Source organism: Kitasatospora sp. NPDC059577, from assembly GCF_042735475.1.
In the GTDB taxonomy this organism is placed as follows: domain Bacteria; phylum Actinomycetota; class Actinomycetes; order Streptomycetales; family Streptomycetaceae; genus Kitasatospora.
Map to the genome: position 1 here is coordinate 126885 of NZ_JBHWBZ010000004.1, position 56116 is coordinate 183000.

50 protein-coding genes, 3 tRNA genes and 2 pseudogenes (1 of these 55 running past the window's edge) are annotated in these 56116 nt (G+C 72.7%); 29 read left to right on the top strand and 26 right to left on the bottom strand.

The annotated features are described in order from the left end of the window. Positions 1-286: 286 nt before the first annotated feature. Both ACFV0O_RS05980 and ACFV0O_RS05985 read left to right on the top strand, forming a co-directional pair. Positions 287-1612, top strand: a complete 1326-nt coding sequence (locus ACFV0O_RS05980) for a sensor histidine kinase (protein WP_380336927.1) — start codon at positions 287-289, stop codon at positions 1610-1612. A gap of 73 nt (positions 1613-1685) precedes the next feature. Continuing rightward, positions 1686-2333: a response regulator gene (locus ACFV0O_RS05985; protein WP_380336930.1), complete on the top strand. Its 648-nt coding sequence runs from the start codon at positions 1686-1688 to the stop codon at positions 2331-2333. A gap of 611 nt (positions 2334-2944) precedes the next feature. Here ACFV0O_RS05985 and ACFV0O_RS05990 read toward each other — a convergent pair. Then, complete coding sequence (locus ACFV0O_RS05990; RefSeq protein WP_360253854.1) at positions 2945-3424, bottom strand: hypothetical protein; 480 nt, start codon at positions 3422-3424, stop codon at positions 2945-2947. Positions 3425-3752: 328 nt separating this feature from the next. Between ACFV0O_RS05990 and ACFV0O_RS05995 the strand changes: the two genes are divergently transcribed. Next, positions 3753-4535, top strand: coding sequence for an alpha/beta fold hydrolase (locus tag ACFV0O_RS05995; RefSeq protein WP_380336933.1), 783 nt, complete (start codon positions 3753-3755; stop codon positions 4533-4535). A gap of 205 nt (positions 4536-4740) precedes the next feature. Then, entirely contained in the window at positions 4741-5856 is a 1116-nt protein-coding gene (locus ACFV0O_RS06000; protein ID WP_380336935.1) for a nucleotide disphospho-sugar-binding domain-containing protein, read from the top strand. Between the two features lie 133 nt (positions 5857-5989). Here ACFV0O_RS06000 and ACFV0O_RS06005 read toward each other — a convergent pair whose 3' ends face one another. The 8 genes from ACFV0O_RS06005 to ACFV0O_RS06040 form a co-directional block, all read right to left on the bottom strand. Beyond that, positions 5990-7126: a M20 family metallopeptidase gene (locus ACFV0O_RS06005; protein ID WP_380336938.1), complete on the bottom strand. Its 1137-nt coding sequence runs from the start codon at positions 7124-7126 to the stop codon at positions 5990-5992. A 116-nt stretch (positions 7127-7242) separates the two neighbouring features. Then, positions 7243-7617 (bottom strand): ACT domain-containing protein, encoded by a 375-nt coding sequence (locus tag ACFV0O_RS06010; protein WP_380337206.1) that lies wholly within the window; start codon positions 7615-7617, stop codon positions 7243-7245. A 228-nt stretch (positions 7618-7845) separates the two neighbouring features. Further along, positions 7846-8454: a DNA-binding response regulator gene (locus tag ACFV0O_RS06015; RefSeq protein WP_380336941.1), complete on the bottom strand. Its 609-nt coding sequence runs from the start codon at positions 8452-8454 to the stop codon at positions 7846-7848. Beyond that, positions 8451-9626 carry a sensor histidine kinase gene (locus ACFV0O_RS06020; RefSeq protein ID WP_380336943.1) on the bottom strand — a complete coding sequence of 392 codons (1176 nt, stop codon included), beginning with the start codon at positions 9624-9626 and terminating at the stop codon, positions 8451-8453. The genes ACFV0O_RS06015 and ACFV0O_RS06020 overlap by 4 nt, the downstream gene beginning before the upstream one ends. A 71-nt stretch (positions 9627-9697) precedes the next feature. Beyond that, positions 9698-10513, bottom strand: coding sequence for an ABC transporter permease (locus tag ACFV0O_RS06025; RefSeq protein WP_380336946.1), 816 nt, complete (start codon positions 10511-10513; stop codon positions 9698-9700). Then, positions 10510-11430, bottom strand: coding sequence for an ATP-binding cassette domain-containing protein (locus ACFV0O_RS06030; RefSeq protein ID WP_380336949.1), 921 nt, complete (start codon positions 11428-11430; stop codon positions 10510-10512). Before ACFV0O_RS06030 ends, ACFV0O_RS06025 begins: the two co-directional genes overlap by 4 nt. A 91-nt stretch (positions 11431-11521) precedes the next feature. Then, on the bottom strand, positions 11522-12469 hold the full coding sequence (locus ACFV0O_RS06035) for a lantibiotic dehydratase C-terminal domain-containing protein (protein WP_380336952.1): 948 nt from the start codon (positions 12467-12469) through the stop codon (positions 11522-11524). Between the two features lie 85 nt (positions 12470-12554). Next, a tRNA-Gly gene (locus tag ACFV0O_RS06040) sits at positions 12555-12628 on the bottom strand. Between the two features lie 274 nt (positions 12629-12902). Between ACFV0O_RS06040 and ACFV0O_RS06045 the strand changes: the two genes are divergently transcribed. Beyond that, the gene (locus tag ACFV0O_RS06045) at positions 12903-13124 is read left to right on the top strand and encodes a hypothetical protein (protein WP_030056617.1); all 222 of its coding nucleotides are present in this window, start codon (positions 12903-12905) and stop codon (positions 13122-13124) included. Positions 13125-13195: 71 nt separating this feature from the next. Beyond that, positions 13196-13771, top strand: a complete 576-nt coding sequence (dcd, locus tag ACFV0O_RS06050) for a dCTP deaminase (protein ID WP_360253880.1) — start codon at positions 13196-13198, stop codon at positions 13769-13771. 114 nt (positions 13772-13885) lie between these two features. Here dcd and ACFV0O_RS06055 read toward each other — a convergent pair whose 3' ends face one another. From ACFV0O_RS06055 to ACFV0O_RS06070, 4 genes and pseudogenes are all read right to left on the bottom strand, one after another. Further along, positions 13886-14776: a metal-dependent hydrolase gene (locus ACFV0O_RS06055; RefSeq protein WP_380336955.1), complete on the bottom strand. Its 891-nt coding sequence runs from the start codon at positions 14774-14776 to the stop codon at positions 13886-13888. A gap of 86 nt (positions 14777-14862) precedes the next feature. Beyond that, positions 14863-15891, bottom strand: a complete 1029-nt coding sequence (locus tag ACFV0O_RS06060) for a Yip1 family protein (protein ID WP_380336958.1) — start codon at positions 15889-15891, stop codon at positions 14863-14865. Between the two features lie 253 nt (positions 15892-16144). Continuing rightward, positions 16145-17218: pseudogene (locus tag ACFV0O_RS06065) on the bottom strand (sugar phosphate nucleotidyltransferase); the annotation flags it as partial. 347 nt (positions 17219-17565) lie between these two features. Further along, positions 17566-19791 carry a (Fe-S)-binding protein gene (locus ACFV0O_RS06070; protein ID WP_360253886.1) on the bottom strand — a complete coding sequence of 742 codons (2226 nt, stop codon included), beginning with the start codon at positions 19789-19791 and terminating at the stop codon, positions 17566-17568. Positions 19792-20169: 378 nt separating this feature from the next. Here ACFV0O_RS06070 and dnaK point away from each other — a divergent pair, with 378 nt between their 5' ends. The 5 genes from dnaK (at position 20170) to ACFV0O_RS06095 (ending at position 25650) form a co-directional block, all read left to right on the top strand. After that, on the top strand, positions 20170-22017 hold the full coding sequence (gene dnaK, locus ACFV0O_RS06075; RefSeq protein ID WP_380336961.1) for a molecular chaperone DnaK: 1848 nt from the start codon (positions 20170-20172) through the stop codon (positions 22015-22017). Next, complete coding sequence (gene grpE, locus ACFV0O_RS06080) at positions 22014-22631, top strand: nucleotide exchange factor GrpE (protein WP_380336964.1); 618 nt, start codon at positions 22014-22016, stop codon at positions 22629-22631. The genes dnaK and grpE overlap by 4 nt, the downstream gene beginning before the upstream one ends. 146 nt (positions 22632-22777) lie before the next feature. Further along, complete coding sequence (gene dnaJ, locus ACFV0O_RS06085; RefSeq protein ID WP_380336967.1) at positions 22778-23941, top strand: molecular chaperone DnaJ; 1164 nt, start codon at positions 22778-22780, stop codon at positions 23939-23941. Between the two features lie 16 nt (positions 23942-23957). After that, positions 23958-24479 carry a heat shock protein transcriptional repressor HspR gene (locus ACFV0O_RS06090; RefSeq protein ID WP_380337208.1) on the top strand — a complete coding sequence of 174 codons (522 nt, stop codon included), beginning with the start codon at positions 23958-23960 and terminating at the stop codon, positions 24477-24479. 181 nt (positions 24480-24660) lie between these two features. Beyond that, the gene (locus ACFV0O_RS06095) at positions 24661-25650 is read left to right on the top strand and encodes a hypothetical protein (protein ID WP_380336970.1); all 990 of its coding nucleotides are present in this window, start codon (positions 24661-24663) and stop codon (positions 25648-25650) included. 77 nt (positions 25651-25727) lie between these two features. Here ACFV0O_RS06095 and ACFV0O_RS06100 read toward each other — a convergent pair whose 3' ends face one another. Then, on the bottom strand, positions 25728-25886 hold the full coding sequence (locus ACFV0O_RS06100) for a hypothetical protein (protein WP_380336972.1): 159 nt from the start codon (positions 25884-25886) through the stop codon (positions 25728-25730). A 332-nt stretch (positions 25887-26218) separates the two neighbouring features. On the opposite strand from ACFV0O_RS06100, the gene ACFV0O_RS06105 reads away from it, so the two are divergent. Continuing rightward, a complete protein-coding gene (locus tag ACFV0O_RS06105; protein ID WP_360260169.1) occupies positions 26219-26836 on the top strand; it encodes a hypothetical protein in 618 nt (205 codons plus the stop codon). 7 nt (positions 26837-26843) lie between these two features. Here the strand turns inward: ACFV0O_RS06105 and ACFV0O_RS06110 are convergent, their stop codons facing one another. From ACFV0O_RS06110 to ACFV0O_RS06130, 5 genes are all read right to left on the bottom strand, one after another. Continuing rightward, positions 26844-27815 carry a LuxR C-terminal-related transcriptional regulator gene (locus ACFV0O_RS06110; RefSeq protein ID WP_380336974.1) on the bottom strand — a complete coding sequence of 324 codons (972 nt, stop codon included), beginning with the start codon at positions 27813-27815 and terminating at the stop codon, positions 26844-26846. Further along, the gene (locus ACFV0O_RS06115) at positions 27808-28788 is read right to left on the bottom strand and encodes a helix-turn-helix domain-containing protein (protein ID WP_380336975.1); all 981 of its coding nucleotides are present in this window, start codon (positions 28786-28788) and stop codon (positions 27808-27810) included. The genes ACFV0O_RS06110 and ACFV0O_RS06115 overlap by 8 nt, the downstream gene beginning before the upstream one ends. Then, a complete protein-coding gene (locus ACFV0O_RS06120; RefSeq protein WP_380336977.1) occupies positions 28781-29713 on the bottom strand; it encodes a LuxR C-terminal-related transcriptional regulator in 933 nt (310 codons plus the stop codon). The genes ACFV0O_RS06115 and ACFV0O_RS06120 overlap by 8 nt, the downstream gene beginning before the upstream one ends. Next, positions 29703-30656 carry a LuxR C-terminal-related transcriptional regulator gene (locus tag ACFV0O_RS06125; protein WP_360260160.1) on the bottom strand — a complete coding sequence of 318 codons (954 nt, stop codon included), beginning with the start codon at positions 30654-30656 and terminating at the stop codon, positions 29703-29705. Before ACFV0O_RS06125 ends, ACFV0O_RS06120 begins: the two co-directional genes overlap by 11 nt. 777 nt (positions 30657-31433) lie before the next feature. Then, positions 31434-32546, bottom strand: a complete 1113-nt coding sequence (locus ACFV0O_RS06130; RefSeq protein ID WP_380336980.1) for a TDT family transporter — start codon at positions 32544-32546, stop codon at positions 31434-31436. A gap of 71 nt (positions 32547-32617) precedes the next feature. Between ACFV0O_RS06130 and ACFV0O_RS06135 the strand changes: the two genes are divergently transcribed. Both ACFV0O_RS06135 and clpB read left to right on the top strand, forming a co-directional pair. Continuing rightward, positions 32618-33553, top strand: coding sequence for a LysR family transcriptional regulator (locus ACFV0O_RS06135; protein WP_380336983.1), 936 nt, complete (start codon positions 32618-32620; stop codon positions 33551-33553). A 104-nt stretch (positions 33554-33657) separates the two neighbouring features. Beyond that, positions 33658-36264 (top strand): ATP-dependent chaperone ClpB, encoded by a 2607-nt coding sequence (gene clpB, locus ACFV0O_RS06140; protein ID WP_380336985.1) that lies wholly within the window; start codon positions 33658-33660, stop codon positions 36262-36264. A gap of 61 nt (positions 36265-36325) precedes the next feature. On the opposite strand, the gene ACFV0O_RS06145 is transcribed toward clpB, so the two are convergent. Next, positions 36326-36610, bottom strand: coding sequence for a helix-turn-helix transcriptional regulator (locus ACFV0O_RS06145; protein ID WP_360260152.1), 285 nt, complete (start codon positions 36608-36610; stop codon positions 36326-36328). 376 nt (positions 36611-36986) lie between these two features. Here ACFV0O_RS06145 and ACFV0O_RS06150 point away from each other — a divergent pair, with 376 nt between their 5' ends. From ACFV0O_RS06150 to pyrE, 8 genes and pseudogenes are all read left to right on the top strand, one after another. After that, entirely contained in the window at positions 36987-37544 is a 558-nt protein-coding gene (locus ACFV0O_RS06150) for a YbjN domain-containing protein (RefSeq protein WP_380336989.1), read from the top strand. A 154-nt stretch (positions 37545-37698) separates the two neighbouring features. Further along, positions 37699-38859 carry a pyridoxal phosphate-dependent aminotransferase gene (locus ACFV0O_RS06155; RefSeq protein ID WP_380336991.1) on the top strand — a complete coding sequence of 387 codons (1161 nt, stop codon included), beginning with the start codon at positions 37699-37701 and terminating at the stop codon, positions 38857-38859. 137 nt (positions 38860-38996) lie between these two features. Continuing rightward, complete coding sequence (locus ACFV0O_RS06160) at positions 38997-39767, top strand: MBL fold metallo-hydrolase (RefSeq protein WP_380336994.1); 771 nt, start codon at positions 38997-38999, stop codon at positions 39765-39767. 116 nt (positions 39768-39883) lie between these two features. Continuing rightward, positions 39884-40238, top strand: a pseudogene (locus ACFV0O_RS06165) (aminotransferase); the annotation flags it as partial. A 501-nt stretch (positions 40239-40739) separates the two neighbouring features. Then, on the top strand, positions 40740-41270 hold the full coding sequence (locus tag ACFV0O_RS06170) for a DUF2617 family protein (protein WP_380336997.1): 531 nt from the start codon (positions 40740-40742) through the stop codon (positions 41268-41270). A gap of 307 nt (positions 41271-41577) precedes the next feature. Beyond that, complete coding sequence (locus tag ACFV0O_RS06175) at positions 41578-43110, top strand: polyamine aminopropyltransferase (RefSeq protein ID WP_380337211.1); 1533 nt, start codon at positions 41578-41580, stop codon at positions 43108-43110. 99 nt (positions 43111-43209) lie between these two features. Continuing rightward, positions 43210-44292: a hypothetical protein gene (locus tag ACFV0O_RS06180; RefSeq protein ID WP_380337000.1), complete on the top strand. Its 1083-nt coding sequence runs from the start codon at positions 43210-43212 to the stop codon at positions 44290-44292. A gap of 43 nt (positions 44293-44335) precedes the next feature. Further along, positions 44336-44872, top strand: a complete 537-nt coding sequence (gene pyrE, locus ACFV0O_RS06185; RefSeq protein ID WP_360260136.1) for an orotate phosphoribosyltransferase — start codon at positions 44336-44338, stop codon at positions 44870-44872. A gap of 172 nt (positions 44873-45044) precedes the next feature. Here the strand turns inward: pyrE and ACFV0O_RS06190 are convergent, their stop codons facing one another. Next, positions 45045-45770 carry a DedA family protein gene (locus ACFV0O_RS06190; RefSeq protein ID WP_380337003.1) on the bottom strand — a complete coding sequence of 242 codons (726 nt, stop codon included), beginning with the start codon at positions 45768-45770 and terminating at the stop codon, positions 45045-45047. Between the two features lie 363 nt (positions 45771-46133). On the opposite strand from ACFV0O_RS06190, the gene fbaA reads away from it, so the two are divergent. Then, the gene (gene fbaA / locus ACFV0O_RS06195) at positions 46134-47156 is read left to right on the top strand and encodes a class II fructose-bisphosphate aldolase (protein WP_380337006.1); all 1023 of its coding nucleotides are present in this window, start codon (positions 46134-46136) and stop codon (positions 47154-47156) included. A 91-nt stretch (positions 47157-47247) separates the two neighbouring features. On the opposite strand, the gene ACFV0O_RS06200 is transcribed toward fbaA, so the two are convergent. Continuing rightward, positions 47248-47667 carry a DUF3151 domain-containing protein gene (locus tag ACFV0O_RS06200; RefSeq protein ID WP_360260130.1) on the bottom strand — a complete coding sequence of 140 codons (420 nt, stop codon included), beginning with the start codon at positions 47665-47667 and terminating at the stop codon, positions 47248-47250. 282 nt (positions 47668-47949) lie between these two features. On the opposite strand from ACFV0O_RS06200, the gene ACFV0O_RS06205 reads away from it, so the two are divergent. Beyond that, positions 47950-48744: a DUF3152 domain-containing protein gene (locus ACFV0O_RS06205; RefSeq protein WP_380337009.1), complete on the top strand. Its 795-nt coding sequence runs from the start codon at positions 47950-47952 to the stop codon at positions 48742-48744. 281 nt (positions 48745-49025) lie between these two features. Here ACFV0O_RS06205 and ACFV0O_RS06210 read toward each other — a convergent pair whose 3' ends face one another. The 4 genes from ACFV0O_RS06210 to purS all read right to left on the bottom strand — a co-directional run bounded on the left by ACFV0O_RS06210 (position 49026) and on the right by purS (position 53106). After that, the gene (locus ACFV0O_RS06210; RefSeq protein WP_380337012.1) at positions 49026-49841 is read right to left on the bottom strand and encodes a sterol carrier family protein; all 816 of its coding nucleotides are present in this window, start codon (positions 49839-49841) and stop codon (positions 49026-49028) included. A 66-nt stretch (positions 49842-49907) separates the two neighbouring features. Continuing rightward, on the bottom strand, positions 49908-52178 hold the full coding sequence (gene purL, locus ACFV0O_RS06215) for a phosphoribosylformylglycinamidine synthase subunit PurL (RefSeq protein ID WP_380337014.1): 2271 nt from the start codon (positions 52176-52178) through the stop codon (positions 49908-49910). Continuing rightward, the gene (gene purQ / locus ACFV0O_RS06220) at positions 52178-52855 is read right to left on the bottom strand and encodes a phosphoribosylformylglycinamidine synthase subunit PurQ (protein WP_380337017.1); all 678 of its coding nucleotides are present in this window, start codon (positions 52853-52855) and stop codon (positions 52178-52180) included. Before purQ ends, purL begins: the two co-directional genes overlap by 1 nt. Next, a complete protein-coding gene (purS, locus tag ACFV0O_RS06225) occupies positions 52852-53106 on the bottom strand; it encodes a phosphoribosylformylglycinamidine synthase subunit PurS (RefSeq protein WP_049654013.1) in 255 nt (84 codons plus the stop codon). The genes purQ and purS overlap by 4 nt, the downstream gene beginning before the upstream one ends. Before the next feature lie 467 nt (positions 53107-53573). Between purS and ACFV0O_RS06230 the strand changes: the two genes are divergently transcribed. The 5 genes from ACFV0O_RS06230 to ACFV0O_RS06250 form a co-directional block, all read left to right on the top strand. After that, entirely contained in the window at positions 53574-53891 is a 318-nt protein-coding gene (locus ACFV0O_RS06230) for an Lsr2 family protein (RefSeq protein ID WP_030056585.1), read from the top strand. Positions 53892-54044: 153 nt separating this feature from the next. Beyond that, positions 54045-54117: transfer RNA gene (locus tag ACFV0O_RS06235), tRNA-Gly, on the top strand. A gap of 39 nt (positions 54118-54156) precedes the next feature. Continuing rightward, a tRNA-Gly gene (locus ACFV0O_RS06240) sits at positions 54157-54232 on the top strand. A 151-nt stretch (positions 54233-54383) separates the two neighbouring features. Then, positions 54384-55394: an ABC transporter ATP-binding protein gene (locus ACFV0O_RS06245; RefSeq protein WP_380337021.1), complete on the top strand. Its 1011-nt coding sequence runs from the start codon at positions 54384-54386 to the stop codon at positions 55392-55394. Beyond that, positions 55391-56116: the 5' portion of an ABC transporter permease gene (locus ACFV0O_RS06250; RefSeq protein WP_380337024.1), read on the top strand. It continues 102 nt past the right edge of the window; only the first 726 of its 828 coding nucleotides appear in the window; it begins with the start codon at positions 55391-55393; its stop codon lies beyond the right edge, outside the window. Before ACFV0O_RS06245 ends, ACFV0O_RS06250 begins: the two co-directional genes overlap by 4 nt.

The following is a 56116-nucleotide window of genomic DNA, read 5'->3' on the forward strand; positions in this document are numbered from 1 at the left end:
TGGGGGGGGGGGGGGGGGGGGGGGGGGGGGGGGGGGGGGGGGGGGGGCGGGGGGGGGGGCCGGCCCCCCCCCCGGGGGGGCGCCCCCCCACCCCCCGCCCGGGGGCGGGCCCGCCACATCGACGGTCCGGCGCGTGCGTCCGGGCATGATGGAGGACTGCGGCGTCAACCGATCGGCTGATGCGGGACCGGGCCGGACGGGTCACCATCGAGGGATCGGTGCAGGTCAGTGCGGACCCACCGCCCGTACGCAGCCCGTACGCAGCCCGTTCGACCAGGAGCCACCCGTGTCTCAGCCCCGCCCCGCCCCCGGTCGGCGCGGCGCCGGTCGCGCCGGTCGCGCCGGTCACGCCGATCGCACCGGTCAGGCCGGGCGGACCGAGGGCGCCGTCCGTCCGGGCACCGCCGCCCGGGGCGCCCGGGACGCCGGAGACCCGGACGCCGGCCGGCTGGCGCTGCTGCTGGACTCCGCCTTCGTGGTGCTGCTCGCCGCCTCGCTCAACCGCTACCTCACCCATCACTCCGGCAGCCCCCGGGCCCCCTGGGTGATCGGGCTGAGCGCCGCCCTGGCCGTCGCCCAGCCGGCCGGTTCCTGGCTCGACCACCACCGTCCGACCGCGTCGGGCCGCGGCCGCCGGTGGCCGCTGGGGCTGGTGGTCGCACTGTGGGTGGTGCTGGTGCTGCTCGCGCCGAGCTTCGCCTGGTGCGCCGTCCCGCTGATCTACACCGCGCTGCGGGCGCTGCCCGCGAAGGCGGCGATCCCCCTGGTGGGCGCCCTGACGCTGCTGGTGGTGATCGCCGAGATCCGGCTGCCCGGCGGGGCGGACGCCACGCTCGTCCTGCTGCCGCCCGCGGTCGCCGCGCTCGCCACCGGCGTCTTCCTCTTCATGGCCCGGCAGGCCGCCCGGCAGCGCGCGCTGATCGCCGACCTGGTCCGCACCCGGCGCGAACTCGCCGCCACCGAACGGCGGGAGGGCACGCTGGCCGAGCGGGCGCGGCTGGCGATGGAGATCCACGACACCCTGGCGCAGGGCCTGTCCAGCCAGCAGATGCTGCTGCAGGCCGCCGACCGCACCTGGGACGCCGACCCGGCGACCGCCCGCAGCCACGTCCGGACCGCCGCCGAGGTGGCCGCGCGGAACCTGGCCGAGGCCCGCCGCTTCGTCCACGACCTCGCGCCGGCCGAACTCGCCGACGGCCGTGCGCTCGACCAGGCGCTGCGGGCACTGGCCGACCGGGAGGCCGCCGAGAGCGGGCTGCCGGTCCGCTTCCACCTGGACGGAACGGCCGTGCCGCTGCCCGCCGCCGCGCAGTCCGCCCTGCTGCGGATCGCCCAGGGCGCGCTGGCCAACGTCCGGGAGCACGCCGGGGCGTCGGCCGCGGCGATCACGCTGTCCTTCCTCGGTGACCAGGCGGTCCTGGACATCGCGGACGACGGGCTGGGCTTCGACCCGGCCGCCGCGGGCACCGGGGGCGGCCGCGGGTACGGTCTGCCCGCGATGCGGGCCCGGCTGCGGCAGCTCGGTGGCACGCTGACCGTGGAAAGCACCCCCGGCGAGGGCACCGTGGTCTCCGCCGCAGTCCCCTTGGAGCACCGATTGGAGCACCGATGAGCGAGCGACGCGGGTCCGTCGACGCGAGGCGCGCGGCGTGCGGAGCGCCCGCCGCACGGAACGGGGCGGACGCATGAGCACGGCTGCGTCCCGTACCGCGCCCGTCCGGCTGCTGGTCTGCGACGACCACGCGGTGGTCCGGGCCGGCCTGCTCGCGCTGCTCGCCAGCGCGGGCGACATCGAGGTGGTCGGCGAGGCCAGCACCGGGGAGGAGGCCGTCGCGCTGGCCGCCCGGCTGGAGCCGCAGGTGGTGCTGATGGACCTCCAGCTCGGCGAGGGCATCGACGGTGTGGAGGCCACCCGGCGGATCACCGCCGCCCCGGACGGGCCGCACGTCCTGGTGCTCACCACCTACGACACCGACGCCGACATCACCCGGGCGATCGCCGCCGGCGCCACCGGTTACCTGTTGAAGGCCGAGCGGCCGGAGGAACTGTTCGCCGCCGTGCACGCGGCCGCGCAGGGCCGGACGGTGCTCTCGCCGCCGGTCGCCTCCCGGGTGATGGCGCAGATGCGGGCGCCGGTGCCGCAGCTCACCGAACGCGAGCAGGACATCCTGGTACAGCTGGCGCAGGGTCTGGGCAACCGCGAGATCGCGCGGGCGCTGTTCATCAGCGAGGCCACGGTGAAGACCCATCTGGGCCGGATCTACGACAAGTTGGGCGTGGACACCCGGGCGGGCGCGGTGGCGGTGGCCAAGGAGCGCCGGCTGCTGCGCTGAGCCGCCCGGGGCCCCGCTGCCCCCGTCCGCGCTCTCACGTCCCGCCTCTCCCGCCCCTCACCCCGTCTCTCGCGCCCGTCTCTCGTGCCCGGCCGCACCCCGGCTGCGCTGGGCGCTCGCGCGGTGTCGCTGCGTGCTGCCATGATGCTCGGAATGTCGGATTCCAGGCGGCGGCGCACACGGCCCCGCTCCGGCCCGGTTCACGCGGCCCGGCGGCCGGGTACGCCGGCGGGCGCACAACTGCCTGGTCCGGCGCCCTCCGGGCCGGTCCGTGCTGATCACCACAATGTGGATGTTTCGTGGATTTCACTATTGACAAACCAACCACGCGGTTTGTTAGCGTGAGATCAACGACGTCCCCGGGGGTGGGGACTCGCCGGGGCCTGTGCGGATCGCTCTCGCCGGAGGGTGCAGCCAGGGGGGACGGCGAGGCTGCCGGGGTGTCGGGGGGAGCGGCAGCGCCGAAGCCGCGCAGCGAGGCGGGGGGGGGGGGGGGGGGGGGGGGGGGGCGCCGCGGGGGGGCGGGGCGGGGGGGGGGGGGGGCGGGGGCGCGGCGCCGCCCGCCCCCCCCCCCCCCCTCCCCCGGTCCCTTTTCGGCCTTCCGGCCCCGGCTACGCCAGCGCGCTCCAGTACGGGCAGCAGACGTACGGCAACGGGGCCGGGCCGAGGCCCCCCTCTCCCGACAGCACCGGGATCTGCTCCGAGCGGGCCACCCCGGGTGAGCTCGCGGTCAGGCCGGGCTCGCCCAACTCCCCGAAGCAGAGCGCCAGTCGGTAGCCGTCCCGAGTGGTCGCGGCGACTCCCGGGCGGTCCCTGCCGGCGTTCAGCGAGGTGATCGTCCATCCGCTCCGGCGCCAGTGCTGCTCCACCACGTCCACCAGCACCGCCCGCCGCGGCAGCGAGACGACGGTGAGGATGTCCCGCCCCCGGGTGACGTACCAGAGCGCGGCCGACCCGCGCCCCGGCCGCGGCAGCCGCGCACCCGCCACGGGGGGCGCCTCCTGCCAGGCCGGCGTCGGGTCGATGGCGTCCAGGGTGTCCTGGAGCAGCGCCTCGCAGCGCCGGGCGGCATCGAGTTGATCGACCGTCACACCGTGCTCCACGCCGGGCCACCACGGCGCGGGCGCGATCGGCGCACCACCGGGGCGCCCGCCCGGGCTCCCGACGTTGAGTTCGGCACCACCTGACTGCACAGGGCCCTCCGTACTCCTCCCGGCGTTCAACCCGGGCTGGGGTTCCGTCACTGCTTGGACGGTGGACGAGTACGGACAGTTCCACCCCTCACCGTTCCCACACCCCTTCATTGCACTGCACGGTGCAGTTGAATCATTGCTCTGCACTGTGTAGTTTACTTCTTGTGCCGCCGACGGGACCGACCCGCCGACCACACGGCACCACCGCCTTCGAGAGGACCCTGCCATGCCCACCATCACCGTCGGCACCGCCCGCATCCCCTACCGCGTCGTCGGCGACGGCCCCGACACCCTCGTCCTCGTCCACGGCACCGGCCCCGGCTCCGGCATGTGGGACGGCCTGCTGGACTCCTTCACCGACCGCTACACCGTGCTGCTGCCCGACCTCTCCGGCAGCGAGGCCGCCGAGGACGACGGCGCACCGCTCACCCTGGAAACCCTCGCCGCCCAGGTCAACGCCGTGATCGACGACGCCGGCCGGGGCCCCGTCGACGTCTTCGGCTTCTCGCTCGGCGCCGTCGTCGCCACCGCGGCAGCCGCCCGGCGCCCCGAGCAGGTCCGCCGGCTGGTCGCCGCCGCCGGCTGGATCAGCGCCGAACAGGACGAGTACCTGCGCCTCTCCATGGCCACCTGGCTGTCGCTCGCCGACCACCCGGACGCCTTCGGCGGCTACGCCACCCTCACCGCCTTCAGCAGCGGCTTCCTCGACCGGATCGGGCGCGCCGCCGTCGAGGCCAACACCGCCTACATGCGGCCGACTCCCGGCACCCTGCGGCACATCGCCCTGAACCTCGCCCTCGACCTCACCCCGCTGCTCCCCCGGGTCCAGGCCCCGGCCCTGGTGATCGGCTGCGCCCAGGACGCCACCGTCCCCGTGCAGAACGCGCGGCGCCTGCACGCCGCCCTCCCGGGCAGCGTCTACGCCGAGTTCGACACCGGCCACATCGTGCTCGCCGAGGAGACCGAGGCGTTCACCAAGACCGTCCGGGAGTTCCTCGACGCCGCGTGAACGGCGCCGCGGACACCGGGCGGACGACGGAAGCAGGGGCGGACGGCAGGGGCGGACGGCGGGGGTGCGGAGCACACCCCCGCCCGCATGACAAGCCCCTGCACAGAACGGCCGATAACCGAGCCCGGAGATCGGAATGAAATTGACTGAACGTCAACTGTCAAGGTGAGACTGCTTAGTCAGCTTCATTGGCAAGGAGTTCACCATGCGCATACTCTTCACCGGCCCCGCTGCGGCCGGCCACCTCTTCCCGATGGTGCCGACCGCCCAGGCGCTGCGCGCCGCCGGGCACGAGGTCCTGTTCGCCTGCGGGCAGCCGCTCGACCAGGTCCGCAGCGCAGGCTTCCCCGTCGTCGAGATCGGCGACGGCCGGGTCCTGCGGGAGCTGTTCGAGGAGCGGCTTCAGGGCAAGATCGAGTACGTCGCCCCGAACAGGTCGCAGGACGAGATCTTCGACATGGCGGCCGGGATCTTCGCGCACGCCTCCCGACCCTCCGTCGACGGGCTGCTGGAGGCCGCCACCGAGTGGGGCGCCGACCTCCTCGTCCACGACTCCTTCCAGGCCGCCGCCCCGCTGGTGGCCACGAAGCTCAAGATCCCGTCGGTGGTCAACAACTTCGGGGTCAGCGCGGGCCTCCCCATGACCGGCCTGCTCGCCTCCCACTTCACCGACGTCTACGAGCGGCACGGCCTGGACGGCCCCGCCGCCTCCACCGCGCTCAACGTCGGCCCGCTCGGCGGCGACCCGGACGGCCTGCCGATGCGCTACGTCCCCTACAACGGCGGCGGCATCGTCCCGACCGAGTTCCTCCGCCCCGCCGACCGGCCCCGGATCGTCGTCACCCTGGGCACCGTGCTCGCCGAACTCGACGGCGTCCGGGCGGTCGTCCGCCTGGTCGAGGCCGCGGCCGAGGTCGACGCGGACTTCCTGCTCGCGGTCGGCGGCGCCGACCTCGCCCCGCTCGGCACCCTGCCCGCCAACGTCCGCGGACTGCCATGGGTCCCGCTCAACGAACTGCTCGGCCGCGCCGACGCGTTGATCCACCACGGCGGCTCGGGCACCATGCTGACCGCCCTCCAGGCCGGCCTGCCCCAGCTGCTCCTCCCGCAGGGCGCCGACCACTTCATCAACACCGAGGCCCTCACCGCGAGCGGCGCCGCGCTGAGCTCCGCGTCCGACGAGGTGGACACCCCCCTCCTCGACCGGCTGGTCACCGACCCCGACCTCCGCGACGCCGCCCACCGGCTCCGGGCCGAGAACGCGGCCCTGCCCGCCCCGGCCGACCTCGTCCCCGCCCTCGAAGCCCTCGCCACCCGCTGAGCCACGGCTCCGCGCACCGCAGCGCACCGCACTGAACCGCGCACCGCACCGCACCACCGAACGCGACGGCCCGGCAGCCTCCCCGGCTGCCGGGCCGCGCCGTCCGTCCGGCCGCTCAGCCGGTCCGGTCGGGTCAGCGGTCGGCCGCGCGCGGCGCGCCGGCCGGGCCGAACTCCTCCCGGATCGCCTCCACCAGTCCGGTCACCAGCCGCGCCCGCGGCACCATCGCGTCGACCACGACGTACTCGTGGTCGGCGTGGGCACCGCCACCGACCGCGCCCAGGCCGTCGAGCGTCGGCACTCCCAGGGCGGCGGTGAAGTTCCCGTCGCTGCCACCGCCGACCGCCACGCCCTCGACGCCCGGGAGCAGCCGGCGCGCCAGCCGGAACAGCCGCTCCGACGACGACCGCGGCATCGGTGGCCGGCCCACGGCGCCCCGGACCACGATCTCGACCTCGTCGAGGTGCGGGCGCAGGTTCGCGAACGCCGACTCGATCCGCTCCTTCTCCCCCTCCGTCTCGACCCGGACGTCCACGGTCACCGTCGCCTCCGCCGGCACCACGTTGTCGGTGGTCCCCGCCGACGCCATGGTCGGCGTCACCGTCGTCCCGGCCTCCGGACGGCTCAGCGCCGCCAGGTCCAGCACCTGGTGTGCCGCCTCGACCAGCGCGTTGACACCCGCCTCCGGCTCCAGCCCGGCGTGCGCCGCCCGCCCCCTGACGGACAGTTCGAAGGTGCCGCAGCCCTTGCGCCCCGTCTTCAGGGCGCCGCCCTCGCCCGCCCCCTCGAACACCAGGACCGCGCCGCAGGCCCGGGCCCGTTCCTCGATCAGCGCCCGGGAGGCGCCGGAACCGACCTCCTCGTCGGCGGTCACCAGGATCTCCACACCCGTCCGGTCGTCCAGCGCCGCCAGCCCGTGGACGGCCTGCACGAGACCACCGAGCATGTCGAACACGCCCGGCCCGGTCACCCGGCCCTGCTCCAGCCGGAAGGGCCGCCGGGCGAGCGTGCCGAGGGGGAACACCGTGTCGTGGTGGCCGAGCACCAGCACCCGGGGTTCCCCGCCGCCCGACCAGTGGACGTGCGGCCCCGCCCCGCTCTCCACCAGGACGGCCCGCCCGCCCAGCCTGCGCTCGATCATCTCCGCGACGACCCCGGCGGAGGCCCGCAGCGCCTCCGGGTCACGGGACGGGGACTCGACCTCGACGAGCCTGCGCAGATCGTCGAGCATCTCCTCGACACGTACGTCGGCACTGCTGTGCATCGTCATCTCCCGGGCAGACGGGGCGGATCGCCCGCGCCGGGCGAAGAACCCCTCCATCGAACCCGGCCGCCCCCGCGCCACCGCACCCGGGGGCGGTCTCCCGCCCCGCCGGCCTCCCGCCCCTACTCCTCGACGCGGTGCCCGGCCGTCCGGAGGGCCGCGACCGCCCCGGCCAACCGCTCCGCGGGCACCAGCACCAGGTCCGCGTCGTACGTCGACGCCACGAACACCGGCACCCCGGCCGCCGCCAACGGCGCGATCAGCCGCGACAACACACCCGGCAGGTCGAGCCCGTGCGCGCTGTCACCGCTGTACAACGCCCTCCACCGCTCGACGGACGCGCCGTCCGCCCCCGCGTCCACCTCCCGCACCACCGTCAGCCCCTCCGGGGCCCGGACCAGCGAGACCCAGCGCGACGCCAGCGCCACCCCCTCGTCGACCGCCCGCTCGACGCACAGGTCCCCCTCAAGAATGCGCAGCTGCTGCGCGCCCGCCATAGTCACCCACCGATCGTAGGACCGCCCGCTCCTCCTCCTCCTGCCCGGACGGTTCGGGTGCGGCGTGCAGGGCCTCGTAGAGGCTCCTCGCCCCGGGAAGGACGTCCCCGAGGTCGCGGAAGTCGGTCGGGTCCATGACACTCATGGTACCGATCGCACCGGATTCCATGTGGTCCCCCTCGTGTTGCAGTCGATCCGGTGGCGGCCGGCCCGTTCGGTCGGGACTGGTTACAGCCAGCCCGTTTCCTTCGCGCGCTGGTAGGCGGCGAGCTTGTTGTCGACGCCGAGCTTGGTGAGCGCCGAGGACATGTAGTTGCGGACGGTGCCCTCGGCGAGGTGCGTGCGGGCCGCGATGCGAGCGGTGGACAGGCCGTCGCCGGCCAGCCCGAGGACCTCGCGTTCGCGGGCGGAGAGCGGGTTCTCGCCGAGGGTCAGGGCGTCGGTGGCGATCTCCGGGTCGATGTACCGGCCGCCGCGGTGCACGGTGCGGACCACCTCGGCGAGCCGGGCGGCCGGGGTGTCCTTGGTGACGAAGCCCCGGACGCCGAGGCTCAGCGCGCGCTGGAGGTGGCCGGGGCGGCCGTGGCTGGTCAGGACGACGATCCCGCACGCGGTCGAGCCGTTCCGGATGGCCTCGGCGGCGGCGAGTCCGTCCATCACCGGCATGTCGAGGTCGAGGACCGCCACGTCGACACCGCCCGCGAGCACGGCAGCGACGGCGCCGGTACCGTCCGCCGCGGTGGCCACGACGTCGAGGTCGTCGTGCGCGGAGAGCAGCACGGACAGCGAGTCGCGGATGAAGGCCTCGTTGTCGGCGACGGCGATGCGGATCGTCATGCGGGTCCCCTCTGCGCGGTGCGTTCGTGCGCGGTCCGGTCGCGGGCCGCCGGACCGAATGCGGTGTGCTGCAGCGGGGCGTGGGCCAGGAGCCGGAAGCCCCCGCTGCCGTCCGGTCCGGCGGTCAGCTCGCCACCGATGTCGGTGAGGCGCTCGCGCAGACCGCGCAGGCCGTTGCCGTCGGACGCGTCGTTCGGACGGGCCTCGTCGTTGGCGACCTCGACGAGCAGGCGGCCGTCGTCGACCCGGAGTTTGATGCGGCACTCGGTGGCAGCGCTGTGCCGCAGCACGTTGGTGACGCCCTCCCGGACGACCCAGCCGGCCGCGTCCTGCAGCGGCTGCGGGACGTCCGGCGGCACCTGGTCGGTGCGGCACGCGATGCCGGCGGACCGCAGGACCGAGCGGACGCCCTCCAGTTCGGACTCCAGGGACGGCTGACGGTAGCCCCGCACCAGGGAGCGCAGATCGGACACGGACCCGCGCGAGACAGCGAGCGCCTGCTCGATCTCGGTGCGGGCACGGTCGGGATCGTTGCGCAGCAGGAGCAGCGCCACCTCCATCTTCATGCCGACGACCGACAGGCCGTGGCCGAGCACGTCGTGCAGGTCACGGGCGAAGCGCAGCCGCTCCTCGACGACCGCCAGCCGGGCCAGTTCGGCCCGGTTGTCGTGGATCTCGCGGGCGAAGGACGGCAGCAGGCCGAGGGCCCCGACCACCACCACGGTGACCACGCTGCGGACGACGACGTCCACCACCAGGTCCGTGGGCATGCCGAGGAGCAGACCGGACAGGACCATGCCGAGGAGGATGCCGGTGGCGGCCCAGACCGAGCGGCGGGCGCTCAGCGAGACGACGGCGGCGCACGCGGCCAGGGAGGGCAGCGCGCCCCAGGCTCCGCCCAGCAGGAGCAGCAGGGCGAACGCGACGCTGGTGCAGATCGCCACGTCCGGCACGTGCCGGTCGCGTGCGCCGCTGCGGGCGACGACGTCGTACACGGTGCGGGAGAACGTGACGGCGAAGGCCAGCAGGCCGACGGCGGCGAGGCAGACCAGGCCGAGCGACGGGCGGTGGCGCAGCCACAGCACCAGCCCCTCGGCGAGGAAGACGGCCGCGGTCAGCAGGATGAGCCACGCCACGATGCGGGCCACTGCGGCCGGAGTTCGAGCTCCCACCTGCGGATCCCCCCTTCGCGACTCGATTTGGTGTCCTTCGACCCTATCGACACGTTTCGGGGCCCGGCGCTTCAGCCGGACCGGCGCGGGTCCCAGCGGAAGAAGCGCTTGCCCATGGAGAAGGACAGGCCGGCCCAGGCGCACAGGATGCCGATCGGCTGGGCACAGGCCTTGAAGGAGCCGACCAGGTCGACCGCGGCCGGGACACCGGCCACCGTCGGGTCGCTCGCGAAGTCACGGCCGAGCCAGGCGGTGCGGACGATCTCCACGACCGGGCTGGAGGGCAGGTAGGGGGCCACGTGCTGGGCCCAGCCGGGCAGTTCGCTGATCGGCATGGCGATTCCCGAGGTCATCATCATCGCCAGGATCACCGGAGTCACGATCCAGGTGGAGACCTCGCCGGAGGGCAGCAGCCCGGACAGCCCGATGGCCAGCAGCGAGAAGGCGACGGCGCCGAGCACGATGCCGAGGAGCAGCAGCAGGGGGTTGTGCGGGGCCGGGGCGTCGATCGCCAGGGTGCCCACCACCAGGAGGACCACCACCTGCAGGAGGCTGGTGACGCTGCCGCTGGCCGCCTCCCCGGTGAGGATCGCGGTGTCGGGCAGCGCCGTGCCGCGCAGCCGCTTGTAGACGAGCTTGTCGCGGCGGGAGGCCGCGGAGTTGATGACGTTGTAGACGATCCACAGCAGCACGAAGCCGGCGAACCCCGGCAGCAGGTAGACGCCGGTGTCGTAGCCGTCGATCTCGCCCTTGCCGTGCTGGCTGATCGAGTAGGCGAGGCTCAGCCCGAGCGGCAGCAGCGCTCCGGTGAGGGCGAAGCCGAGGTCGCGCCAGTACACGCGCTGGGAGAGCAGGAACTGGGAGGAGGTGAGACGCAGCCAGGTCATGACCGTCCCTTTCCGGTCGCGGCGACGTCGAGGAAGACGTCCTCCAGGGATGCCGAGCGCACTTCGAGGCCGCGCAGGCGGACCGCGTTGTCGTCGGCCCACTTCAGCAGCAGCCGCAGGACGGGCTGCGGGTCGTCGGCGACGAGGGTGACGCGGCCGTCGGCCTCGCCCACCTCGGTGCCGGGGAACGGCGGCAGGGTACGGGCGTTGACGGTGGCGTCGGCGGTCACGGAGATCCGCGTGCTCGCCTCCTGGGCGAGGACCTCGTCCACCCGTCCGTGCCGCACGATGCGGCCGTGGTCCATGATGGCGACGCGGTCGGCGAGGTACTCGGCCTCTTCCATGTAGTGCGTCGTCAGCAGCATGGTCATGCCGTCCTCGACCATCCGCTTGAGGAACCGCCAGGTCTCACGGCGGGATTCGGGGTCGAGTCCGGTGGTGGGTTCATCGAGGAACAGCAGCCGGGGCCGGCCAAGGACGGAGAGCGTGAGGTCGAGCCGGCGGCGTTCGCCGCCGGAGAGCCGGCCGACCCTGGTCCTGGCCCGGTCCTCCAGGTCGACCAGGCGCAGCGCGTCCTGGACGGAGGCCGCGTTCGGGGTGAAGCGGCGCCAGGCGCGCACCGTCTCGGCGACGGTGAGTTCGCCGAAGAAGCCCGCCTCCTGCAGCATGATGCCGATCTGCGGGGCGATGCGCGCGCGCTCGGTGAACGGATCGTGGCCGAGCACCGTGACGCTGCCCGACGCGGGCCGCAGATAGCCCTCCAGCACGTCCATGGTGGTCGTCTTGCCTGCGCCGTTGGTGCCGAGCAGCGCGACCACCTCACCCGGGCGCACGTCGAAACTGATGCCGGCCACGGCGGTCTTCGCTCCGTAGTCGACACGCAGGTCGGCGACCCGGATCACGGATTCGGTGTTCATGCTTCGACCTTAGGAAATCCGCCGGTCGCGGCAGTAGAGCGGACCGCACGGGTTCCGGAGGCGTTCCGCACCACCGTCACCATGACTTTCGTCATGCCGCGCGGGCGGCCCCCGCGATGCGGTGCAACCACAGCAGCCGGGCGATCTGGAACTCCTCTCCCGGCACCACACCGAGCCGGTTGTTCATGAGGTGGATGTGGTGGAAGGCGGTCAGGTAGTCGGGCCTGGCGAGGCCGGCCTCGCCCACCAGCCGCCAGAAGTCGTCGGCGTAGGACCCGAGGACGGGGCCCAGTTCCCGGTCGGCGAGGACGTCGCCGACCCGGCCGTGCAGCACCTCGGCCCGCCGGACGGCCCGGGCGTCGCCGGGGGCGAGCCGGGGCAGGGCGCGCGGCGAGGGGGCGTCGCGGCGACCGCGGCCGGCCCAGTACCACGCGTACTGGTGCAGGAACGCGGTGCGCTGCGTCGGCGGCAGGTGGGCGGTGACGAGGTGGGTGTGGGCGGCGGCGATCGTGGTGCGCCGCGCCCGGTGCCGGGGGCCCGCGCACAGCAGGGCGGCCTCGCTGCCCCGCTGCATGAGCCGCTCGGCCAGGGCCACGCCGTCCGGTCCGCCGAACTTGGCGTACTCCGGCTCGTACAGCCGCTTGACCACGGCGCGCCGGGGCGGGAACGGTCCGGGCGGGTCGTTCGCGTCGGCGGCGAGCGCGTCGAGGGCGGCCGCGTGGCCGTACAGCAGCAGAGCGGCCAGGCCGTCACGGACACCCGGGTGGGGCAGGAGCCGGATCCAGTCGGGCGCCTCCTGTGCACAGGCCCACAGGTGCAGCAGGTGCAGCGCGGCGGCCCGGGAGGAAGAGACCGCGGCGTGGACGGCGGAGCCGCCGCCGGAGGACGGCACCGGACCGTCCGTGAGCGGTGCCGGGAGGGCGGCGGCGCCGACCGTCGTCAGGGTGCCGAACGGGCTGGGCTTGAGGGCCGTACGGGTGCGGTAGGCGGGTAACCACCACTTGGTGGGACCAGTCAGGGGTGAAGCGGGAACCACCACCACTTGGTGGGTCGAGAAGGAGGCGACGGACCGAATCGCTCCACTACCGAAAGCCGCAGGTCGTATGACCTGCGGCTTTCGGTAGTGGAGCGGGCGACGAGAATCGAACTCGCGCTCTAAGCTTGGGAAGCTCATGTTCTACCATTAAACTACGCCCGCCTGATGAGCCGTCAGAGACCGCTCGATCCAGTGTCACTGTACCCCATCCGTGACTGCGCTTGCACGAGGGGTCCGGGGGCGCGGCGGCGCCGGGTGGGGGCGGGCGCCGGGGCGTACTGTGTGGGCCGCGTACGAGTGCTCCGGCGGGTGGGGTCGGGGCGGCGAGCCACGATGAGGAATGTCCGGAACATCCCCTAATGTGACGCTGTCCCGGGGCTCGGCCGCCGGGCGTGTGAGTACCGGTGAGTACTGGTTAGGGATGGGAAGGGGATCGATGGAGCAGCGCGCCGTCGTTCGTTGTGCCGAGGGGCACCTGTTCAGCACCACCACGTTCCCGATGCAGAACCTCGGTCCGGGCCGGCTCGGCCCCGGTCGGCTGATCCGCTGTCCGCAGTGCGGACGGCTGCGGAGCTCGGTGCTGGCCGACGTGCGGGAGCTGTCGGAGCCGCAACTGGCGCAGGCGATGCGGCTGGAGGCCGCGGAGTTCCTGGCCTGACGGCGGGCGGACGGATGCGTGGGCCCCGGACGGATTCGTCCGGGGCCCTTTCTTGCACGTAACCTCGAAGCGTGCTGCTCTCTGACAAGGACATCCGGACCGAAATCGACCTGGGCCGGGTCTCCATCGACCCGTTCGACCCGGCGATGATCCAGCCGTCGAGTATCGACGTGCGCCTCGACCGCTTCTTCCGCGTGTTCGAGAACCACAAGTACCCGCACATCGACCCCTCCGAGGAGCAGCCGGACCTGACCCGGCTGGTCGAGCCGGAGGGCGAAGAGGCGTTCATCCTGCACCCGGGCGAGTTCGTGCTGGCCTCGACGTACGAGGTCATCACGCTGCCCGAGGACGTGGCCTCCCGGCTGGAGGGCAAGTCGAGCCTGGGCCGGCTGGGCCTGCTCACCCACTCCACGGCGGGCTTCATCGACCCCGGCTTCAGCGGCCACGTGACGCTGGAGCTGTCGAACGTCGCGACGCTGCCGATCAAGCTGTACCCGGGCATGAAGATCGGGCAGCTCTGCCTGTTCCGTCTCTCCTCGCCGTCGGAGCACCCGTACGGCTCGGAGCGCTACGGCTCGCGCTACCAGGGCCAGCGCGGCCCGACGCCGTCCCGCTCCTACCTGAACTTCCACCGCAGCAAGGTCTGATCCGCAGACCCGCGGAGCCGCACGCAGACGGGCGGCCACCCCTCACGGTGAGGGGTGGCCGCCCGCGGTGCTTCCGGCGGACCCCAGGCCCGCTCCCGGTGCTTCCGGCGGACCTCAGGCCCGCTTGGGGCTGGTGACGGCGACCAGTTCGGTGCCGTCCTCGGACAGCCGCAGTTCGGTGCGCAGTTCGGCCAGCTCGCCGAGGTGGTGCAGGTGGGTGCCGCCGCAGAAGATCTGCGCGCCGCCCTCGGGGAGCTCGCAGTGCCACTGGCGGCGGGCGGTGAGTTCGGGACCGGGCACCTCGATGCGGACCGGGGCGTCGGCGGCGACCCAGGCGGCGAGCCGGGCGTTGACGTCCTCGGTGAGCGCGGGCAGGGCGTCGGCCAGGGCGGGGAACTCCTCGGTGGCGTCCGTCGTGAAGCCCTTCTTCTTGAGCGACTTGCCGAGCCGGTAGGTGTCGGTGCTGGCCTCGGTGTCCATCACCGAGCTCGCCATGGCCAGGCTGTCGAAGTCGGGGTTGCCGAAGGCGTCCGAGCGGCCCGGGTCCTTGCGCCAGCGCGGGGCGAGCGCCGCGTTGAGGGCGAGGGCGAGCAGGTGGCAGCCGCTGTGGGAGGCGCTGAGCGCTCCCCGGCGGCCGGCGTCGACGGCGAGCGCGGCGGTGCGGCCGGTGAGGTCGCCGGGGTCGGCGTCGAGGACGTGCAGGACCAGCCAGGACCATTCCTCGTCACCGCGCCGGACCGGGATGTCGGCGCCGACCAGCAGCGCGTCGTCCTCCGGGCCCACGGCGCCGGTCAGGCAGTCGACGACGGCGAACCCGGTGCCGTCGACGGTGAGGGTGCCGTGGTCGGCGGGCTGGTCGGGCCAGGTGTGGTCGAGCGGGTGGAACGGGGTCGCCGCGGTCACGACGGCGTACCGGCCGTCGGCCAGCGGGTGCACCGCGAGCACCGGGGACTCGCCGGTCACCGCCCCGGCCGGGAAGCTGACGTGGGTGGTGGGGAGGGTCATGCCTGGCTCCGGTGGACGTGGGACGACGAGGGTGGACGGGCCCCGGCGCTCGGCCGCGGCCCGTCCACCATTCTGCCCTTCGCCCGTCAGCCCAGTGTCGGCAGCTTGATCAGCACCAGCAGGGCGATCAGCTGCAGCGCCGAGGCGGCGGCGGCCTTGCCCCAGGGCAGGTCGTGCAGCCGCCGGACCATGCAGGTCAGCAGGTACGCGCAGAGCGCCCAGGTCGCCCAGCCGACGACCTGGACGACGGGGCTGCCGGAGGGCAGCACCAGGTCGAGCAGCAGCCGGGGGGCGTCGGTGAGCCAGCCGATGAGCGCGGCCAGGCCGACGGTCGACTTCCACGGCCCGTCGCCGCCCAGCTGGCGGGCCAGCGCGTAGGTGACCCCGCCGAAGACCGCGCCGACGACGGTGAAGCAGACGGCGGCGGCGAGGATGCCGGTCAGTGCGACGGTGAAGGTGGAGTTGACGATGTCGTCGTGGGTCAGCCCGATGCCGAGCACCGCGAGCGAGCCGTACAGCAGCGAGACGGTGAGGGCGGGCAGCCAGACCTGGTGGTCACGGGTGCGGTCGAACATCGCGGTCGGGCTGCGGAAGAGGCCGACGAACAGCTCGCGCCAGTGCGGCCGGGGGCCGGCGACGTGCGGGGCCGACTGGCCGCCGGCCCGGTAGACGGCGACGTTGTCCTGGCCGTACGACCCCTGCTGCTCGTGCGCCTGCTGCCCGTACGGCTGCTGCTGCCCGTGACCGTCGTGGGCGTAGCCGTCCGGCGGGTACTGCCCGTACCGGCCCTGGTCCGGGTACTGCCCCTGGTCGTACTGCCGCTGGTCGTAGTGGCCCTGGTGCGGGGGTTCCTGCCCGTACGGGCCGCCGCCCGGGTACGGGTCGCGCGTCGGAAACGCGCGGGTGTTCCCCGGCCGGTCGGCCGCGTACGGGTCGTACCCGTCGTCGGCCGTTCCCGCCGGGCCCCCCGCAGCTCCCGGGTGCGGGGCCGTGAAGAACTCCGGCCCGTCCGTCCGCCCGTGCCCCCCGGGCGCCCCCGGCGGCGGCGGAGGGGCCGACCACCCGCCGTGCGGGCGGTCGGAGCCCTGACCGCTGTCGTATCGATTACCAGCCACGCTCTGAAGGTACCCGTCCGGCCCGGGCCCCGTCGGCCTCTGACGGAGCCGGGGCCGGTTTGCAGCGAGGCTGAGACGAACAGGGCCGAAAGCCGCCCCGGGGCCCCCGGGAAACCGGACGGCCGGATCGCGCGCGACCCGAGGACCGGAGGAGCCGGAGCGGCCCGGGAGGGCCGGACTACCGCTGCGCGGTGACCGACGGGCCGTGCACCGCCGCCGCCGCGCTGGTACCGGCCGGGCAGCCGCCCGGGCCGGCCGAGGTCCGGACGGCACCGACCGGCAGCAGGGTGCCGCAGGCGATCCGGATGCCGGTCGGGAGCTCGTTGTCCGACTCCACGATCGCGCCGTCGCCGATCACCGCGCCGTCCAGCGCCGAGCGGTCGCCGACGGTGGCGTAGGCGCCCACGATCGAGTCCTTGACCAGGGTGTCCGGGCCGATCACCGCGCCCGGCAGGATCACGCTGCCCTCGACGATCGCACCGGCCTCGACCACCGCGTCCGCGGAGATCACGGTGCCGCCGCTGAGCACCGCGCCCGGGTGGACGGTGGCGCCGGGCAGCAGCAGGGCGTCGCCGGTCGGACCGGGGACGGCCGGGGAGTCGACCTTGCCGAGCACCAGGTCGGCCGAGCCCCGGACGAAGGCGGCGGGGGTGCCGAGGTCCAGCCAGTACGAGGTGTCGACCACGCCGCGCAGCAGCGCGCCGGTGGCCAGCAGCTCGGGGAAGGTCTCGCGCTCGACGGACACCTCGCGGCCGGCCGGGATCCGGTCGATCACGGAGCGGGTGAAGACGTAGCAGCCGGCGTTGATCTGGTCGGTGACGATCTGCTCGGGCGTCTCCGGCTTCTCCAGGAACTCCAGTACCCGCCCGTTCTCGTCGGTCGGGACGAGGCCGAAGGCGCGCGGGTCCTCGACCCGGGTGAGGTGCAGGGTGACGTCGGCCCCGGCGGCCACGTGGCCGTCGCGCAGGGCGGCGATGTCGACGCCGGAGAGGATGTCGCCGTTGAAGACCAGGACCGGCTCGTCGGGGCCGCAGGTCAGGCCGGAGGCGGCGTTGCGGATGGCCCCGCCGGTGCCCAGCGGCTCGCGCTCGGTCAGGTAGACCAGCTCGATGCCGTAGGGGGTGCCGTCCTGGAAGTGGTCCTCGAACACCTCGGCCAGGTACGAGGTGGCCAGCACGACGCGGGTGACGCCGGCGGCGGCCGCCCGGGCCAGCTGGTGCGCGATGAAGGGGACGCCTGCCACGGGCAGCATGGGCTTGGGGGTGTGGGTGGTCAGCGGACGCAGTCGCGTGCCCTTACCACCGACCAGCATGATCGCCTCGGTCATGGTCTGCGCTGTTCCCCTTGTGGTCTCTGCGGTCCGGCCCGGCGGGCCGGCGCCTCCGTCGGTGTTCTGGACCCGTCCGTCCGGCCGGCGCGGGTCGGCGCCCGTCCGGCCTTGCGCCCGGAACGGGTGGACCGGCACGGAGCCGGTCCGGCGCCTACTGTATTTCCTTCCAACCGAATGCCCGTCCGGCGCCCGTGCGACGGACGTCACTCCCCGTCCGCCCGCCGTACCGCCGAGGGCCACCGCAGTACCCCGAAAGCCCGGCCCGGCGGGCGCGTTGGCGGCGTCCACCGGGCCGGGCAGTTGTAGCAGAACTGTCGAACAGCGGGCTTCGGGGCCGCGGACGGCTACGCGTCCACGGTCTCCGGGTGCTCCTCGGCCTCGGCCGGCGGGGTGGCCTTCACCGAGTCGAGCAGCAGCTGGGCGACGTCGACGACCTTCAGGTGCTCCTTGGCCGCGCCCTCGTTCTTCTTGCCGTTGACCGAGTCGGAGAGCATCACCAGGCAGAACGGGCAGGCGGTGGAGACGATGTCGGGGTTGAGCGACAGCGCCTCGTCCACGCGCTCGGTGTTGATCCGCTTGCCGATGCGCTCCTCCATCCACATCCGGGCGCCGCCGGCGCCGCAGCAGAAGCCGCGCTCCTTGTGGCGGTGCATCTCCTGCTGGCGCAGACCGGGGACCTTGTCCATGATCTCGCGCGGCGGGCTGTAGACCTTGTTGTGGCGGCCCAGGTAGCAGGGGTCGTGGTAGGTGATCAGGCCCTCGACCGGGTTGACCGGGACGAGCTTGCCCTCGTCGATCAGGTGCTGCAGCAGCTGGGTGTGGTGGATCACCTCGAAGTGACCGCCGAGCTGCGGGTACTCGTTGGCGATGGTGTTGAAGCAGTGCGGGCAGGTGGCCACGATCCGCTTGGTCGGGGCGTCCTCCAGCGCGGCGTTCAGCGTCTCCACGTTCTGCGCGCCGAGCATCTGGAACAGGAACTCGTTGCCCAGGCGGCGCGGGGAGTCACCGCTGCAGGTCTCCTCCTTGCCGAGGATGGCGAACTTCACGCCCGCGGTGTGCAGCAGCTCGGCGAAGGCCTTGGTGGTCTTCTTGGCGCGGTCCTCCAGGGCGCCGGCGCAGCCGACCCAGTAGAGGTACTCGACCTCGGCGGGGTCGATGTCCTCGCCGATCACCGGCACCTCGATGCCGGTGTCCTTCTTGAGCTCCTTGACCCAGTCGAGGCGGGCCTTGGTGGCCATGCCCCACGGGTTGCCCTTGTTCTCCAGGTTCTTGAGCATCGTCCCGGCCTCGGTCGGGAAGTTGCTCTCGATCATCACCTGGTAGCGGCGCATGTCGACGATGTGGTCGATGTGCTCGATGTCCACCGGGCACTGCTCGACGCAGGCGCCGCAGGTGGTGCAGGACCACAGGACGTCCGGGTCGATGACGCCGTTCTCCTCGGCGGTGCCGATCAGCGGGCGCTCGGCCTCGGCCAGGGCGGCCGCCGGGACGTCCTTGAGCTGCTCGGGGGTGGCCTGCTCGTTCCCCTCCGCGTCCTTGCCGCCGCCGGCCAGCAGGTACGGCGCCTTGCCGAAGGCGTGCTCGCGCAGGCTCATGATCAGCAGCTTGGGCGAGAGCGGCTTGCCGGTGTTCCAGGCCGGACACTGCGACTGGCAGCGGCCGCACTCGGTGCAGGTGGAGAAGTCGAGGATGCCCTTCCAGGAGAAGTGCTCGACCTGGGAGACGCCGAAGACGGCGTCGTCGGCCGGGTCCTCGAAGTCGATCGGCTGGCCGTTGCTGGTCATCGGACGGAGCTCGCCGAGGGCGGTGCCGCCGTCCTCCTCGCGCTTGAAGTAGATGTTGAAGAAGCCGAGGAAGCGGTGCCAGGCGACGCCCATCGAGGGGTTGATGCCGATGGTGGTGGCCCACGCGAACGAGATGCAGATCTTCAGCATCGCGAACAGGTAGATCAGGTTCTCCAGCGTGCCGTGCGACAGCCCGCTGAGCGCGGAGACCAGCGGGTACGAGACCAGGTGCTCCGGTCCGTACGAGTCGACGCCGTCGAGGGCGCCCTCCAGCGCGCGCAGCATCAGGATGCAGAGGCCGATGCCGAGGATGGTGTACTCGACGTAGAAGGCCTGCCAGGCGATCGAGCCGGCGAACCGGGACTTGCGGCCGGACCGCGACGGCAGGCTCATCAGCCGGATCACGATCAGGGTCAGGATGCCCAGCGTGGTCAGGGTGCCGACCAGCTCGACGAAGAGCTGCCAGATCATCCAGTGACCGATGATCGGCAGCGCGAAGTCGGCGTCGAACAGCTGGCCGAAGGCGTTGACGATGGTCAGCACCAGGCTGAAGAAGCCGACGGCGACGAACCAGTGGGCGATGCCCACGATCCCCCAGCGGTTCATCCTGGTGTGGCCGACGAACTCGACGGCCACGGTCTTGACGCGCTGGGCGGGCTGTCCGAAGCGGGTGGAGTCCGCCGCCCCGGTGCGCACCACCTTGTAGATGTACAGCGCCGCACGGGCGGCGAGCGCGGTGCCGATCACGAATGTGACCAGCGAGATGACGATCGCTGCTAGCTGCATCGGCTCTCCGTCTCCTGCGGCTTTGCGGTTGAGCAGTCTCTGCGGTTCTAGGGTTGTCGACTTGAGTGTACTGGTCGGTAACTTGCCGGGCCGACGGCCCGGACATTACAGGTCGCCAACAGCTCTCCAGAAGGTTCCCAAGCTATGGCGGCAGTCACGTGTCCGCACCCCCGCCACGACGGGACCGCGGCCCCCCGCCCGGACGGACCGTCCGTACCCCACCGGATCCACCCGCCCCCGGAGCCGCTCCGCCGGGCCACCGCGGCACGGTCCGGCTCAGCAAAGTTGAGCGACTCACACTCATGCCTGTTGACGCTGCCCACCGGGTCATGCATCCTTGAGCCCGTAAAGCTCAACTCTTCCGTGGAGGTATCTACGATGGCACGCGCGGTCGGCATCGACCTCGGTACGACGAACTCGGTCGTCAGCGTTCTGGAGGGTGGCGAGCCCACCGTCATCACGAACGCCGAGGGCGCCAGGACCACGCCGTCCGTCGTCGCCTTCGCCAAGAACGGCGAGGTCCTGGTCGGCGAGGTGGCCAAGCGTCAGGCGGTCACCAACGTCGACCGGACCATCCGCTCGGTCAAGCGCCACATGGGCACCGGGTGGAAGATCAACCTGGACGGCAAGGACTTCAACCCGCAGCAGATCAGCGCCTTCATCCTGCAGAAGCTGAAGCGGGACGCCGAGGCCTACCTGGGCGAGACGGTCACCGACGCCGTCATCACCGTCCCGGCGTACTTCTCGGACTCCGAGCGCCAGGCCACCAAGGAGGCCGGTGAGATCGCGGGCCTCAACGTCCTGCGCATCGTCAACGAGCCGACCGCGGCCGCCCTCGCGTACGGCCTCGACAAGGACGACCAGACCATCCTGGTCTTCGACCTCGGCGGCGGCACCTTCGACGTCTCCCTGCTGGAGATCGGCGACGGGGTCGTCGAGGTGAAGGCCACCAACGGTGACAACCACCTCGGTGGTGACGACTGGGACCAGAAGGTCGTCGACCACCTGGTCAAGGTCTTCCAGAGCGGCCACGGCGTCGACCTGTCCAAGGACAAGATGGCCCTGCAGCGTCTGCGCGAGGCCGCCGAGAAGGCCAAGATCGAGCTGTCCTCGTCCTCCGAGACCTCGATCAACCTGCCCTACATCACGGCCTCCGCCGAGGGCCCGCTGCACCTGGACGAGAAGCTCACCCGGGCCCAGTTCCAGCAGCTGACCTCGGACCTGCTGGAGCGCTGCAAGATCCCGTTCCACAACGTGATCAAGGACGCCGGCATCTCGCTCTCCGAGATCGACCACGTCGTCCTCGTCGGCGGCTCCACCCGCATGCCGGCCGTCGCCGAGCTCGTCCGCGAGCTGACCGGCGGCAAGGACGCCAACAAGGGCGTCAACCCGGACGAGGTCGTCGCCATCGGCGCCTCGCTCCAGGCCGGTGTCCTCAAGGGCGAGGTCAAGGACGTCCTGCTGCTCGACGTCACCCCGCTGTCCCTCGGCATCGAGACCAAGGGCGGCATCATGACCAAGCTGATCGAGCGCAACACCACGATCCCGACCAAGCGCTCCGAGATCTTCACCACGGCCGAGGACAACCAGCCGTCCGTGCAGATCCAGGTCTACCAGGGCGAGCGCGAGATCGCCGCGTACAACAAGAAGCTCGGCATGTTCGAGCTGACCGGCCTGCCGCCGGCGCCGCGCGGCCTGCCGCAGATCGAGGTCACCTTCGACATCGACGCCAACGGCATCATGCACGTGGCCGCGAAGGACCTCGGCACCGGCAAGGAACAGAAGATGACCGTCACCGGCGGCTCCTCGCTGCCGAAGGACGAGGTCGACCGCATGCGCCGCGAGGCCGAGCAGTACGCGGAGGACGACCACAAGCGCCGCGAGGCCGTCGAGACCCGCAACTCCGCCGAGCAGCTCGTCTACTCGACCGAGAAGTTCATCGCCGACAACGCCGACAAGCTCCCCGGCGACGTCAAGACCGAGGTCGAGACCGCCATCGGCGAGCTCAAGGAGGCCCTGAAGGGCGAGGACATCGCGAAGATCCGCGAAGCCTCGGAGAAGGTCTCCACCACCGCGCAGAAGCTCGGCCAGGCGCTGTACGCCAACGCCGACGCCACCGCCGGTGCCGCCGGGGCCGGCGACTCCGCCCAGGCCAAGGCCGACGACGACGTCGTCGACGCCGAGATCGTGGACGACGAGAAGCCCAAGGGCGGTGCGTCGGCATGACGGACAAGCCGCAGGGCGGAAAGCCCGGCGACGACTCCGCCGCCGAAGAGGCCGTGATCAAGGCCGCCGAGGAAGCCGCGTCGGCCGGTGCCGCCGAGGGTTCCCCGGAGGAGCTCGCCACCGCCAAGCGCGAGCTGGCCGAGCGCACCGCGGACCTGCAGCGCCTGCAGGCCGAGTACCAGAACTACCGCAAGCGGGTCGAGCGCGACCGGCTGACGGTCCGCGAGATCGCGGTCTCCAACATCCTGGAGTCCCTGATCCCCGTCCTGGACGACATCGGCCGCGCCCGCGAGCACGGCGAGGTCACCGGCGGCTTCAAGTCCGTCGCCGAGTCCCTGGAGACGGTCGTCGCCAAGCTGGGCCTGCAGCAGTTCGGCAAGGAGGGCGAGCCCTTCGACCCGACCATGCACGAGGCGCTGATGCACAGCTACTCCTCGGACGTCACCGAGGACACCTGCGTGCAGGTCCTCCAGCCCGGCTACCGCATCGGCGAGCGGATCATCCGCCCGGCGATGGTCGCCGTCGCGGAGCCCCAGCCGGGCACCCAGCCGGCCGCCGACACCGACGCGAAGTCGGGCGACGCGGACAAGTCCGACGGCGGCTCGGACAGCTGACACCCTGTGACAGCCGAAAACCAGTGCGCTGCGGAGTCGTACGCCGGCCAGTACGGCGGCCGGCTCCGCAGCGCTCTGTCGACAGCCGCGTCCCCGCGCGCCGTTGACAGCCCAGTGACGATGGACATCGGGAGGTGGCTCAAGCCGTGAGCGGTAAGGACTACGTGGAGAAGGACTACTACAAAGTCCTGGGCGTGCCCAAGGACGCCACCGCCACCGAGATCAAGAAGACCTACCGCAAGCTCGCGCGCGAGTTCCACCCCGACGCCAACAAGGGTGACGCCAAGGCCGAGGAGCGGTTCAAGGACATCTCCGAGGCGTACGACGTCCTCTCCGACGAGAAGCGCCGCAAGGAGTACGACGAGGCCCGCAGCCTCTTCGCCAACGGCGGTTTCCGGGCCGGCGGCGGCCCCGGCGGCGCCGGCAACTACAGCTTCGACTTCGGCGACCTCTTCAGCGGCAACCAGGGCGGCGGCGCCAGCAGCGGCGGACTCGGCGACGTCTTCGGCGGCCTCTTCAACCGCGGCGGCCCCCGACAGGCCCAGCCCCGGCGCGGCGCCGACGTCGAGACCGAGGTGACGCTCTCCTTCGAGGAAGCCGTCGACGGCGCGACCGTCCCGCTGCGGATGACCAGCCAGGCGCCCTGCCGCACCTGCAACGGCACCGGCGCCAAGTCCGGCACCACCCCCCGGGTCTGTCCCACCTGCGTCGGCGCGGGCACCGTCAGCCGCGGCCAGGGCGCCTTCGCGCTCTCCGAGCCGTGCAAGGACTGCCGCGGCCGGGGCATGATCGTCGACGACCCGTGCACCGACTGCCACGGCAGCGGCCGGGCCAGCTCCGCCCGCACCATGCAGGTCCGCATCCCGGCCGGCGTCCAGGCCGACCAGCGCATCCGGCTCAAGGGCAAGGGCGCCCAGGGCGAACGCGGCGGACAGCCCGGCGACCTCTACGTCACCGTGCACGTCGACCCGCACCCGGTCTTCGGCCGCAAGGGCGACAACCTCACCGTCACCGTCCCCGTCACCTTCCCCGAGGCCACCCTCGGCGCCACCATCGAGGTACCCACCCTCGGCGGCCCCGGCGTGAAGCTCAAACTCCCCCCGGGCAGCGCCAACGGCCTCACCATGCGCGCCCGCGGCAAGGGCGCCACCCGCAAGGACGGCACCCGCGGCGACCTCCTCGTCACCGTCGAGGTCGTGGTGCCCCAGCACGTCAGCGGCGACGCGCTGAACGCCCTGGAGCAGTACCGCGAGGCCACCGCCTCCGACGATCCGCGAGCAGCCCTCTTCCGGGCGGCGAAGGGAGCGTGACGACCAGATGTCCCCGATGAATCCGATCAACCACGACGGCCCGATCGGCCCCGGCATCGGCGAAGGCCTGCCCGGCGACGGCACCCGCCGCACCCGCCGGGCCCCCTCGGCCCCGCCGGCGTACGTCCTCACCGAGGACACCCCGGTCTACGTCATCTCCGTGGCCGCCGAACTGTCCGGCCTGCACCCGCAGACCCTCCGCCAGTACGACCGCCTCGGCCTGGTCTGCCCCGACCGCACCGCCGGCCGCGGCCGCCGCTACTCCGCCCGCGACATCCAGCAACTGCGCGAGGTCCAGCGGCTCTCCCAGGACGAAGGCATCAACCTGGCGGGCATCAAGCGGATCATCGAGCTGGAGAACCAGGTCACCGCCCTCCAGTCCCGCATCGCCGAACTGGTCGACTCCCTGGAGGGCGCCGCCACCGCCCTCCAGCAGCGCGAGGCCGCCGTCCACGCCTCCTACCGCCGCGACCTCGTCCCCTACCAGCCGCCCACCCCGCACTCCAGCGCCCTCGTCGTCTGGCGCCCCAAGCGCTGACCCGGCCCACGGACACCGCCGCCGGCCCCCTCCTGTTCGGGGGGTGCCGGCGGCTCGGTCTTGGTGAGAGAGTGCGGTCACATTCCCTCTCCGGAGGACGCACAGGATCTGGCATGCTGAACTCGATTCAGCGTCAGTGCTGACAGGACGCAGGTATCACGGCAACGGCAGGGAGTCGCGGATGAGTGAACGAGAGCAGCCCCTTGCCGCTGGCTTGACCGTCGTCTCGGCAGAAGCACGAGAGCTGTATCTGACCGTCATCCGGGGAGACGGCAGGCTGCCGTTGGGATCCAATGTCGATCGAAATGGTTCCGCGCGCGACGAGCTGGTGCGGATTGGCCTTCTCGTACCCGACAGCGATGATCCGACCATTTTCATAGCCGCCGACCCCACGCAGCTCTCGACCAGCCTCAGTCATTCATGGCAGCGCCAGGCATTGGAACTCCTGTCGCGCGCGGTATCCCTCCCCTCCGAACTGCAGGAACTCGCACGGGAATTCCATACCCCGAAGCACCGCGGAGGGTCGATCGAGTACGTGCAGGGGAAGGCGCTTATTCGTCAGCGGCTGGAACAGTTCAGGGACTCCGGTCTGGAGGAGGCCCTGGCGCTCCAGCCGGGCGGTCCCCGGCAACCGGACCTTCTCGCCGGGATGATCGAACAGGACCTGGAAACGCTCCGCAGCGGCACGCAGATGCGGACCATCTACCATGCCAGCACTCGATACCATCAGCCGACCAGGGACTACGTGGCCACGCTCGCCCGGGCCGGCGGCCAGTACCGAACCCTTGACGAGCCCTATACGCGGCTCATAGTGATGAATCGACGCGTCGCCGTGATCCCGATCGCCGACGACATGAGCCTCGCGGCGTTCATATATGACCCGGCAGTCGTCAACTACCTCGCAGAAGAGGTGTTCGAACGGTGCTGGAGCCGGGCCCTGGAATTCGAGGGCGCCCGCACGGTGCCGCAGCAAGTGGTGTCACGCCTGCGTCAGACCATCATCGACCAGATGCTCGAAGGCACCAATCACCGGGTCATCGCAAGGCGCCTGGGGATCAGCGAGCGAACGCTTGCAAGACACATAGCCGAAATGCGAGACGACTATAAAGTCGACTCGCTGTTCCAGCTCGGCTACGTCCTCGGCCGAAAGGCGCACGAATCCACCGACTGATCGACGTGCCCATTCGCGCGACAGGTCGACGGGATATTCAAAACCCCGACAGGGGACGGACGTTCACACGGCCGAGTTCACTGCCAAGAGATATCGTCCGCAACGGTCACGGCGGCCCGGGTGTCGATCGCGCCGTGCGAGTCGACAGCATCCGCGAGAGAGCCGGCGCCGAGCACAGCCGCGGCAACGGCCAACGAAAGTACGACCTTGCAGACAAACCGGCGCATGTCGGTCACGCCCCCACTCTCTCTGTCGAGAATCTCCACTAGAAGCGTCGAACAGGATAACGGCTCACCCAGTAACGCGCGAGGGGGAGGTTGTCACCCCCGGGTTACGGGCTGTGCGTCATCTCCCTGCCAGGCATCCAGATGACACTGGCCAACCCTGGACGCGGCGCTGCCCTGCGATGGACGATCAGTTCGCTCCCAATGGTCCGGCAAGACACCACACCTTGCCAATGTACCGTCAAATACTAAGTGCTTCACCAGCAGCACCACCCCACAGAGCAGCCCACATCCAACGCATCGCCGACGCTCACTCTCCCGGTCGGCCTTTCCCCGGAGTCGACATGACCGAGCCCTACCTGCGTCACCACGACAGCCAGGCCCCTGAGGGCCGGCGTGCACGTGTGTTCCTGGCCGCGCCGCTGATGCGGCTGACCGGCCCGGCCGACAGTGTGGTGACGCTCGCCAGCCGGACGCGGCTGACGACGCTCCGCACCACCCTGCTCCGCAGCGGTGCCGCCGTGTACAGCGCGCACCACAGTGACGCCTGGACCATCTCCGGCCGCGCGCCGGAGCCCCGTGTTCCGTCCGACTTCCGCGCCCTGCAGTCCGCGGACCTCGTGTTCGCCTACGTGGGAGCGCCGCTCTCGGCCGGCGTGAGCCTGGAGCTGGGCTGGGCGTCTGCGCTGCGGAAGCCGATCGTCCTCCTGGTCGACGAGGCCATCACCCACAACCCGCTGATCGCCACCATCGAGCAGGTCGCCCCCGTCCTGCCGCTCGTCTTCGACGACACCTGGTCGCAGGAGGCCCTCAACCACACGGTGGAGACCGCGCTGGACTGGGCCGGCATGGCCCTCTCCCTGCGCGAGGGCTTCTGGACCGCCCCCGGCGAGCAGTTCACCGTCCCCCGGCAGCAGCCCCCGGTCCCCGGCTACTGGCCGACCGGCGCCGCCACCGGCTGAGCAGAGCTCACCCACCGGACTCCCCCGTCCGGGCTCCCCGCATCTGCCAGCCCAGTTGGAACAGCGTCTCCGCGTCGTACTGCTCACGCAGCCGGGCGATGTGACCGGCGACCGTCCGCTCGCTCAGCCCCATCCGACTGGCGATCGCCCGCTGCGTGAGGCCCCGGGCCAGCAGACGGCCCACCTGCTCGTGAACGGTCGGCTCGATCGAACCAGACGCCAGGGAAGCCCAGTTGACGCCCTCGGCCTCCTTCCAGTGCAGTTCGAAGTCGCGAACCAGGAAGTCGACCACGGCCGGGTCCTCGATGACCGCCGCGCTGGCGTGGTCCGATGCGGTGGGCACCACGGCGACGGCGCGGTCGAAGATCATCACGCGGGAGAACGAGAACGGCGTCACCCGGAGGTGGCAGCCGAGCTCAGTGAGCCGGGCAGCCAGTCGGACTGTCGGGGCGTCGAGCCGGGCCCCGGACTCGTACAGACTGCGGATCGAGCCGCCCATCGCCAGGAAGCGGCGGACGTGGTCCACGGTGTCGTCGGCGGCGTCCGCCGGGCGGGCCCCGCCCGGGTGGGCGGCGAGCGCCTCGTGGCGGAGTTCCTCGGTCAGCTGGGCGATCTGGTGCCGGATGTTCTCCATGCCCTCGATGATCCGGGTGCTCCCGGAGCCGCCGGGGCGTCGGGGCGCCGAGTCGTAGGCGGCGGTGAGGTCGCCGAACAGGTCCGGCAGTTCCTCGGCCCGCATGAACAGGCGGGTACCGGCCGAGCGCAGGTCGGTGCCTATCCGGGCTGTCACCGAACGCGGGTCGACCGCGCTGAACGAGCCGTCGGAGACGTAGGGCTTGAGCAGGCCCAGGTCCAGCAGTGCTCGGACCGACCCCTCGTCCTCCGCCGCGATGTCGGCGATCCGGATGCGGCCGCCCTCTCCGAGCACCGCACGGTACAGCTCCCGGGCGGCGGCGTCGGGCAGGTCGGGCTCAGACATCGCGCTCACCCCTCATCTGCCAGCCCAGTTGGAACAGCGTCTCCGCGTCGTACTGCTCACGCAGCCGGGCGATGTGACCGGCCACCGTGCGCTCGCTCAGGCCGAGGCGGGTGGCGACGGCGCGCTGGGTGAGGCCGCGGGCGAGCAGGCGGGCCACCTGCTCGTGGGCCGTCGACGCGGCGGAACCGTCGGCGAGAGCGGACCAGTTGACGCCTTCGGCCTGCTGCCAGAGCTGTTCGAAGGTGTCGACGACGAAGGCCACCATCGCCGGGTCGTCGACCACGGCGGCACTGGTGTAGTCGGCGGCGGCGGGGATGACGGCGACGGTGCGGTCGAAGACCAGGAAGCGTTGGAAGGGCACGTCGACGAGCCGGGTGGTGCAGCCGAGTCGGGTGACCTCGGCGGCGAACCGGACGGTTGCCGGGTCGAGTTTGGCCGAGGACTCGTACAGGGTCCGCACGGTTCCACCGCGTTCGTGGACACGGCGAGCACGGTCGAGGGAGTCGGGCAGCAGCTCGGCAGGGCGGGGACCGCCGGGCTGGGCGGTCATGGTCTCGTTGGGGAACTCCTTTGCCAGCTGCTCCAGTTCGTGCCGGAGGTCCTCCTTCGCAGTGAGGTAACGCGCGCCGGTCGCCGCGCGCCGCCGCTTCGGGGTCGCGTCGTAGGCGCGGGTGAGTTCGCCCAGCAGGTCGGGAAGCCGCTCGGCCTCGGTGAGCAGGCGGGCGCTCTGCAGTCGGATCGCGGTGCCGATCCGCTCGGTGGCACCCCTGGGGTCGACGGCGCTGTAGGCGGCGTCCTGCAACTGCGGTACCAGAAGCCCGAGTTCCACCAGCCGTCGGAGCGCGGGGCCGTCGTCCGGGCCGACCTCGGCGGCGCGGACGCGGCCGCCCTCGCGGAGGACGGCGAGGTAGAGGGCGCGGGCGGCGGGGTCCGGGAGGGCGGCGGAGAGCAGCGTGGAGGTGGTGTCAGTCACGGCGTTCTCCGCGCAGGCGCCAGCCGAGGTGGAAGAGGGTGCGGGCGCCGTGGCGGTCGCGCAGCCGGGAGATGTGGGCGGCGACGGTGCGTTCGCTGAGGCCGAGGCGGGTGGCGACGGCACGCTGGGTGAGGCCGCGGGCGAGCAGCCGGCCGACGCGGACGGTGGTGGGGTGCGGGGGGTCGAGGTGGTGGTCGGCGGGGGTGGCGCGGGCCCAGTCGCGTTCGAAGTGGGCGACGAGGTGGGCCACGACGGCGGGGTCGGTGAGGACGGTGGCGCGGCTGCGGTCCTCGGCGGCGGGGATGACGGCGGCCTTGCGGTCGAAGACGAGCAGCCGTTCGTACGGTTCGGCGAGCAGTCGGACCCGGGCGCCCTGCCGGGTGCGGAGGGCGACCTGGCGCTGGACGGTGTGGTCGACGAGGGCGGCGGGCTGGTAGAGGGTGCGCAGGGAGCAGCCGCGGCGGAGCAGGGAGAGGTCCTGCGCGAGGGCCATCCGGAGGCCGTCGACCGGGCGGGGGCCGGGTTGGGCGGCGAGGACTTCCTCCTGGCACTCCGAGACGAGTTCGGAGATGTGCTGGCGGATGTCGGCGTTGCCGTCGAGGTGGACGGCGTCGCCGTCCGGTCCGTGCGGGCGGCGCACGGCGTCGTAGGCGAGGGCGAGCGGGGCGAGGGCGTCGGGGAGCCGTTCGGCGTGCTGGAGCAGGCGGGTGGCGCGGCTGCGCAGTTCGGAGCCGAGGCGGTCGCCGAGGGCGCGCGGGCTGGCGGCGGTCCAGCCGGTGGGTGTGGTGGTGAGGAGGCCGCGGGCGACGAGGGCGGCGAAGGCGGGGCGGTCGGCGGGGGCGAGGTGTTCGGGGCACAGCCGGCCGCCGCCGCGGACGACGGCGAGGTAGAGGGCGCGTTCGGCCTGGCCGGGTTCATCGGTCATCGCGGGCTCCTCTCATGAGCCAGCCGAGCTGGAAGAGGGTCTGGGCGCCGTGGCGGTCGCGCAGCCGGGAGATGTGGGCGGCGACGGTGCGTTCGCTGAGGCCGAGGCGGGTGGCGACGGCACGCTGGGTGAGGCCGCGGGCGAGCAGCCGGCCGACGCGGTCGGGGATGGTGCGGGTGGGGCCCTGGCCGAGGGCGGCGGCGGCTTCGGCGGTGTCGGCGCGGGCCCAGTCGCGTTCGAAGGTGCCGATCAGGAAGGTGATGGTGGCCGGGTCGCTGATGAAGGCGGCGGTGCTGTTGTCGTCGCTGGCGGAGATCACGGCGACGGTGCGGTCGAAGACGATGAGCCGCTGGAAGGGTTCGTCGAGGACGCGGATGAGGGAGCCGTGCCGGGTGACTTCCTCGGCGTAGGCGAGGGCGGGCGGTTCGGCGAGGGCGACCGGCTGGTAGATGGTGCGCAGCGAGCAGCCGCGCTGGAGGAGCTGGACGTCCTGGAGGAGGGCGACCTGCAGGGTGTCGGCGGGGCGGTGGCCGGGTTGGGCGGTGAGGACCTCGGAGCGGCAGTCGGAGACCAGTTGGGAGATCCGCTGGCGGATGTGGACGTGTCCCTCGACGTGGACGGCGCCGCCGGCCCGGCCGGAGGGCCGGGGCATGGCGTCGTAGGCGCGGGTGAGGCCGTCGAGGGCGCCGGGGAGGTTCTCGGCGCGGACCAGCAGCCGGGTGGCTTCGCTGCGGAGTTCGGAGCCGAGGCGGTCGCTGACGGAGCGCGGGCTGACGGCGGTGTAGCAGCGGTCCATCGGGTTGACCATCAGCAGGCCGATGTCGATGAGCTGCTGGAGGGCGGCCCGGTCGGTGTCGGTGACGCCGGCGCAGGGGATGCGGCCGCCTGCGGCGATGATCGCCAGGTACAGCTGTCGGGCGGCCTCGTCGGGTTCCTCGCCCACGGGTCCTGCCTGGTGCGGTGCGACCGCCCGTTCCGCCGTCACGTCGCACTCTCCCTGCCGGACGCCTCTCCCCTGGTGCTGCCCGCGTTCTGTGCGGGCCGCGCTCCCCCGCCGCACGAGCCGTGGGTGCCGGTTGCCGGGCGGGCTCACGGTACCGGGTGGCCGGTACGGCGTGATCATGCGGTTCGGCGGTCGCGGGACCGCTGGGACGGCGGGCCCCCGGGCCCGGGTGCCGTCGCACACCGGGACGTCCGGGGGCCGCCGTCTGCACGCCAATGCCACGGCGCTTCCGTCGAGGCGGAGCAGCAACGCCTCGACGGCTCCGGTCCCGGGGGCCATCACCACACATGGTCCCCGGCCGGCGCTCTTCCCCCCCGTTCCACCGGCGCGGGAATGGTGCGCCGACGGTCAGTTCCGAAGAGCAAGTCGCCACCTTCGGGCTGCGGTTGCCCGGGCGACTTGGCGTGTCTCCACCCTCACAGTGTGACGGCCGGTGAACAAGTGCAGCCCGAGTGCATGTTCGCGCAATTGCAGTTACCTGCACCGATCGGCGGGGCCGGGGTCTCGTGCGGCGGCGCGGATTCCGGTAAAGGCCGAGGCCAGCGGGGGGTGGTCGCGCCGCCCGGCGGTACCGCCGGTTGGCTGTGCACGGTCATTTCACGGGTGCGCGTTCCTGCAACGGCGGCATGGTCCTGAGCTGCACGTCTACGCGCGGTGACAATCCGCCTCCCGGACGCGCCCGCGGGACGCCCGCGGCGGCCCCCGCCCGCCCCCGGCTCAGCGCGCCAGCAGCCGCCCGCGCGCCAGGCCCGCCGCGGTACCGCCCGCCGCGAGCGCCCAGGCGACCGCCAGCAGCAGGAACAGCCCGGCGGCCAGCGCGGTGAAGCCCCCGAAGCCGGTGTGCCGGGAGAGCGCGGAGGCGCCGGTGACGCAGGTGCCGATCGGGAAGGTGTACGCCCACCAGGTCATCGCGAAGGGCATCCCGGCCCGGCGGGCGCGCAGGTTGGCGGCGAGCGCGACGGCCAGCCACAGCACGGCGACGCCCATCACCGCGACGCCGTACAGCTCGGCGAGGTCGAGCATGGCGGGTGCCAGCGCGGGCAGCACCGGGCGGGCGGCGTCGGCCAGCTGGTGGACGGCGGTGACGGACTGGCCGAGCGGGCCGAGCACCAGGAACAGCGAGGGGGTGAGCACCAAGGCGGGCAGCTTGCTGTGGAACAGCCCGGTGAAGACCACCGGCAGCAGCACCAGGGTGGCCGACAGCCCGATCCCGAACAGTGCGCAGCAGGCGTACAGCATGGCCTGCCGGGCCGTCCCGGCCGGCAGGTGCGGGACCAGCGCCGGGCCGCAGGCGGAGGCGACCAGCGGGGCGACCACCGGCAGCAGCCAGGTGGGGTTGGCCTCCAGGGCGGAGAGCCGGTGCCGGGTGATCATCAGGTACGGGATGCCGCCGGCGACGGCCAGCGCGTACAGGGTGCCGACGCCCCACAGCACGGCGTCCACGGCGACCGCCGGGCCGGTGCCGATGACCCGGGAGCCGAGCAGGAGGGTCCCGAGGCCGACCGCGAGCAGCGCCATCGGCGGGCAGCCGTAGAAGACGGCGACGGCCGGCTGCTCCAGCAGGTGGGCGCGGGCGGCCCCGCGGTGACGGGTGAGGTGGACCAGCCGGGCCGTGCCCAGCACCAGCAGGGCGGCCAGGCCGAGCGCCCACATCACCTCGCCGAAGCCGATCAGCCCGGGCAGCCGGACGGGCAGGGCGGCGGCGCCGTTGCCGATGATCGCGGTGCCCATCACGGCGGCGTACCAGTTGGGGCCGAGCTGGGAGAGGTCGTACCGGGAGCGGCGGGCGGCGGGGCGGGTGAGGGGGCGGGATTCGGCCAAGGTGGACATGCTTCCCACCATCGACCCGAAGGGCGGCCGCCGGTAGCGCCGAGGATCCTATGGGGACATAGCCTGGATCTATGGCCCTCTCTCCGCGTGTCCCCGAACTCGGCGCCCTGGAACTGCTGCTCGCCGTGGCCCGGCTGGGCAGCGTCGGACGGGCGGCGGCCGAGCTGGGCGTCAGCCAGCCGACCGCCAGCGCCCGGATCAAGGGCATGGAGCGGCAGATCGGCGTCCCACTGCTGGACCGCTCGCCCCGGGGCAGCCGGCCGACCGAGGCGGGCCGGCTGGTGGTGGAGTGGGCCCGGCACGTGGTGGAGGCCGCACAGGCGCTGGACGCCGGGATCGACGCGCTGCGCGAGCGCCGGGACGCCAAGCTGCGGGTGGTGGCCAGCCTGACGGTCGCCGAGTACCTGATGCCGGGCTGGCTGCTGGGGCTCTCCGAGGCCAGTCCGGGCACCGCGGTGACGCTGCGGACCGCCAACTCGGCGGAGGTCGCCGGGCACGTCCTGGCCGGGCACGCCGACCTCGGCTTCGTCGAGGGCCCGGCCACCCCGCCCGGGCTGGCCGGCGCGGTGGTGGCCGCCGACCGGCTGGTGGTCGTGGTGGCGCCCGGCCACCCGTGGGCGCGCCGCCGCACCCCGCTGACCGGGCCGGAACTGGCGGCCACCCCGCTGGTGCTGCGCGAGCCCGGCTCGGGCACCCGGGAGGTGCTGGAGACGGCGCTGCGGCCGTTCGGGGGCGCCGCGCAACCGCGCCTCGAACTGGCCTCGTCCACCGCGCTGAAGGCGGCGGCGATGACCGGGGCCGGGCCGGTCTGCCTGAGCGAGCTGGCGGTGGTGGAGGAGCTGGCGACCCGGCGGCTGGTCGAGGTGCCGCTGACGGAGGACCTGGACCTGCGGCGGCCGCTGCGGGCGGTGTGGCCCGCCGGGCAGCGGCCGGGTGGGCCCGCCCGGGAGCTGCTGGTGCTGACCCGGCGGCCCGCCCCCAGGCGTTCAGCCGGAAGTCGCCCCTGAGTCCGGAAGGATTGGGCCCGAGAAAAGGTTGAGCGGAGTAGACTCAACTTATTGCATGCTGCGGATGGCAGCAGCGAAGGACGACGAGGGAGGACCCCCCAGCAGTGGACGCCAGCAAGTTCACCACCAAGACGCAGGACGCCCTGTCCGCCGCGATCCGGCAGGCGGGCGCGTCCGGCAACCCGGACGTCAAGCCGGTGCACATCCTGATCGCCCTGCTGGAGCAGCCCGAGGGCATCGCCCGGCCCCTGCTGGAGGCGGTCGGGGCGAACACCGCCCGGATCGACGCCGAGGCCCGCCGCCAGTCGGCCGGGCTGCCCAGCGCGATGGGCTCGACGGTCGCCGCGCCCCAGCTCGCCCGGGACACCCTGGCGGTGCTCACCGAGGCCGGCAAGCGCGCGGACGACCTGGACGACCAGTACGTCTCCACCGAGCACCTGATGGTCGGCCTGGCCGCCGAGGGCGGTCCGGTCGCCGAGCTGCTGGTGCAGCAGGGCGCCACGCCCAAGGCGCTGCTCGCCGCGTTCAAGGACGTCCGCGGCAGCGGCCGGGTCACCTCACCGGACCCGGAGGGCACCTACAAGGCGCTGGAGAAGTACGGCACCGACCTCACCCAGGCCGCCCGCGACGGCAAGCTCGACCCGGTGATCGGCCGGGACCAGGAGATCCGCCGGGTCGTCCAGGTGCTCTCCCGCCGGACCAAGAACAACCCGGTGCTGATCGGCGAGCCCGGCGTCGGCAAGACCGCCGTGGTCGAGGGCCTGGCCCAGCGCATCGTGGCCGGCGACGTACCGGAGTCGCTGCGCGGCAAGCGGCTGGTCGCACTGGACCTCGGCGCGATGGTCGCGGGCGCCAAGTTCCGCGGCGAGTTCGAGGAGCGGCTGAAGGCCGTCCTGAACGACATCAAGGCCTCCGACGGCCGGGTCGTCACCTTCATCGACGAGCTGCACACCATGGTCGGCGCGGGCGCCGGCGGCGACTCCGCGATGGACGCGGGCAACATGCTCAAGCCGATGCTGGCCCGCGGCGAGCTGCGGATGGTCGGCGCGACCACGCTCGACGAGTACCGCGAGCGGATCGAGAAGGACCCGGCCCTGGAACGGCGCTTCCAGCAGGTACTGGTGGGCGAGCCCAGCGTGGAGGACTCGATCGCCATCCTGCGCGGCCTCAAGGGCCGGTACGAGGCGCACCACAAGGTGCAGATCTCGGACGCCGCCCTGGTCGCCGCGGCCACCCTGTCCAACCGCTACATCACCTCGCGCTTCCTGCCCGACAAGGCGATCGACCTGGTCGACGAGGCGGCCTCCCGGCTGCGGATGGAGATCGACTCCTCCCCGGTCGAGATCGACGAACTCCAGCGCGCCGTGGACCGGTTGCGGATGGAGGAGCTGGCCCTGGAGAAGGAGTCGGACCCGGCCTCGGTCGACCGGCTGGCCCGGCTGCGGCGCGACCTCGCCGACAGGAACGAGCAGTTGAGCGTGCTCACGGCGCGCTGGGAGCAGGAGAAGAAGAGCCTCAACCGGGTCGGCGAGCTCAAGGAACGGCTCGACGACCTGCACGGCGCCCTCGAACGCGCCCAGCGCGACGGCGACTTCGAGCGTGCGTCCAAGCTGATGTACGCCGAGATCCCGGCCGCCGAGACGGAGCTCACCGACGCCCAGGAGCGCGCGGCGGGCCAGGACGCCTCCGAGTCGATGGTCAAGGAGGAGGTCGGTCCGGACGACGTGGCCGACGTGGTCGCCTCCTGGACGGGCATCCCGGCCGGCCGTCTGCTGGAGGGCGAGAGCGCCAAACTCCTGCGCATGGAGGAGGAGTTGGGCAAGCGCCTGATCGGCCAGGCGGAGGCCGTGCGGGCCGTCTCGGACGCCGTGCGCCGCACCCGCTCCGGCATCGCCGACCCGGACCGCCCGACCGGCTCCTTCCTCTTCCTCGGCCCGACCGGCGTCGGCAAGACCGAACTCGCCAAGGCCCTGGCCGACTTCCTGTTCGACGACGAGCGGGCGATGGTCCGGATCGACATGAGCGAGTACGGCGAGAAGCACTCGGTGTCCCGCCTGGTCGGCGCCCCGCCCGGGTACGTCGGCTACGAGGAGGGCGGCCAGCTCACCGAGGCGGTCCGCCGCCGCCCGTACAGCGTCGTCCTGCTGGACGAGGTGGAGAAGGCGCACCCGGAGGTCTTCGACGTCCTGCTCCAGGTGCTGGACGACGGGCGGCTCACCGACGGCCAGGGCCGCACGGTCGACTTCCGCAACGCCATCCTGATCCTCACCTCCAACCTGGGCAGCCAGTACCTGGTCGACCCGAACATCCCGGAGGACGGGAAGAAGGCGCTGGTCCTGGAGTCCGTCCGGTCCGCGTTCAAGCCGGAGTTCCTCAACCGGCTGGACGACATCGTCGTCTTCGACCCGCTGGGCACCGGCGAGCTGAGCCGGATCGTCGACCTGCAGATCGCCCGCCTCGGCGAGCGGCTGAACGAGCGGCGGCTCACCCTGGACGTCTCCGGGGCCGCCCGCGACTGGCTGGCGCTCACCGGCTACGACCCGGCGTACGGCGCCCGCCCGCTGCGCCGGCTGGTGCAGTCCGCGATCGGCGACCAGCTGGCCCGGGCGATCCTGTCCGGCGCGGTGCACGACGGGGACACCGTCCTGGTCGAGCTGGACGAGGACGGCGACCGCCTGACCGTCCGCGGCCGGGGGCCGCTGGAGAAGTAGTGCCGCACGCGGGCCGTTCCCGACCACTCCGGGTGGTCGGGAACGGCCCGCGCCGTCACGCTCAGTCGGCCGCACCCCTGCGCTGCCGCCGCCTCGACCGGTCCCGCCAGCTGCGTGCCAACCGGTGCAGCTCGGCCACCTGGGCCTCCGGCAGGTTCCAGGTCTGGGTCAGCAGCCGCAGCGTCGAGACCCGCGGGCAGGACACGCCCCGCTCCAGGTCGCGGATCGACCGCACGCTCAACCCCGTCGCGTCACCCAGCCGCTCCTGCGTCATCCCCCGGTCCAGCCGGATGGTCCGCAGCAACGCCCCGAGCGATGCACCCTCCCCCGTCACCGTTCCGTCCATGTTTGCTCCCCCCTCAACTCAGAACATCTCAACTTGCCCGTACAGGACGGACTTTGCATGAAGTGAGTTCCGTCGCACGCTAACCGCATCCGGCCCGCACGGCAGCCGAACCCGCGCGCCGGGCGCGTGACGTGGCTCACTCAAGCCCGCCCGCGCGGCCCGCACCACGGTCCTGCACCCACCCCGGACACCCTCCGTCACCGGCGTCCGCCCGAGCCCCTCCGGACACCCCCGGACGGCCCCGGACGGCCCCGGGAGGAAGATCGGCGCGCCCCCGGCTGCCCCTGTGAGCGAGGGCCCGGATGAGGCAGGATGGGAGGTGGAAAGGGCGGCCTCTCATTGCCGGCCACCACGTGCACTGAGGAAGAGGACCCCCATGAGCATCGACCCGTCGTCCATCCCGTCCTTCGGCGCGCCCCAGGGCGGCCAGCCCGGCGGCCAGGGCGGGGGGCCGGCCGGCCCGCCGCCGATCGTCGTCCCGGACCAGAGCCTGGTCACCCAGCTCCTCGACCAGATGCAGCTCAAGCACGTCGTGGACGAGGAGGGCGACCTCACCGCCCCCTGGGAGGGCTTCCGCGTCTACTACATGTTCCGCGGCGAGCAGAAGGAGCTCTTCGCGGTCCGCGCCTTCTACGACCGCGCCTACCCGCTGGAGAAGAAGGGCGAGATCCTCGACCTGATCGACGAGTGGAACCGCGAGACCCTCTGGCCCAAGGTCTACACCCACACCCACGAGGACGGCGTGGTCCGCCTGATCGGCGAGGCCCAGATGATCGTCGGCACCGGCGTCAACCTGGACTACTTCGTGACCACCACCGCCAACTGGACCCAGGCCGCGGTCGGCTTCGAGCAGTGGATCGTCGAGCGCCTGGGCCTGCAGAACGAGATCGAGGGCGAGGACGGCGAGGCCCCCGAGGGCACCGACGAGGCCTGATCCCGCCCCGGCACCGTCCGGCCACGCCCCGGCACGGCCCGACACCGTCCGGCACGGCCCGCCGCCGCGCTCACGCCGGTGGCGGGCCGTTCTTGTCCCCGGCCCCCGGCTGTCCCAGGATGGGCGCGACGACGACGCGTGAGGAGCCTTTCGCATGGGAACCAGGCCGCTGCTGAACCGCCGACTGACCGGGATGGGCACGACGATCTTCGCCGAGATGTCCGCCCTGGCCACCGCCACCGGATCGATCAACCTCGGCCAGGGATTCCCCGACACCGACGGGCCCGAGGAGATCCGCGAGGCCGCCGTCCGGGCCCTGCGCGAGGGCCGCGGCAACCAGTACCCGCCCGGCCCCGGCATCCCCGAGCTGCGCACCGCCGTCGCCGAGCACCAGCAGCGCTTCCACGGCCTCACCTACGACCCGGACACCGAGGTCCTGGTCACCGCCGGTGCCACCGAGGCCATCGCCGCCGCGCTGCTGGCCCTGCTGGAGCCCAGCGACGAGGTGATCGCCCTGGAGCCGTTCTACGACTCCTACGCCGCCTGCATCGCGATGGCCGGCGCCACCCGCCGCCCGCTCACCCTGCGGGCCCCGGACTTCCGGCCCGATCTCGACGAACTGCGCGCGCTGATCACCCCGCGCACCCGGCTGCTGCTGATCAACACCCCGCACAACCCCACCGGCACCGTCCTCACCGCCGACGAGCTCGCCGGCATCGCCGCCCTCGCCGTCGAGCACGACCTGCTGGTGATCACCGACGAGGTCTACGAGCACCTGGTCTTCGGCGCCACCCACCACCCCATCGCGGCCCTGCCCGGCATGCGCGAGCGCACCGTCACCATCTCCTCGGCCGGCAAGACCTTCTCCTTCACCGGCTGGAAGGTCGGCTGGGTCACCGCGACCCCGGCCCTGGTCGCGGCCGTGCGCACGGCGAAGCAGTACCTCACCTACGTGAGCGCCGGCCCCTTCCAGTACGCCGTGGCGGAGGCGCTGCGGCTGCCCGACGCGTACTTCGACACCCTGCGCGCCGACCTCTCGCGCAAGCGCGACCTGCTCTCGGCCGGCCTCACGGCCGCAGGCTTCCGCGTCTTCGAGCCCCAGGGCACGTACTTCGTCACCACCGACATCACCCCGCTCGGCGAGAAGGACGGCATCGAGTTCTGCCGCGCCCTGCCCGAGCGCTGCGGGGTCGTCGCCATCCCCAACGTCGTCTTCTACGACAACACCGAGGCCGGTCGTAGCCACGTCCGGTTCACCTTCTGCAAGCAGGACGCCGTCTTGGAGGACGCCGTCACCCGCCTCCAGCGACTCTGACACACGAGGCCCGCACACCAGCGGGCTGCGCCCCGCCCGGAGTCCCGTGCCGCTCCGGCCAGTTGGGGGAATAGCAGGAGTCGGCGTGGCCTTGTCCATCGACGCAGTGATCTTCACATGCTCAAGGGGGCGGCACAGTGACTCAGACGACCATCCAGTACGTGGGCGGGCCCACCGCGCTGATCGAGATCGGCGGGCTGCGCCTGCTGACCGATCCGACGTTCGACGGCCCCGGGGAGTATCCGATCGGCGCCCGCGTCCTCGCCAAGACCGCCGGCCCGGCGATGGCCGCCGAGGACCTCGGCCCGGTGGACGCCGTCCTGCTCTCGCACGACCAGCACCCCGACAACCTGGACCGGGCCGGCCGCGAATACCTCGCCGCCGCTTCGCTGGTGCTCTCCACCTCTGCCGCCGAGGGCCGGCTCGGCGGGTCCGTCCGGGCGCTGGCCGACGGCGAGCACGTCGACCTGCCGCGGCCGGGCGGTGGCACGCTGCGGGTGACCGGGGTGCCCGCCCAGCACGGCCCGGACGGCAGCGAGCACCTCGTCGGGGAGGTCACCGGATTCGTCCTCACCGGCGAGGGTCTGCCCACGGTCTACGTCAGCGGGGACAACGCCTCGCTGGACGTGGTGCGGACGATCGCCGACCGGGTCGGCCCGGTCGACGTCGCGGTGCTGTTCGCCGGAGGCGCCAGCACGCCGCTGATACCCGGCGCGTACCTCACGCTGACCAGCGCCCTGGCCGCCGAGGCCGCTCGCATCCTCGGGGCCCGACACGTGGTACCCCTCCACTTCGAGCACTGGGGACACTTCACCCAGGGCCCGGAGACGCTGCTGGAGGCCTTCACGCAGGCTGGTGTACGAGAGGCGCTGCGCGTGCCCGAGCCGGGGGAACGACTCACGGTCTGAGGAGCACCCGGGTCCGCGGGCCAGGGTTCTCCTCGCGCGCGCACGGGTGTACGAACGCGGAGTCGGCCGGGTGACGGCGAGCCCCGAGCCGGTCGCGGCCGTGCGCACGCTACTGCTCGGCCGTGCGCACGGCCGAGCAGTACCTCACGTACGTCAGAGCCGGCCCGTTCCGGTACGCCGTCGCCGAGGCGCTGCGGCTGCCCGACGACTACCTCGACGCGTTCCGCGCCGACCTGCTCCGCAAGCGCGACCTGCTCGCCGACGGCTTCGAGGTCTTCAACCCCGAGGGCACGGACTTCATCAGGAAGTCCGCCCACAACGCTCCGGTGAGCAGGCCCCCGAGGAGCCGGTGCGGCAGGGCCGGCACGCCATGGCCGAGAACCCGACGCCGGCCGTAGCCTGATCCGCTTCACTTTCTGCAAAAGGGATGACGTCCTCCAGGAGGCCGCGTCCCGTCTGCAGCGCCCCTGAGGGCTCGCGCGCCCCCTTTCACGCCCTTCATCCGGCAGCGACCCCACCTCGAAGGCGATTCTGAGGCATCATCAACTGACCTGGCCGGCCTGATCGTTTGCCGCCACGGCCGGACACCCGGCAGCCCGTCCGACACTTCTCCGCCGCTCTCTCCGCCCCGTGCGCGGAGGGCAGCGGAGTGTGATGCGCGCGGAGGGCGCACAACCGGCGCGCACGGCGCGTGACCCGGTGACAGGGGCGCGCGCTGTGCAGAGTCGCACACCGGGTCGATCAGAGTCGGGGAGCAGGTGTGCTCGAAACGGTGAATGCTTGACAAAGTTGGGTAAATCACCGGCGGGCTCGGCGTATTCATGCTTCTCTGCTGCTGAATCTCCAGCCGGAATCCTTCCTTCCACGGTCGGCCGCGCCCAGGGCCGCACAGCCACGAACAGCCTCGCCATCGCCTAGGCCTACTCGGTGCTGCTCGGCGGGCGCGCACGGAGCTGAAACGCGGAGCCGAGCATGCTCACCACACTGCAGACCTCCTACACGGACACCCGCGCCGGTGACCTGGCCTGGTGCCTCGGCGGCGACCCGCTGCCCGCTCTCGCGGTCCGCGACCTGAGACTCGACGGGGGCGGCGGCCCGGGCCCGACCGGCACCCTCCAGCTGCGGCTGCTGGGCGCCTCGCACCAGGTGGTGATCGACGCCGGCCCCGGCCGGTGCCTGGAGACCGTCGCCTGCCTGCCCGGTCGCCGCACCCCCCTGCCGGCCCGGGTGGCCAAGCAGGTCGGCGGCTGGGAGTACGAGTTCGCCGCCCGGATCGAGGCGCTGCCGCCGCACGACTTCGCGGCCCGCGCCCAGGAACTGCTGGCCCTGGTCGAGGGCCACCCGCGCGGCCTCGCCGGGGTCTTCCCCGGCGACCCGAGCGCCTTCACCGCACTCGTCACCCAGGGCGGCACCGACCGCCTGCTCTGGCGGACCTGGCACGCCTACCCGCAGGAGGGGCAGCTGGTGTGCACCCGCTCCTCGCTCGTGGTGTCGGGTCCGTGACCGCCGCGAGCCCGGGCGGAAGCACCGATCCGGACATACGCTGCCAAGCGCAGGCCTGCGAATCGTACGCAGGAACGGTTCGTCAATCCGACGTCGTCCACTGTCCGTCGGATGGGCGCAGCTATCCGTCCCGTACGTCCCCTAGCGTTTGTTCGTGATCAACCATCCGGCCAGTCCGCCCGCACGCCCGCGAGTGGACCTCGACGACGGCACCCCACCCCGGCCCGGGCACCGCCTCGCCCCACTGCCCGCCCGCCGTCGATCCCGGCTGCGCTCCTGCCCCCGGCTCGCCCGGCTGACCGTCCTGATGGCCGCGTTCGTCTGCGCGGCCTGCGGACTGGTCTACGAGCTCGAACTGGTCGCGCTCGGCGACTACCTGCTCGGGGACACCGTCACCCAGACCTCCGTCGTGCTCTCCGTCATGGTGTTCGCGATGGGCCTCGGCTCGCTGCTCGCCAAACGGCTCACCGGCCGGCCCGCCACCGCCTTCGCCCTCGTCGAGTGCGCACTCGCCCTCACCGGCGGGCTCTCCGTCCTCGCGCTCTACTCCAGCTGGGCCTGGCTCGGCCGCTACCAGGCCGCCATGGTCGGCCTCACCTGTGTGATCGGCATCCTGATCGGCGCCGAGATCCCCCTGCTGATGACCCTCGTCCAGCGGATCCGCCGCGAGGACGCCGGCCGCGCCGCGGCCGACCTGTTCGCCGCCGACTACGTGGGCGCGCTGATCGGCGGCCTCGCCTTCCCCTTCCTGATCCTGCCCGCGCTCGGCCCCGGCGACGGCGCGCTGCTCACCGGCGCCGTGAACGCCGTGGCCGGCTCCGCCGTCGTCCTCTGGCTGTTCCGGGAGGAGCCCGCACCGCGGGTACGACGGCTGCTCTGGGCCGGCTGCCTGCTCGTCCTCGCCCTGCTCGCCGCCGCCGCGGCCGGCTCCGACGCGGTCGAACGCGCCGCCCGGCACGCCCTCTACGGCGACCAGGTCCGCTACGCCACCCGCAGCCGGTACCAGGAGATCGTGCTCACCGGCCCCACCGGCGGCCCGGTCCGGCTCTACCTCGACGGACGGCTCGCGGTCTGCGGTCCCGACGAGTACCGGGCCGGCGAGGGCCTGGTCCACCCGGCCATGGGCGCCGGCCCGGACACCCGCGTCCTGCTGCTCGGCGGCGGCGACGGGCTGGCCCTGCGGGAGGTGCTGCGGCACCCCGGTGTCCGCTCCGTCCGGCTGGTCGACACCGACCCCGCGCTCCCCCGGCTCGCCCGCAGCGACCCCGGGCTCGCCGCCCTCGGCGGCCACTCCCTGGACGACCCCCGGGTCCGCACCACCGCCGCCGACCCGATGGCCTGGCTGCGCGGCGCCGACCCGGACGGGCGCACCAGTACGGCCGCGGACGCGAGCGCCGGTGCCCCCGGCGGCGACGGACCGTACGACGTCGTGCTCGCCGACCTGCCCGCACCGGCCGACGGCGGCCCGGTCAAGTTCCACTCCCAGGAGTTCTACGGCCTCGCCGCCCGGCTGCTCTCCCCCGGCGGCCGGATCGCCGTCCGGGCCGGGAGCGACCCGGACGGCCTCTGGCGGATCGACTCCGGCCTGCGGGCGGTCGGACTGCAGACCGCGCCGTACGCCGTCCCCGGCAGCCCCGACGCCACCTGCCGCCCCGGCCCGCCGGACACCGCGCAGAACTACCTCCTGGCCGCCGCCACCCGCCCCCCGCTCACCCTCGCGCCCGACACCCCGCCGCCCCGCGCGCTCACCCCCGACACCCTCCGCGGCTCCGCCGACCGCCTCGACTCCCACCGCCCGAGCCGTCCCCCGGCCCCCCTCACCCTCCTCAGCCCCCGCTGACCCGGGACCGTCCGGCCGCGGGGCGGGGCGGGTGGGGCGGGGAAAGTCCGGTGGTGGTGGGTAGGGACCGGGCGGGCTCGGGTCGGTAGGCTCCGTGGCATGGAGCATGAGGTTGTCGTCCCGATGCCCGCCGAGCCGGTGAGGCAGGCCCTGCAGGATCCGGCGCTGCTGGCGCGGAGTGTGCCGGGGCTGAGCACCGAACCGGCGGCGGTCGGGGGCGGGCCGGCCGCGGAGATCGGCGGGCGGCTGAAGCTGCGGATCGGCGGCTCCACGATCACGTACAAGGGCGTGCTGTCGCTGATCGAGGGCCGCGAGGGCGTGCTGACCGTGCTCGCCGAGGGCGAGGAGGCCCGGGGCAGCGGCGAGGCGACCGCCACCGTCCGGGTCAGTGTCGCGGACGGCGCCGAGGACGGCACCGCGGTGATCCGCTTCACCGGCGACCTGAGCGCCACCGGCCGGCTGACCGAGTTCGACGAGGAGACCCTCGACGCCACCGGCCGCCGGCTGCTGGACCGCTTCGCGGCCGCCCTGGTCGCCCCGGAGGACGTACGGGACCGGGACGCCGAGCAGGACGACGACCGGGAGCAGGACCGGGACGAGGACTCCGCGGCCGGCACCGCCGGGGTGGTCTTCATCGAGGACCGCCAGGACCAGCCCGGCGACGACCTCGACGACGACCTCTCCGATCTGATCGCCTTCTCCGACGCCGACGCCGAGCGCTTCGGCCTCCCCACCGGCTCCGCCGACGACGAGGACGACGAGGACGACGTCGAGGACGCCGAGGACGAGGACGCCGGCCACCGGGACGACGACGGCGACGCCGCCGAGGCGGTGGACGACGTCGAGGACGGCTCCGGGGAGCAGGACGCCGTCGCCGAGGAGATCCCGGTCGAGCCGCTCTTCGCGTACGAGGAGGAGCCGGTGCTCTCCGGTCCGGTGCGCCGCAGCATCGTCGGCCGGTCCGCCGAGGAGGTGGACCACGCCCCGCCGCGCGGCCCGTACGCCCCGGCGCTGCCGGCCCGCAGCGCGCGGGCCCGGGCGGCGTCCCGCTGGGGCGGCGAGGCGGGCGGGATCGTGGTGCCGGGCGCCGGCGGCCGCAGCGCGGTGCCGTGGGTGATCGGTGGCTCGGTGGCGCTGCTGGGCGGTGCCGTGGTGCTGGTGAGGGCCCTGCGCCGCCGCTAGCCGGGAGCGCCGGGGGCGTCGTCAGGCCCTAGACTGAACGCTCATGAGCAACGACCGCGACGCCCTGCTGGCACAGATCAAGGACAAGGCCGTCGTGCACGGCAAGGTCACCCTCTCCTCCGGCAAGGAGGCCGACTACTACGTCGACCTGCGCCGGATCACGCTGGACGGCGAGGCCGCCCCGCTGGTCGGCCGGGTGATGCTGGACGCGACCTCGCACCTGGAGTACGACGCCGTCGGCGGTCTGACCCTGGGCGCCGACCCGGTGGCCACCGCGATGCTGCACGCCGCCGCCGCGCGCGGGCAGAAGCTGGACGCCTTCGTGGTCCGCAAGGCCGGCAAGGCGCACGGTCTGCAGCGCCGGATCGAGGGCCCCGAGGTGAAGGGCCGCCGGGTGCTGGCGGTCGAGGACACCTCCACCACCGGCGGCTCGGTGCTGACCGCCGTCGAGGCGCTGCGCGAGGCGGGCGCCGAGGTGGTCGGCGTCGCGGTGATCGTGGAGCGCGGCGGCGCGGGTGCCGTCGAGGAGCAGGGTCTGGCCTACGTGACCGCGTACGACCTGGACGACCTGGGTCTCTGACCCGCGGGGCCCGCACGGGGACGATCCCCGCGACGGAAGCCGCACGAACACACCCCGCAGCGAACCGGCCGGCCCGGCCCGCGCCCGGCGGCGGACGACAGAGGGCCGGGTCCGTTTCACGTGAAACACGTGGAACGGACCCGGCCCTTCGCCGTGCGCGGGAGGCGGGCGCTCAGCCCCGCCGGTGCCGACCGCCGCCGGCCTGCGCCGCGGTGTCGTCGGAGTCGTCGGCGCCGCCCGCCTTCTTCTTCTTCTTCTTGCGCTCGCGCATGACCTCGAACAGGATCGGCGAGATCGACAGCAGCACGATCAGCAGCACCGCCGGGATCAGGTACTTGTCGATCACCGGGGCGAGCGCGTCGCCGAAGAAGTAGCCGATCAGCAGCATGGACTCGGTCCAGAGCACACCGCCGATGACGTTCCACAGGAAGAACGTCCGGGCGGGCATCTCCAGGGTGCCGGCGACCGGGTTCAGGAAGGTGCGGATGATCGGCATGAAGCGCGCCAGCACCACGGCCTTGCCGGAGCCGAACTTGTTGAAGTACTCCTCCGCCTTCACCACGTACTCGCGGCGGAAGATCTTGGAGTCGGGCTTGTCGAACATCTTCGGCCCGATCTTGGCACCGATCAGGTGCCCCAGCTGGGCGCCGGCGATCGCCGCGATCGGGCAGCCGACGAGCAGCACCGCGATCGGCAGCTTGGCACCGTCGCCGAGCACCGACGAGGCGGCGTTCGAGGCGGCGACGCCCGCGAGGATCAGCAGCGAGTCACCCGGGAAGAAGAAGCCGACCAGCAGGCCGGTCTCCGCGAAGATGATCGCTATCAGCCCGATGGCGCCGAGGGACGAGATCAGGGATTTGGCGTCGAGCAGGTTGACGGCCAGCTGGTTGTAGTCCACGGGCGCAGGATAGCGGGCGTACCTTGCGGGCGAGCGGGCGTACCGGACCGGGGGGCTCACGGCCGGGCCAGCCGCGGGGTTCGGCCCCACCCGCCCCACCGACCGCACCCGCCGCGCCGGCCCGGATTCCGACAGGCGGGCTACTGCTGACCTGCGGGCACGAGTCTGGGAAGATGGCCGAGGCGTCCGGTCCGCGGCGGCCCACCACCCTCATGGCCGTACCGCGGAGGTCGTCTCGAAGCCTGGTGCCGGAGAGCCACACCGCAACGCCGCGCGTCGGCGGGCCGGCACGAGTCGTCACGAAGGCGTACACAGCGTCGGACAGCACCGTCCGTACGCCGCAACCCGACAGGAGCGGATCGCATGCCCATCGCAACTCCCGAGGTCTACAACGAGATGCTGGACCGGGCCAAGGCGGGCAAGTTCGCCTACCCGGCCATCAACGTCACGTCGTCGCAGACCCTGCACGCCGCGCTGCGTGGCTTCGCCGAGGCCGAGAGCGACGGCATCATCCAGATCTCGACCGGTGGCGCGGAGTTCCTGGGCGGCCAGCACAACAAGGACATGGTGACCGGCGCGGTCGCGCTCGCCGAGTTCGCCCACATCGTCGCCGCCAAGTACGACGTCACCGTCGCGCTGCACACCGACCACTGCCCGAAGGACAAGCTGGACGGCTACGTCCGCCCGCTGCTGGCGGTCTCCGCCGAGCGCGTCGCCAAGGGCGAGAACCCGCTGTTCCAGTCGCACATGTGGGACGGCTCCGCCGAGACCCTCGCCGACAACCTGGCCATCGCCCAGGAGCTGCTGGCCCAGGCCGCCGCCGCCAAGATCATCCTTGAGGTCGAGATCACCCCGACCGGTGGCGAGGAGGACGGCGTCACCCACGAGATCAACGACGAGCTGTACACCACCGTCAACGACGCCGTGCGCACCGCCGAGGCCCTGGGCCTGGGCGAGCAGGGCCGCTACCTGCTGGCCGCCTCGTTCGGCAACGTGCACGGCGTGTACAAGCCGGGCAACGTCGTGCTGAAGCCGGAGCTGCTGCGCGAGCTGCAGGACGCGATCGGCAAGCAGTACGGCAAGACCGACCCGTTCGACTTCGTCTTCCACGGCGGCTCGGGCTCCTCCGCCGAGGAGATCGCCACCGCGCTGGAGAACGGCGTCGTGAAGATGAACCTGGACACCGACACCCAGTACGCCTTCACCCGCCCGGTGGCCGGCCACATGTTCGCCAACTACGACGGCGTGCTGAAGGTCGACGGCGAGGTCGGCAAGAAGAACACCTACGACCCGCGCACCTGGGGCAAGCTCGCCGAGGCCGGCATGGCCGCCCGCGTGGTCGAGGCCGCCGAGCAGCTGCGTTCGGCCGGCAAGCGCCTGAAGTGAGCCCCGCGGCCGCGTGAACGGACGCGGCACGCACACGGGTGCCCCCGGCGGTCCTCCGCCGGGGGCACCCGTGCATCGGGGTCCGGGTGTCCTACTGCTTGAGCTCCGCGTACGCCTCCGCGCTGCTGTCCTTCAGGAACTGCCAGCAGCGAGCCTCCTCCTCGGTCTCCTTGATCGCGCCGGCCGCGCGCGCGAGCGCCGCCAGGCAGCGCAGGAAGCCGCGGTTGCCGCGGTGCTCCCACGGCACCGGGCCGTGGCCCTTCCAGCCGTTGCGCCGCAGCGCGTCCAGACCGCGGTGGTAGCCGGTGCGGGCGTAGGCGTACGACTCGACGTACCGGCCGGCCGCGTTGGCGTCGTCGGCGAGCATCGCCCAGGCCAGGCAGAAGGTCGGGAACTCGGCCGCCACCTGGGTCGGTGAGGCCGACTCCTCCGCCAGCATCTTGTAGGGACGCTCCTCCTCGGGCAGGAGGGTCGGTTCGGGACCGTCGAGAAGATTCCTGTGGATCGCCATGCCCTGAAGTCTGCCACCCGAGGCGCAGGGGTCAACCGCCGCACCGTGCTCGGCGGGCCCACCGGTCCGCCGGCCGCGGCCCGTGATTCCGTCCTGCGGTCCCGCCGCGGCCCGGCCGGTGGTCCCGCTCCGTGATCTGCATACCGGGTACATGGACATTCACCCGTTCGCCATGCCAAGGTGACGATCGTGTCCGCAGTCCGACCCGCCGGTAGGCGAGCAGCCCCGAACCGAAACGGCGGCCGCAGACGTCGCCGGCCGCGCCGAAGAGTGGGCCCTGGCATGCTCACGGCATTGGTGGTGACCGCACTGCTCCTGGGTGCCACCGCGCTGGTGCTGAACCGGTCCTCCGGCACGCCGGCCGCCACGCCCACCACCCAGGCGCGGGCCGTCCCACCGGGCGAGGAGACCGCCTCGGTGGAAACGCCCCCGCCGGCCCCGGTCACCGCCCCGACGCCCACGCCGCCACCGGCCCCGGAGCCCACGCCCACGCCCACCGGGCCGGACCCCGGCCCCACCAAGGGCGCGGGCACCTTCACCGTCGCCCCCGCCACCGCCAAGGCGGTCGGCCGCGGCAACGTGCGCCGCTACCGGGTCGAGGTCGAGGACGGCATCGGGATCGAGGCCGCGGCCGCCGCCGCCCAGATCCACGGCATCCTCGGCGACCCCCGCGGCTGGACCAACGACCGCAAGAACGGCTTCCAGCTGGTCGCCGGCGGCTCGTACGACTTCACTGTGAAGATCGCCTCGCCCGGCACCGTGGACCGGATCTGCGGCGCCTCCGGCCTGGACACCCACGGCGAGGTCAACTGCAACGTCGGCAACCAGGTGCTCGTCAACTCCAAGCGCTGGAACACCGGTTCACCGCAGTTCACCGGACCGATCGACGAGTACCGGGCGCTGATCGTCAACCACGAGGTGGGCCACCGGATCGGCCACGGACACGAGGGCTGCCCCGCCCCCGGCAAGCCCGCGCCCGCGATGATGCAGCAGATCTACGGCCTCAAGGGCTGCACGCCCAACGCCTGGCCGTACTCGGCGGACGGCACCTACCTGAGCGGGCCCGCCGTTCCGTAACGCCTCCACCGGTCCGCCCGGCCCCGTTCCGCAGCGCCTCCACCGGTCCGCCCGGCCCCGGGCGGACCGAGCTCCTCCCCGGCAAGGGCGCGGCGGCGCTCGCCCGGACCACGCCCAGGGGCGAGGGGGACATCGTGCTGCTGCGGTCGCAGAAGACCGGGCCGGGCCGGCCCCCGCCTTCACCGACGAACCGCTGCCCACCGGTGAACCGCTGCGCAGGACCGCCGAGGCGCCGACGGGTCAGCTGCGCCGAAGCCCGTGGCAGCGGTCCGGCGCCCCGGTCAGCCGAGCACCGGCAGGTGGGCCCGCAGGTCGCTGCGCTCCCCGGAGGCGGACACCGCGGCCGCGTCCACCGCCGCCGCCCAGCCGGTCCGCCCGGTGGCCAGCCGGATCCAGGTCAGCGGGTCGGTCTCGACCACGTTGGGCGGGGTGCCCCGGGTGTGCCGGGGGCCCTCGACGGCCTGCACCACCGCGTACGGCGGGATCCGCAGCTCGACCGCGCCACCGGGGGCGCGGTCCGCGAAGGCGTCGGCCAGCATCCGGGTGACGGCGGCGACGGCCTGGCGGTCGTGCGGGAAGGTGTCCCGGCCGAGCGCCTCGGCCAGGTCGTCGGCGTGCACCACGGCCTCGACCAGCCGGGTCACCAGGTAGTCGGTCAGCAGCATCGGCCGACCGACGACCTGGGCGGTCCGCTGCCCGGGTGCCGCCGTCGCGGGCCGGTCGAGCACGGCCCGGACGGCGTCGAGCGCCCGGTCGAACGCGGCGGCCACCTCCTCCGGCGGGCCCGCGAAGCCGGTCGCCGCGTGCTCGGTCACCGCGGTGTCGACCGCCTCGGCCATGGTCCGGCTCAGCGCCGCGTAGCCGGCCAGTGAGAGCACCGGACCGTCCGGCACCGGACCGTCCACCGCGGCGGGCAGCCGGCCCAGCGCCAGGCCCAGGTGGGCCAGCAACTCCCGGACCCGCCAGGAGCCGAGCCTGGTCGGCCGGTCCAGGTCCTCCTCCGTCAGCCCGTGCACGACGGCACGCAGCTCCTCGTTCTGCGCCGCCAGCGCGGCGCTCACCTTCTGCGGCTGGTACGTCCTGGGCTTGGCTGGCACGGGCCTCAAGATACGCCGAGGGGCGGGCGGTTCACCAGGAACCACCCGCCCCTCGGGAGCCGTGCATCAGCCCAGCAGGGCCTCGATGACGCCGGTGTGGGCGTCCTTCAGCTCGGCCAGCGAGACGCTGAACTGGCCCTGGACGTCCAGGTCCTGGCCGTCCACGACACCGATCCGGGTGGCCGGCAGGCCACGCGCGGTGCACATGTCGTTGAACCGGAGCTCCTCGCTGCGCGGCACCGCCACGACGGCGCGGCCGGCCGACTCCGAGAACAGGAGGACGAACGGGTCGGTGCCCTCGGGCACGACGATCCGCGCGCCGTGGCCGCCCTTGAGGCAGCTCTCCACGAGCGCCTGGCCGAGACCGCCGTCGGAGAGGTCGTGCGCGGCGTCGATCATGCCGTCGCGCGAGGCGGCGATCAGGATGTCGCCGAGCAGCCGCTCGCGCTCCAGGTCCACCGCGGGCGGCAGGCCGCCGAGGTGCTCGTGGACCGCCTGGGACCAGGCCGAGCCGCCGAGCTCGTCCGCCGTGTCGCCGAGCAGGTAGAGCAGCTGCCCCTCCTCGGCGAAGGCGGTCGGGGTGCGCCGGGTGACGTCGTCGATGACGCCGAGCACCGCGACCACGGGGGTCGGGTGGATGGCGACCTCGCCGGTCTGGTTGTACAGCGAGACGTTGCCGCCGGTGACGGGGGTGCCGAGCACCAGGCAGGCGTCGGCCAGGCCGCGGGTGGCCTCGGCGAACTGCCACATCACGTCCGGGTCCTCGGGGGAGCCGAAGTTGAGGCAGTCGGAGACGGCGAGCGGCTTGGCACCGCCGGCCGCGACGTTGCGGTACGCCTCGGCCAGGGCCAGCTGGGCGCCGGTGTACGGGTCCAGCTTGGCGAAGCGGCCGTTGCCGTCGGTGGCGACCGAGACGCCGAGGTTGGTCTCCTCGTCGATCCGGATCATGCCCGAGTCCTCGCCGACCGAGAGCACGGTGTTGCCGAGCACGTAGCGGTCGTACTGGTCGGTGATCCAGGACTTGGAGGCCTGGTTCGGGTGGCTCGCGACCTTCAGCAGGTCGGCCTTGAGGCCCTCGCCGGTGGTCGGGCGGGCCAGCCGCTCGGCCGTCGGGGCGTCCGCCTGCAGCGCGTCCTGCCAGCTCGGACGGGCGTAGGGGCGCTCGTAGGTCGGGCCCTCGTGGGCGACGGTGCGCGGCGGGACGTCCACCACGAGCTCGCCGTGCCAGAAGATCTCCAGGCGCTCGCCGTCGGTCACCTCACCGATGACGTTGGCGATGACGTCCCACTTCTCGCAGATCTCCAGGAAGCGGTCGACCTTGTCCGGCTCCACGATCGCGCACATGCGCTCCTGCGACTCGCTCATGAGGATCTCCTCCGGCGAGAGCGTGTGGTCGCGCAGGTGCACGGTGTCGAGCTCGATCCGCATGCCGCCGGAACCGGCCGAGGCCAGCTCGCTGGTGGCGCAGGACAGACCGGCGCCGCCGAGGTCCTGGATGCCCTTGACGAGCTTCTCCCGGAAGATCTCCAGGGTGCACTCGATGAGGAGCTTCTCCTGGAACGGGTCGCCGACCTGGACCGCCGGGCGCTTGGCCGGCTTGGTGTCGTCGAAGGTCTCGGAGGCCAGCACCGAGACGCCGCCGATGCCGTCGCCACCGGTGCGGGCCCCGTACAGGATGACCTTGTTGCCGGCGCCGGAGGCCTGCGCGAGGTGGATGTCCTCGTGCTTCATGACGCCCACGCACAGCGCGTTGACCAGCGGGTTGCCCTGGTAGCAGGAGTCGAAGACGACCTCGCCACCGATGTTCGGCAGGCCCAGGCAGTTGCCGTAGCCGCCGATGCCCGCGACGATCCCGGGCAGCACGCGCCGGGTGTCCGGGTGGTCGGCCGCACCGAAGCGCAGCGGGTCCATCACGGCGACCGGGCGGGCGCCCATCGCCAGGATGTCGCGCACGATGCCGCCGATGCCGGTGGCCGCGCCCTGGTAGGGCTCGATGTACGACGGGTGGTTGTGCGACTCGACCTTGAAGGTGACCGCGTAGCCCTGACCGACGTCGACCACACCGGCGTTCTCGCCGATGCCGACGAGCATCGCGTCAGCCCCAGGAGTCCCGGCGGCAGGCTTCTTCTGGCCGAACTGCTTCAGGTGGACCTTGCTGCTCTTGTACGAACAGTGCTCCGACCACATGACCGAGTACATCGCGAGTTCGGCGCCGGTCGGGCGGCGGCCGAGGATCTCCCGGATGCGCGCGTACTCGTCCTCCTTGAGGCCGAGCTCGGCCCAGGGCTGGGCGGCGTCCGGGGTCTGCTCGGCGTTCTTGACGGTGTCGAGGCTCATCAGGCGTTCACCAGCTGCTTCAGGACGGAAGTGAAGAAGCCCAGGCCCTCGGTGGTCGGACCGGTGAGCGGCTCCACGGCGTGCTCCGGGTGCGGCATCAGGCCGACGACATTGCCGGCGGCGTTGGTGATGCCGGCGATGTCGCGGTACGAACCGTTCGGGTTGACGTCCAGGTAACGGGCCACCACCCGGCCCTCCGCCTCCAGTTCGTCCAGGACGTGCGTGTCCGCGACGAAGCGGCCCTCGCCGTTCTTCAGCGGGACGACGATTTCCTGGCCCGCCGAGTAATCCCGGGTCCAGGCGGTGCCGGCGTTCTCGATGCGCAGCTTCTGGTCGCGGCAGATGAAGTGCAGCGAGTCGTTGCGGGTGAGCGCGCCGGGCAGCAGGTGGGATTCGCAGAGCACCTGGAAGCCGTTGCAGATACCGAGCACCGGCATTCCGAGCTTCGCCTGCTCGATGACGGTCTCCATCACCGGGGAGAACCGCGAGATCGCGCCGCAGCGCAGATAGTCGCCGTAACTGAATCCGCCGGGCAGGACGACGGCGTCGACCTGGTGGAGATCCTTGTCACGGTGCCAGAGGGCGACCGGCTCCGCGCCGGCGAGGCGGACCGCCCGCTGGGCGTCGCGGTCGTCGAGGGAGCCGGGGAAAGTGACGACGCCTACGCGGGTGGTCACTTGCCCTCCTCCTCGACCCGGACGGTGAAGTCCTCGATCACGGTGTTGGCGAGAAAGGTCTCGGCGGCTTCGCGGATACGGGCGAGCGCCGCGTCGTCGACCGGGCCCTCCACATCCAGCTCGAAACGCTTGCCCTGGCGGACGTCGGCGATCCCGGTGAATCCGAGACGGGGCAGTGCACGCTGCACCGCCTGTCCCTGGGGGTCGAGGATCTCCGGCTTGAGCATGACGTCGACTACGACGCGTGCCACTGGCACTCCCGGTGGTGTCTTCGGTGAGGCGGGGGAACTCCAGACTACCGGTGGTTTCGGGCAGGATTGCTGGCCGGGGATAGCGACGCGCGTAGACCCGGGCCCCTTACGCCACAAGGGATCCGGGCCCCCGACCCCCCGTCCGGGGCTGCCGGTTTCCGCGGATTCGGCACCCGGAACGAGCGCCTCCGAAGAACACCCGAAAACGGCACTTGGGGACAGATCCGCCCGTCCTGCACACCGTATCCGGCAGTCCCGCGAAGACACGTGAATATCCGGAAAAGAATGCCGGACTCTTCGATTTCGACCCCCTTCGGGTGCAGAATAGGGCCACCTGTCGCGGCAAGTGCTGCGTATCAGGCGGGCCGTCCGGCCTGCCCGTATGCGCTTGCGCGAGTTGGTGCACATCAGGCCCCGGGCGTACCCCCGCGGACCGGTGGCCGAATTGCCCGAGAGGATTGACACCCATGGCTCAGCGTGTAGTTGTCACGCTCTCCGACGACCTGGACGGCGGCGCCGCCGCGGAAACCGTCCACTTCGGCGTCGACGGGAAGTCGTACGAGATCGACCTGTCCGTGGACAACGCGGAAAAGCTGCGGGAGGCCCTCGCTCCGTTCGTCGCCGCCGGCCGCCGCCAGAGCCGCACCGGAAAGTCGTTCCGCCGCACCGCCCTCACCCCGGACCCGGCCGCCGTCCGCGCCTGGGCCCTGTCCCGCGGCATGGAACTGCCGGCCCGCGGCCGCATCCCCAAGCACGTGTACGAGGCGTTCGCCGAGGCGAACTGACCCTCGCGGCTCGGGGGGCACCCGCCCCCTCCGGTCGCCCCGCCCGCCCGGACCGAAAGGGTGGGGCGACCACCCCGAACGATGCTGTAGAGTATTCCTCGTCGCCGCAACGGAGAGATCCGAAGAGGCGGCGGGTGCCCCACCAGGCACCGTGCGGACGTGGCTCAGTTGGTAGAGCATCACCTTGCCAAGGTGAGGGTCGCGAGTTCGAATCTCGTCGTCCGCTCGCAGTGCGCGAGCACAGCACAACTCAATAGTTTGACCTGCGGACGTGGCTCAGTTGGTAGAGCATCACCTTGCCAAGGTGAGGGTCGCGAGTTCGAATCTCGTCGTCCGCTCCAAAACGAAGGGCCCCCTCGATCGAGGGGGCCCTTCGGCATTCCCGCCCCGAAATCCCCCATGACATTTGTCATCGCCGACCCGTGGATCCCCACCGCGATGTCATGACGGCGCGCACTGCCCGCGCGGCCGGGGCGGCGGAAGGCTTGGGGCATGGAAACGAGCAGCCCCTCCCGCCCCACCGACAGCGTGATCGAGGTCACCGGCCTGCACCGCCACTACGGCAGCGGCGCCACCGGCTACCACGCCGTCCGGGGCGTCGACCTGACCGTCGGCCGCGGCGAACTGTTCGCCCTGCTCGGCACCAACGGTGCGGGCAAGACCTCCACCATGGAGCTCATCGAGGGCCTGGCCGCCCCCAGCGACGGCACCGTCCGGGTGCTCGGCCACGACCCCCACCAGGAGCGCGCCGCCGTCCGCCCGCGGATCGGCATCATGCTCCAGGAGGGCGGCTTCCCCGGCGACCTCACCGCCGCCGAGACCGGCCGCGCCTGGGCCGGGATGACCAGCGGCGCCCGCCCGGTCGAGGAGGCGCTGGAGCTGGTCGGCCTAGGCCACCGCCGCGACGTCCGGGTCAAGCAGCTGTCCGGCGGCGAACGACGTCGGCTCGACCTCGCGATGGCCCTGCTCGGCCGCCCGGAAGTGCTGTTCCTGGACGAGCCCAGCACCGGCCTCGACCCCGAGGCGCGCGCCTCCGTCTGGCGACTGGTCCGCGACCTGCGCGCCCAGGGCACCACCGTGCTGCTCACCACGCACTACCTGGAGGAGGCCGAGGAACTGGCCGACCGGCTGGCCGTCATGCACGGCGGCCGGGTCGTCACCGCGGGCACCGTCGCCGAGGTGATCGCCGGGCGGCCGTCCCGGATCTCCTTCGAGCTGCCCGAGTTCGCCGGCGCCGCGCTCCCCCTGCTGGCCCCGGCCGAGGTCACCGTCGACGGCCGCAAGGTCACCGTGCAGACCACCGCCCTCCAGCAGACCCTCCACGACCTGCTCGGCTGGGCCCACCACCACGGCGTCGTGCTCGGCGCCCTGGACGCCCGCAGCGCCTCGCTGGAGGAGGCCTTCCTCGCCATCGCGTCCGAGGCCGCCCACCAGGCCCCGCCGCAGGCACCCGCCGCCCCCGCCCGTCCCGCCCGCCGCCGCCTGATCGGATCCGCCCGATGACCACCGCCGCCAACGCCGCCACCGGTGCCCCGAGCACCACCGCCGGCCGCCTGCTCTCCCTCGGCCGCGCCGAGGCCACCCTGCTGCTGCGCAACCGCACCGCCCTGTTCACCGCCGTGGTGCTGCCGGTGGTGCTGATCAGCTCGCTGCGCGGGATCCTCGAGAAGCAGGCCGAGAACAACCCCGGTCTGGACGTCGACTCGATGCTGGTCTACGGCTCGGTCGGGATGGTCCTGGCCTTCGTCGTGTACTACAACCTGACCGCCGCGTACGTCGGGCGGCGCGGCGAACTGGTACTCAAGCGGCTGCGCACCGGCGAGGCCCGGGACATCGAGATCATGCTCGGCACGGCCGTCCCCTCGCTCGCCCTCGGCCTGCTGATGGCCGCCCTGATCGGGGTCGGCGGCGGCCTCGGCCTGCACCTGACCATGCCGGTCAACCCGCTGCTGATGCTGGTCGGCCTGGTGCTGATCCTGGGCACCATGATCGCCCTGGCCGCGCTGTCCAGCGCGTTCACCAAGACCGTGGAGAGCGCGGGCATCACCACCCTGCCGGTCATGCTGGTCATGCAGTTCGGTTCCGGTCTGTTCGTCCCGCTGGAGGTCATGCCCTCGCAGCTGGCCGACGCCTGCCGGCTGCTGCCGACCACCCCGGCCTTCCAGCTGATCCGGGTCGGCTGGTTCGGCACCGACGGCTCGGCCGCGCCGACGGACTTCGTGGGC

Bases quoted from the DNA above. Each gene is read 5' to 3' on its own strand.
- ACFV0O_RS05985 (WP_380336930.1), top strand. From the start codon at position 1,686: ATGAGCACGGCTGCGTCCCGTACCGCGCCCGTCCGGCTGCTGGTCTGC.
- ACFV0O_RS06015 (WP_380336941.1), bottom strand. From the start codon at position 8,454: ATGACGATCCGCATCGCCGTCGCCGACAACGAGGCCTTCATCCGCGAC.
- dnaK (WP_380336961.1), top strand. From the start codon at position 20,170: ATGGCACGCGCGGTCGGCATCGACCTCGGTACGACGAACTCGGTCGTC.
- grpE (WP_380336964.1), top strand. From the start codon at position 22,014: ATGACGGACAAGCCGCAGGGCGGAAAGCCCGGCGACGACTCCGCCGCC.
- ACFV0O_RS06145 (WP_360260152.1), bottom strand. From the start codon at position 36,610: ATGGACGGAACGGTGACGGGGGAGGGTGCATCGCTCGGGGCGTTGCTG.
- ACFV0O_RS06095 (WP_380336970.1), top strand. From the start codon at position 24,661: ATGAGTGAACGAGAGCAGCCCCTTGCCGCTGGCTTGACCGTCGTCTCG.
- ACFV0O_RS06005 (WP_380336938.1), bottom strand. From the start codon at position 7,126: ATGACGATGCACAGCAGTGCCGACGTACGTGTCGAGGAGATGCTCGAC.
- ACFV0O_RS06170 (WP_380336997.1), top strand. From the start codon at position 40,740: ATGCTCACCACACTGCAGACCTCCTACACGGACACCCGCGCCGGTGAC.
- ACFV0O_RS06030 (WP_380336949.1), bottom strand. From the start codon at position 11,430: ATGAACACCGAATCCGTGATCCGGGTCGCCGACCTGCGTGTCGACTAC.
- ACFV0O_RS06150 (WP_380336989.1), top strand. From the start codon at position 36,987: ATGAGCATCGACCCGTCGTCCATCCCGTCCTTCGGCGCGCCCCAGGGC.
- ACFV0O_RS06025 (WP_380336946.1), bottom strand. From the start codon at position 10,513: ATGACCTGGCTGCGTCTCACCTCCTCCCAGTTCCTGCTCTCCCAGCGC.
- ACFV0O_RS05995 (WP_380336933.1), top strand. From the start codon at position 3,753: ATGCCCACCATCACCGTCGGCACCGCCCGCATCCCCTACCGCGTCGTC.
- ACFV0O_RS06090 (WP_380337208.1), top strand. From the start codon at position 23,958: ATGAATCCGATCAACCACGACGGCCCGATCGGCCCCGGCATCGGCGAA.
- ACFV0O_RS06120 (WP_380336977.1), bottom strand. From the start codon at position 29,713: ATGACCGATGAACCCGGCCAGGCCGAACGCGCCCTCTACCTCGCCGTC.
- ACFV0O_RS06245 (WP_380337021.1), top strand. From the start codon at position 54,384: ATGGAAACGAGCAGCCCCTCCCGCCCCACCGACAGCGTGATCGAGGTC.
- ACFV0O_RS06105 (WP_360260169.1), top strand. From the start codon at position 26,219: ATGACCGAGCCCTACCTGCGTCACCACGACAGCCAGGCCCCTGAGGGC.
- ACFV0O_RS06070 (WP_360253886.1), bottom strand. From the start codon at position 19,791: ATGCAGCTAGCAGCGATCGTCATCTCGCTGGTCACATTCGTGATCGGC.
- ACFV0O_RS06200 (WP_360260130.1), bottom strand. From the start codon at position 47,667: ATGGCGATCCACAGGAATCTTCTCGACGGTCCCGAACCGACCCTCCTG.
- purL (WP_380337014.1), bottom strand. From the start codon at position 52,178: ATGAGCCTCGACACCGTCAAGAACGCCGAGCAGACCCCGGACGCCGCC.
- ACFV0O_RS06135 (WP_380336983.1), top strand. From the start codon at position 32,618: ATGGCCCTCTCTCCGCGTGTCCCCGAACTCGGCGCCCTGGAACTGCTG.
- ACFV0O_RS06230 (WP_030056585.1), top strand. From the start codon at position 53,574: ATGGCTCAGCGTGTAGTTGTCACGCTCTCCGACGACCTGGACGGCGGC.
- ACFV0O_RS06130 (WP_380336980.1), bottom strand. From the start codon at position 32,546: ATGTCCACCTTGGCCGAATCCCGCCCCCTCACCCGCCCCGCCGCCCGC.
- ACFV0O_RS06180 (WP_380337000.1), top strand. From the start codon at position 43,210: ATGGAGCATGAGGTTGTCGTCCCGATGCCCGCCGAGCCGGTGAGGCAG.
- ACFV0O_RS06110 (WP_380336974.1), bottom strand. From the start codon at position 27,815: ATGTCTGAGCCCGACCTGCCCGACGCCGCCGCCCGGGAGCTGTACCGT.
- ACFV0O_RS06155 (WP_380336991.1), top strand. From the start codon at position 37,699: ATGGGAACCAGGCCGCTGCTGAACCGCCGACTGACCGGGATGGGCACG.
- ACFV0O_RS06175 (WP_380337211.1), top strand. From the start codon at position 41,578: ATGGCCGCGTTCGTCTGCGCGGCCTGCGGACTGGTCTACGAGCTCGAA.
- ACFV0O_RS06045 (WP_030056617.1), top strand. From the start codon at position 12,903: ATGGAGCAGCGCGCCGTCGTTCGTTGTGCCGAGGGGCACCTGTTCAGC.
- ACFV0O_RS06205 (WP_380337009.1), top strand. From the start codon at position 47,950: ATGCTCACGGCATTGGTGGTGACCGCACTGCTCCTGGGTGCCACCGCG.
- fbaA (WP_380337006.1), top strand. From the start codon at position 46,134: ATGCCCATCGCAACTCCCGAGGTCTACAACGAGATGCTGGACCGGGCC.
- pyrE (WP_360260136.1), top strand. From the start codon at position 44,336: ATGAGCAACGACCGCGACGCCCTGCTGGCACAGATCAAGGACAAGGCC.
- ACFV0O_RS06000 (WP_380336935.1), top strand. From the start codon at position 4,741: ATGCGCATACTCTTCACCGGCCCCGCTGCGGCCGGCCACCTCTTCCCG.
- ACFV0O_RS06010 (WP_380337206.1), bottom strand. From the start codon at position 7,617: ATGGCGGGCGCGCAGCAGCTGCGCATTCTTGAGGGGGACCTGTGCGTC.
- ACFV0O_RS06055 (WP_380336955.1), bottom strand. From the start codon at position 14,776: ATGACCCTCCCCACCACCCACGTCAGCTTCCCGGCCGGGGCGGTGACC.